Source organism: Polaromonas sp. P1_F9, from assembly GCF_056405615.1.
The window spans coordinates 1-56753 of record NZ_JBFUBT010000008.1; the positions used below are offsets into that span (position 1 = coordinate 1).

The window sequence follows — 56753 nt, forward strand, 5'->3', positions numbered from 1 at the left end:
ACACTTGGGCTCGCTCTCTTCCGATCGAAGGTGCTTCTTTATTGTGTTGCGAGCCAGGCCTGTACGCCTTGAGATCTCGCGGATGGACATCTGATCCCGCAATGCCCAACGTCTGATGACATTCAATGTCGCCACGTCTATCACTCCTAAATTCCCCCTGCTTTTAAAACAAGCAGGGTAGTGCCTACGTGGGTCAGTTTTGGATGGAAATTACTGCGATAAGTGGATCAGATTTCGACGGAATTCAACACATCTCAACTCTTTCTCCCTACACAGCGAAGAGGCGATGTAAAAAAAGCGCAAGAGCCGCGACAGCACATCAGATCTCATTGAGCCCTGTGCGATTTGGTTTCGTTGTTGTATTTCTGTTCCCGAAGCACAAACGCGGCTACGCCGCCTTCCATAATGCTCTGGATATCTCGCCTCACGTATGGGTTTTCGACAGGGCCTATATGCTCGATTTGCTTTGTTGAGCCGTCTGTCGGAGACTCTTCGCTCGACCTGACACACAGGGAGTTGTCCCTGTTTTCGAGTGCAATTACTTGCTCGGCGTCACCAAGAACGGGAATATTCGCGTTGTGAGAAACCACTATTAGCTGGCGATGCCACCGGCTTTGACGAAGCTCCTTGACCACAAGCTTGGAAATCCACTCCGAATCTAGGTCGTCTTCTGGCTGGTCCAAGACCAACGGTTCACGGCCATGGTGCAACACAAAGGCCAGCATGGCGGCTGTGCGCTGACCTGGCGAACCGCGCACGACTGACTGCCAATCAGCTTCCACATTCGTTTTCCCATTCTCTCGAAGAAAGTCCATGCCAACCACGTCGTCAGGTAATTCGGAAGCCATGCGATAGCGCGCAGCTTCGTCTATCTTGACGATTCGTTCGAGGAACTGGAGGCGAAGGTTTGAAAGGTCCTGAAACTGCTTGCAATCGCCATTGACGAGAAACTCTTGATAGGCGTCCAGACGGCTACTTACTACTGCTGATTCTTCTGTCCAAAGCCAAGCGGCGAGTGCTTTGGTGTCCTCAATGAAAGCGTCCGCGCGAAAACCTGCTGTCGTTCTTGTGAATTCAATCCACGGCGTTGTATCCCGCATGATTGCAGTATTGAACCGCAGCCTCCCACTGGCTTCGGCAACTTGGTTAAGCAGGGCCTTTCTAGCCTCTCGCCGCTTCGCTATCAAATCTACCAAGGTATTCCATGCCTGGGTATTGGCCGTTTCGGCTGCACCTAACCGACTTCCATGGTCCTGCAAGTGGTCGATAGCCGCCTTGGTCCGGTTGAGCTCGCTTTGCAAACGACTGAACTCGTCAGGTGACAAGCCTTGCGCCGCCAGGCTCTCAACATACGCCTGCATGTCGGCCTTGGCCGTGTCGTGAATTGAGGTCCAGTGCGTCTGCGCTTCGCCCTGCTCGATTTCCTCCAACTGTGCTCGCGCATTTTCCGCAGCCTTGCTCAAATCTACTGCAAAATTGGCTTGGACAAGTGCGACCTTGTCGGCCACCGCGCCATACTCCGGCGAGCATTCAGATTCAATCGCCTCGCCAGATTTTTCACTCAGCGAGGTGGCATGAATCCTGGCGAGTTCAATCTGGTCGGTGAGAACTTTTTTCAGCGAGGTGAGTTCTTCGGCCTCTTCAAGTCTGGCCTTTATTCCTGTGAGTCTCTCGGTAACTTCTTCGGAGAAGAATGCGTGAACCTGATCTTGAAGAGTTGCCAGCCTGGACTGCAAAGCGGGAAGTTCTTTGAGGTCGTTTTTGAGCCGCACAAATTTACGATGCTCAGTCGACCAGTTCGCTCGCGCGTCTTCATGGGCAGTTGCATAGTCAGCGGTTGATAGAGTCTCACCGCCAAAGTTTTGGCCGAAGCCAACGCCAAAACCAGACTTGAAACCGAATGCGCCGCTACCGGTCACGCTACTATCAATGAGTGACAACAGGCTTCGTGAGGTCAGCTCAGGATCGTTCCTGTCCCCGGCAGCCCGTTCGAATAGTTCTTTTTGACTGATAACCGTGGCACTAAACGTTGTGCGGCTTGTTTGGCCTTTGGCTATGGTATTTGGGCCCGCATCGAGTGACCACGTCGCCCACTGCTGCTCTTGGGACTCTTGGACGTGGTGCTTCGCGTCGAGCCTTGCCTTGGCAAAGACAGAGTTGGAGAAGTCCTCTGTCTCATTCTTCAATCGTTCTGGCAGGGACTGGCTGGACGAGTAAAGCTGACGCAGTGCGGAAACGACTGAGGACTTGCCACTCCCGCGGCCACCAATGATTACGTTCAGCCCTGGATGAAAATCTAGGTGCAATGGCTTGGCCGAATTGGTAAGTTCTCCCGAGAGGGTGACACTTGCAATCCACGCATGGCGCACATTGTTCGGGTTGTGTTTGGGAAAAGACGCCAGCTTGGGCGACCAATCGCAAATAATTCGGGATTCGTGGTCTAGACAGGCTTGCCGAAGCGCCTCAATGGAAGGTTCTGCCATGCGTATCCATGTGAACTTGGAGCCGAGGCTTTCAATTGAGTAGGCATCTGAAGTGCGAACAAAAGCAATTGAAGAAAGCCTGGGGAAGTCACTGAGTTCGCGCCTTTTGAAACGCTGGCCGAATGCTTCGCCTGCGCTGTCGGAGCAGTCTCCGGGGTCAACGGCCACCAGACGCTCGTGGTGAAGTGCTTTCCAGCGTATGTCGCCTTTAACTGTTTTCGGAGAGGCAACTCCGTTGTCATTCAGGACGTGCGGTGCGATCGCAAGGTAGTCGTCTGGAAGGCCGTCCAGGATTTGCGTCAACGTATGCTGAGACGAGGCGGGAACCTTTTTCCCTCCAATCTCATGGAAGGGCGGGTTGTTTTGCCCGAAGCCAAGCGTCCCATGAATGAGTCTGTCAAAGTCCTGAGAGGTCTTCGATGGGTCGCCGATGATCAGCAAATGAACGCCGTCTGCGCCCGTTTGGGTAGTTATCTCACAGCCGGGAAAGACGACCACGCCGTTGCGTATACCAGCGGCCTTTGCGTCGTCGATCCACTCACCTGTGTTGTGGTCAGCCAGCGCAATAAGCTCAACCCCTTGCTCTTTAAGTCGAGCCATGTAGGCGTCCAGGAAGCGAATGCGCTCCGCTTGGCGCACTGCCGAATCTGCTGATCTGAGGTCGTAGTTCGAGCCGGGGGGGAAGGCGAAATCCCATGCCGGCGTGGCGACCTGCAGGTCGCATTTCCACCACCGAGTTGTTGCCATACCGCCCCTCAGATTGTTTGTAACTTATTGAAGCATACCTGCGGTCAAGGGGGGCCTCCCCGTGCCCCTGCCCCTGGTAGGCTTGTCCACACGCCTTGCGGCGTACTGCCGGTGCATGTCCGCGTCGAACGACCTGTTAGACCTCATGGCGCCCACTAGTGCTTGACGATGGCGCACTTGACTTGCTCGGCCTTCTCCAGGCCTCCGATGATCTCGTCTACGTCACGGATGAACCCCATGTCGTAGACCAGGAACCACACTCTCTCGTAGGTCGTCGAGTAGGCGACGATGTCCGCGTTCATTTCGTCGGTGATCTCGGCGAGTTTTCCGGGGCGGTTGCAGAACTTGACCTCGAGGACCATTTGCTCGTTCTTGAAGAGGAAGTCTGGGATCGACTCTTTCCCGGCATGCTTGACACGTCCGGTCTCGCGGTCGTAGGCCAAGCCCTTTTGCATTCCTTTTCCGATCAGGAGCGCCTCAATCGCGTTCTGAACTTCCTTCTCGTTCTGTGGCTGAACGTGAATCGCCTTGCGTAAGTTCGCACTTAGGAAATTCAGGATGTTCTCAGCTTCAACCTCGCCCAAGCCACCGTTCGCCTCGATAAACCCTTTCAAAATAACCAGGTTTGTGTACACCTCATCGAAATAGATGCGCTGCTCAATTGTCGTCGTGTTGCCTGCGGAAGGCACTTTGTCCAGGTTGTACAGGTCGATGGGTGCATCGACGGGAATGAGTGCCTGTGTAGCCCGTGCAAGCTCGTCGTACTTCCGCATGAAGGTCTTGAAACTTGAGTGAAGCCACACGTCATCGGCACGCGCCGTGCGAGTTGTGTCCATCGCCATTTGCAGTGCGACGCAGTGATTGCGCAGTTCCTTGAGCTTTGACGAGGAAGTTGCCATGAGATGAGGTCTATCGTTTGAGATGAGAGGCTTGACCCGGCTTGCCGGGGCAAGTCCTCTCGATTGAAAGGTTGGGCGTCATGTGCTTCTACTGTGCATCGGCTTCTGCTACTTGGAGGCATATGGCTTCAAATGCAGCTGCTGGATTCTGAGAACTTGAGACTGCCCGACCGACGACCAAATGCGTGGCGCCCGCCCGAATCGCTTCGAAAGGCGTGCCAGTGCGTGCCTGGTCATTCTTGGAATCACCGACCAACTGCGTGCCCGGCGTGACGATGAGAGTTGACTGTGGCAACACCCCGCGAAGCAGCTGAGCCTCCAGAGGCGAAGCCACGACGCCATGACAACCGGCCTCAGTGGCAAGGCGTGCGAGCCGGACTACTTGCTCTGTGACCGTGTCGTTGACGCCGACTTCTTGAAGATCTTGATCGCGCATGCTGGTGATGACGGTTAGCGCGAGAACTTTCAGCTTTGGGAACGGGCGCGCGGCTTCTACTGCCGCGCGGAGAACTGCCAACCCAGCTGACGCGTGAACCGTAACCATGGAAACGCCCAGCCTACCGGCGGCTGCAACAGCGCCAGCTACGGAGTTTGGTATCTCGAAAAGCTTGAGATCGAGAAATACCTGCTTGCCAGCCGCGACGAGTTGAAGCGCTATCGATGGGCCTTCCGCTGTGAGCAACTGCAAGCCGACCTTGTAGAACTGAGCTGAATTTCCCAACTGCTCTACAAGCTTCTTCGCCTGCAAAGCAGTCTCGAAGTCGAGAGCGACGATGACGCGGCTGTTTGGATTCATGGGCGTTGGATGTGGGACGGGCTTCTGCTATGACGCCCAGGGTAATGTATACCGCAAGGTCTGTGGCATAGCATCGCCCCAGCCGCATAACCTGGCCGCTGAAAACTCAGCCAAGTGTTTGTTATTAAAAGATCTATTGCCCATTCTGAGTTTCGCTCAGGTCGATAAAAAGGGACCAAACTCCGCAAACGATTCTAGGCGGACAGTCAAGACCAAATATCGCGGGTACAGGCCATTGCCGCTGCTAGTTGGCGCATTCTCTGCCACGTTACCCGGCGTGGCTCACCGTTCTCCAACTCTATTTGAGCCACGGCCGCAGACAGCACGCTCAATGGCGCCTCGTCAAGCACGGCCCGTATCTGTGCAATGTGCTTAGGAGGAATTGTGCCGCTGACCAGTGCGTGACGCAGAGTGGCGGGCGGTATAGGCTCGCTGTAGCTAATGCTGCCCGAACGTGCGGCCATTTCCAGCGCGTTGCCAAGTTGTTCATCTGAGCTTGGCTTGCGGATGCCCGTCACCCCCAAGCCGAAACCCAACAGGTTAGCCAAGCGTTCGGCGCGCGTGAGACTTAGATTGGCTAGCTTCCCGGTTTCAAGCTCATTGATCGTTGCACGCGATAGACCTGCCAGCTCTCCAAGACGTTCCTGGCTGAGACCCATGTCGGATCTTTGGCGTTTTACAACACGTGAAAGTTCACTGAGGATGGCCATCCCCACACCCTAGCAGCAACCTTCGAAATTGTCGAATATATTCGTCTTTTAAATGGCTAATATATTGGATATCCATGCCTTGATTAGCTAAAGCCCCATTCTTAGCTGTACAGCAAATATAGAAGATGAGTCTCCGGAAATGGCAGAAAAAGAGGGGCCCTGTCGCGGCCACAGTCCGCGTTCGATGTATCGCGGCGGCACACTTATGCTTCCAGGAGCGGCACAGTTATGCTTCATTTTTGGCCGGCACGGTTATGCTTCCATCCGATTTCTGACGAAAAGCTGGGCACGGTTACGTGGGTCAGTTTTGGGTGGAATTACGGTCATGAGGTTCTTTTGAATGGTGCGGGCTCGCAGCCGTCGGACGCAGCCAGCATTTTCGTTATCACGGACTGCTACTTTCTACAAGAGGCTTCGATGGACGTCGTGCCGCCATCTTTTCGACCAGATTCAATGCGACGCCAGGCCTGCTCCATGGACACGTGACAACACAAATGCCGCAACCCATGGTTTCATTGAAATAGGGAAGGCACTTGTCAAAGTCGACATACCACTTTTGCGCGCCGCGGACCAGCTGTTTTGACGCGAAGATGGCATCTGGCGGGCAGGCGTCAACGCAGACACGGCAATTCACACAAAAGTCATCGGCGCCAAAGGTGTCCGATCGATCCGCCACCAGCGGAATATCAGTCAATACGCAGGCCAGCCGAAAGCTGGAACCAAATTGCCGGTTGATGATGGAGCCATGTTTACCAAGTTCGCCAAAACCGCATGCCAACGCGGGTGGAATTAGAACCATAGGACCGGCCATGGGCCCACCGTGCGGTTGAGCCTCGTGACCATGTTCGCGAAGGAGAGAAGCAATGCCCTTGGCGATGCGACTTCCGCGACCGTACTGGCGCACCACCTCTGCCGCGGCATGTGAAGCAGGAGCCGTCTTCATAGCATCAAATGAATGGGCTACGCCGATCATGATGATCCAACGCTGCGTGACCGTATGGCCCTCGAAAACCCACTCCCCCCGCATCGGCGTGATGCCAAACAGGTCAGCGCCTAGTTCTGTGGCGGCTTGCCGCAGCTTGACGACCCATTCCCAATCCTGTAACGCCACGGTCTGCTGCGCCAGAGGCGCCAATGGGGTATCCAGAATCGCCTGGCGTTGCGCTCTGGCGCTGGCCAGCACGGGGTTGTCTGCGCTGCGCGCATAGAACCACCGTTGCAGGGGGCCGTGCGGCGTGCTGTTCGGGTCGTGCCAATAGATGGGGCGGGGGCGCTCGGCAGTTGCTTCACCCAGACCATTGATGGTATTGCCAGACACCGTGGGCCACAACGCCATTTGCGCAGGATCGGGGGTGAATGTGTGTTTCGCTTTCGACATGCTCTTGATTCCCCCTCCTTGAAGCAAATATCTCCCATGCTCAGGGCTGCGTCACCATGGGACAAATCCATGGATACAGAATCAAGCTGCCCCGTAGAATGCGCAAACCTTGGTTCTTCACGATAACACTTATTTTGCGGGTTCGCGACATGCATAAGGACACTATCTGAACGCCGACCTGTTCGGCCCGCTTGGAAACGCGCTGGCGTGGTTGCGCTCACCCTACGCGCTGCTGGATCGTTCGCTGGAGCGCGGAGAATTGACACTGCGTCTGCGCCTCCCCGTGATGGGCCATTGTCTGGTCACTGGCGATCCAACACTGGTTGCCGAGATCACGAAGAATCGCGATCTCATAGGTGGTCGCGGGACCGAGGCCTTGCGACCGGTCGTCGGCCAACACAGCCTGATAGCCATTGAAGGCGAGCGCCACCAGGCGCACCGCAAGGCCCTACTGCCGCATTTCTTCTACGGAGACCTGTCGCGCTACGACACACTCACGCGCAAATGGGCTTGCCAGGCATTGCAAGAGATATCGCAAGGCCAGACATTCGAGGGCAGTCGCTTGGTCAGCACCATCACGCTCAATGCCATGGTGGAAATCCTCTTTGGTGCATTGAACACCGAACAACACCAGGCAATGGTGTCGCACATCCAAACCTGGCTGGCATCGTTTCGCAATCCGGCCATTCTGTTTTTGAAGCCCTTGCATGTGAATCTGGGCGCCTGGTCGGGCTGGGGCCGTTTTTTGATCAACCGAGAAAAGGTGCACACCTTTATCCGAGAGCAAATGACCCGCAAGGCAGCCCACGCCGTCGACGGTGGTGTGTTGGGCGCGCTATTGCGTGCCCGCATGGCAGGCGACCATGCACTGACGGACGACGAAATCATCTCCGAGACCGTGACTTTTCTGCTATTCGGCCACGACACCAGCGCTGAGGCCATGGGCTGGGTCTTTCACCATCTTTGGAACCATGCCGACGCCCTGGCCGCGGTGCAGAACGAGGTCAGCACCCTGACCAACGCCCATGCAGAAGTACTGCCGGAAAACTTGCCGTTGCTGCAGTCGGCGATTCAGGAAAGTTTGCGGCTGTGTCCGGTCGTGGTTCACTTGACCAGGCACGCTACAGCCAACACGGCGGTCGGCGAGCACGTCGTGCACGCTGGCACCAGGGTCTTGCCATGCCAGTATTTGGCGCATCGCAATCCGGCAGTCTTTGAGCAAGCTACGCAATACCAACCGACACGGTTTCTCAACCCCAAGCCAGAATGGCGCCATGCCTATTTTCCGTTCGGTCTGGGTCAAAGGTTGTGCGCGGGCATGCCCATGGCCCAACGGCAAATGACTTTGATTGCGGCCACGCTGTTGACACATAGCCAAATGGAGACGGTAGAGCCGGAAAAGGTCAGACCGGTGCGAAAAATGGTTCTCATCGTGCCCTCGGGTGGGCCCACGCTGCGCAGGGTGCGATGATGCAAAAAGTATTGGTTGTGACTGGTGGCCTGCTCAATGAGAAGGAAACTTCTGTGCTGCGCGCCTTGCGCAAGCAGTCGCTGCAATGGCGCGCCGCACAGGCCGCTTGGCTGGATTTGAAAATCAAGCTGGTGATGGCCGAGCCCATGATCGCTGGTCAAGTCGAGCGCCTGCTCGGCAGGCGACGTCTGTCGCCTTTGGTTCGCGAATATTTCGCCAACACAGAAAATCTGTCAGCGCCGGAACTGACCGAGGTGGTGTTGCTGACCCTGTTGGCGCAAGAAGGCATGGCCTATGGCGCCGTCACTGTTGATGAGATATTTGCCAATACAGAACAGGCAAGATCCTTGTTGGCAGAATGCTGTTGTGTCTTTCTATCGGCGACGCTATTGCGCGATTTGAGTGAGGTAGAGCCACTGGTCAAACGCCTCAAGCGTGCGCACAATCGGGTGGTCATCGGCGGCGCTCTGGGTGGCACCTTGGTGCACGATTGGGCCGGCATGCCGGAAGTCGATGTATTGGCAGTAGGCTATGGCGAAATGCTGGTGCCGGAGCTGGTGCGCTACATCCGCTCAGGATTCACCAAGCTTGTGGCACCCGCATCGGGTAGCCTGGAGAAACGCGCAAGCACCCACGTTTTGCGCAGCGGCGTACCCAATGGCAGCGACCTGGACTTTCTGCCCACCCCAGACTGGGCACAAGCCGAACGAGACCACGGTAGAAAATTCCCCATGGTCTATTACGAAAGCGTACGCGGATGCCCCTACCGCTGCAACTTTTGCAACTATCCGTATTTGTTCGATGACACGCGGTTTCGCTATAAAAGTGCCAAAAAAATCGCTGACGACTGGCAACGCTATCGCGAGGAAACTGGTGCGCAGTATGTGACCTGCCTGGACTCGCTGTTCACCATGCCTAGGCGTCGCCTGGTTGAACTCTGCGATGAACTGGTGAAACGCCAGCTTGGACTCAAGTGGATCTGCTATGCCCGCGCCGACGATCTGGCCCACCCGGAGATTGCCACCATGATGAAAGAGGCCGGCGCGCACCAAGTGCAGATTGGCGTGGAATCCGGCGATCAAGGCATCCTCGACAACATGGACAAGCAATGCACGGTGGAGGCCAATCACCAGGCCTTGGTCAATTGTCGCGCCGTGGGCTTGACCAGCGTGGTGTCGCTGATAGTCGGCTTCCCGGGCGAAACGCCGCAAACCATGGACACCACCTTGGCGTTTCTAGCTGCCACGCCCCCAGATTTCTATTTCTTGGCCACTTTTAGCACGCGCGTTGCCGGTGTTCCGATTCTCAACAGTTTCAACCGCGACCGCTTCGACCTGCGCACGGACAGCAACCCCCATACCGTGGCACCGTACTGGGAACATGCGACGATGTCGGCCGCTGACGTTGGCAACCATGTGCGCCATCTGCATCAACGCATCATGGCCGAGAAAATTTCACTGAATGCGCCACTCTTCTATGCCGGTCTGTTGGGGTATAGACCCGAGCAGCGTAGCGACCTGCTGGATTTTCAGCACCGCGTCGCAACGCGGCACCCCGTGGTTACACAATCGATGAACCTCGCCAATGCCTGGCTGGACCGGCATCTGCGCCGTGACATGGCACGTTGGCGCACACAATGACAAAGAACGGTTTTGGCTGGCCAGACAGGGCAGCGGCCCTGTTATATGTGCGCCTGTTGGTGCAATTGAGTGTGTTGTTTGTACTGGTCTATGGCGGCTGCAATTGGCTATCGGCACAACGTGAATCGACGTGGGGAATGTACACGCAGTGGGAACTGGCCATTCCATTTGTTCCGTCCATGGTCTTCGTTTACTTCTCCATTTCGGCGCTGTTCTGGCTTCCGATGTTCTGCCTGAGCCCAGCACAAATGCGCGCCTTGGCCCGAGTATTTGCGCTGGCCACCGTCATCGGCGGCGTCTGTTTCTTGCTGATGCCGGGCCACTTGGGCCACACCCGCCCTACGACCGTTCCCGACTTTGCAGCAGTCTATGCAGCGATGTACCAATTGGACCTCAGCCACAACCTGGTGCCGTCCTTGCACATTGCGTACAGCAGCCTGATTGTGTGGGTTATCGCCAGTGCCTTGGCCGGCTGCGCACAGGGTCGACTTTGGGCCCTGCTACTGCAGGGTTGGTTGGGGTTGATTGTGGCCTCCGTATTGCTGGTGCATCAACATCATCTTCTGGACGTGCTGGCAGGCCTGGCGCTGGGCCGCTACTGCTACTGCCGCTATCTGAATCTAGCCACCCAGCGCGCGTGAAGCATGCCCGCCAGCAAGCCGCTCAGCAAGCCTATGCCGGCGGCAACGATGGCACTGTAACGTGCACCGTTGAGCAAGGGGTTGTCAAACAGATCGAAGGAAAAATGCAGGCTGGCTATTCTCCACTCCCCATCCTGGCGCACCAGGGTAGCCGACCAACGTGTCACGATGACTAGCCGCATGCCGCCCTGGAACTCGTACGCATCGTCAGACGTTCCGTGGGCCATGGCCACTGCACCATGGATCAGTGGTGGTCCGTCCTGTATCACCCGAGTGTGCATGCCTGTCAGAATTGGCCCCGCTGCGCCCAGCATCTTGTTCACATAGGCGTCCACTGCGGCCTTGCCGACCAGAGTCTCGCCGTTCTTGGACAGCATGACGATATCGTCGGTGGCGTGGCGCAACAGGCGCTGGATATCCCGGGTATTGGTGGCTTCTTCGATTTCCTGCAACAAGGCATGGATACGCTCAACGTTGAGCGCATGGTCTTCAGGTACGGCCGATGCGGCGGTACTGCCCGCGAAAGCTAGCAGCACCATGCAAACCCACGAACGGGCGAAGGCCAAGCCCATCAACCCGGAAGATTGCTGGCCCCACGCTCCTCCGCTGCGCGGGTCGCTGCCCCCGAGGGTCTCGTCGTCGCCTTGGGATGGCCCGGCGGCGACTGGTGCCCTTGGTCGGCGACAGCCGAAGTATTCGGCAGACGCTCGGGCGAGGGTTCACGCGTCGGCACGGGCCCACCCCACATGCGCGCATACTGCCGCCAAAAACCAACGGGCGCCACGCTGCGCCGGCCTTCTTCTGCCAAAGCTGTCCACGGCAGCCACGGTTTTTGGTGGTGCACCAAGTCCCAATTGCCTTTGAGCAACAGCCACGACATCGGCGCGCTGACACGCAGATTCAAGGCCCCGTTGACGACGTCACGCGGCGTGAAGGCATGGGTCACGTACTGCCTTGTTGACCAGTTGAAAGCGAAACAGGCGTACATCAATAAGACGCTCTGCCATTTCAAACCCAACAACCCGAACATCGCAACCCAAAATCCTATCAGCAGCAACACTTCGACGCGAATACGACCCACTCCCTTTTTCTGAAAATCGTCGAACAGCACGGCCGTGGTCCGCGCCTTGCGAAAGGGTGCGGTCTTGAGCAGCGCCGGCCAAGTCGCCAGGATGACCATGCCCACCGGAATGGTGGGCCAAAAAAACCCCGTGAGCAGTCCGTACCATTGGCCCAGTTTAAGGAACATGTTGTCGCCCGGGTAGTACAGGTCAAACATCTCATGGTCTGTGCGGTTGCAGCAGTGGTGCACCGTGTGGGTCACCTTGATCATGGAAAAGGGTATTGGAAACAGAAAGGCAGTGACAACGCCCAGCCATTGGTTGCAACGGGCATTGGGATGCAAGTTGTCGTGCGTGGCTTCGTGAATCAGCGCGTAATTGGTGAGCAACACAAACGAAAAAGCGATGCCCAACGGCAGCGTTATTTCCAGGTTTACCCGTGATCCCAGCCATAGCAACGACAACGCCGCGGCATAGACGGTGACGATGATCGCCAGGTTCATCCATGGCCGGATCGCCACTTTGTCAGCGTTGTTCACGCGGAACTGCGGCACCGCATTCATTTCTTGCGTGTCAGCCGCAGCCCAAGCCAAGCCAGCAGCAGACCGGCCGCAAAGGCAGCGACACCGGCAATCCAGATCAATCGCTCGGCACTGTTGAGCAGCGCGTTGTCAAACAGGTTGGTTGAAAAATGCAGTGCCGCCACTTTCCACTGCCCATCGGTCTTGGTGACGGTGGTACTCCACGCCGCCTTCAACTGAAAACTCAGTCCATCGGACAGTTCATAGGTGTCCACCGTGGTCCCATAGGCCACCGCACTGTCGCCGTAAAACACGGCGGGCCCACCCAAGGTCGCCTTGGTGCTGAATTTCTTCACGATAGGGGCTCCGCCCTTGAGCATGCGGTTGTAGTACGCGCGAATTTGTTCGGGGCCACGTGACACTTCGGCGTTTTGCCAAGTCACCACCGCGTCCGGCTGCATCTGCTTGATGGCGGCCTCCACGTCCAGATTGCTGATGGATTTTTCCATCTGGTCCAGTAGCGTTCGCAATTGCAGCCGGTCTTCGACCCTGCCCGCACTGGGATCGAGCACTGGCGCTGTCGCAGCCCAGGTCCACCCACAGGACACCAGCAGCGCACCCAGCAAAAAGTTGCGGGTCAGTTTCCCAATGCCAATTTGCCGCATAGTGTTCTCCTGTTGGAAGATGGTGAACTATAACGAACGATCACTGCCGTCGCAAAAAACCGAAAAAGCGATACAACAACGGAGCCACCAATGGGCTGCGAAAGAAATGGTCACATCCCCACACAGGATAGCAGGGACCGTGCTCCAACATGGAATTGCGGCACAGCACCATGCCATCGTTGGGACCCAACTGGCTGATCGCCTGATAGCGGCCAATCAAGGAAGTCTGTATGTGGGCACCCAAGGGTACAGCGGAAAAATTGAACACTTGCATGCTCTTGGGCAGTTGAATGGGCACTTGCCAATACGGGTGGTCGGTGCGCATTTCTCGCAGCAACTCCGGGCCATTGCCAAACAGGCGGCAAATAAACCAGTATTTGAGGCGACGCCATGCTGTTGCGGTGTCGTAGTCGGCGATTTCACAGCCGCCGGCAATGCCACAGGCGTTCACCCAGCCACTCAACCGGGCAATGACCGGATGGTCCGGATGACGTTGCAGGAAGAGTCGAAAATCCGCGGTGCCCTTGCTTACCGTAAAAATCCAAAGGTTGCGAGCCGTTTCGCGACTGAGCGCCTCGGCAATGATCTGCGCATTCACCGTGCTGGACGCAACACTGCGAATGGGCAGCGTCTCAACGGCAAAACCACAGTGGCGCGCAATATCGGCCACCAACTTGGCGTTGGCACCGGTTTCCGGAAAGTGGCCATGGAACAAAGCGGGAATGATCAGGACCTTGGCATCCAATGGCGGATGTGATGTGTGAATCGGCTCGGCGTTCACAGCATCAATAAATGCACGGTGCTGTGCCGATGCATGCAGCGCCTGGTACAACACCATGGTCGCGTAATCAAGGCCCTGCGCACGCGCCAAGTGGCACAGCTCTTGTTCGGTGGGCAAACGGCCAGCCAGTTCGGCAACGGTTGGCGCGACGTGGGTGGCCAATTGAATGTCATCAACCGGAGCGGAGATGTACAGCTTGCCCATGAATCAATGCACGCCGACGCGTGACCAACCAAAATGCCACAAGTAGACAACAATCGAGGCATGCGTCAGGTCATTGCCAGGCAGTCGCTGCGCAAGCGTGGCATGCAGGGCCGGCAGTTGGCTCCAATGCAGTGCGGGCTGGTAGTGGTGTGCACTGTGAAATCCATTGTTGAAAAACATCCAGTTCCCCCATTTTCCGGTGAAGTTTCGGGACTCTCCCAGCACGGAGCCTGGATCGCAACCATCGTGTTGCAGCAAATTCACGCCCACCAACAGCGCCAGGCCCAGCAGCCAGGGCACAACGTTGTAGGCCAAAAATATCTGCCAGTCATGCAGGCACGCCAACGCCACGACGATGGCCAAAACAAGCTTTTCCAGTATCAGGCTGGCACGCATGGACTTCGGTAAACGCGGGGCATCTGCGCGTTGGCGCTGAATCATCATGTTGCCGCTTGCCACGACGACGTAGCGCAACAAACGCCACCATCCCAGCCCCTGGCCTGCGAGTCGTGGACTGATCCAATCGTCTTCGGCACCGGCTTGCACATGGTGGTTCAGGTTATGCGGAACGATGACGCCGCCGGCACTGTGTCCACGCGCAAGACTCAAGGCCAGGTTGAAGCAAATATTCCACCTGCGATCCGTGAACACGGGCTGGTGCATGTGGTTGTGGTTGATGATGCTGGCAATAAAACAGGCCAGACTGGCGCACGCAATCCACGGCACAGCCAGGCCCGGTGTTGGCAGCCACGCGTGCGGCAACCCCAACAGCAGCAACGCCACCGTGACAAATGCCAGGCTACGAACATCGGCACGGTGCTTGAGCATGCTCACTTCTTCTGTCCGACCGCGGCAAGCGTGTCTTGCGCGGCAATTTTCAGCGCATGGTATCGCCCAGACTCCAGCGTCAGTTTTTGTGGCGTGGGGGCACCGCACCAATGAATCGAAAGGTTGACGACGCCGCGGTAATCACCCAGGCCAAACAACAGGCGTCTATCACCTTGTGCCGAAAAACCGTTGGCAGCCAATACTTCACGCCATTGCTTATGCAGCGTGCCCTGGGCGGTGTATTCAATATCCACACGGGTGCCGATGGCGTCGCGGTTGCAGCTCTGGCCATCACCTGCCAGTGACAGGCCAATCCAGGATTTTGGTGCCGCGCCTGCAATGGACTGGTTGCGGTAAATGGATACCGGCGCGAACTGGTGGGTCACCAGCACGTCCAGTCTGCCACGGTTGTCGAGATCGACCAGCGCAATGCCACGCGAATTTCCCAGCTTGTCCCAGCCCACGCGTTGGGCGACGTCGACAAAGTAGCGCCCACGGTTCAGTTCCACCCGGTTGCGCTCAAACGGAAAAATACAGCGGCCGCGCAGGTCGGCCCAGCGGTCCGCATAGCCATGTACGTCGGGCCGCGTCAAGGCAATTTTGTCGTTCCAGTACCAGTAGTCAGGGCAGTCGGGGTAGATCTTGTCGTAGGCGTTGTCGACCATGCCGTTGGCTTGCAAGATATCGACCCGACCATCCAGGTCCAGATCGCCGGCAGCCGCGCCCCAGCCAAAACGCTTTTCGTTGAGCACGTTTTTTTGCATGGCCTGGTCGACCCAACTGGACGCTGTGTCACCTTTGCCGTTGTTCATCCACAGCAGGCTGCCTTCGGCCTGCAATTTTTCATGAACATTGGATACGTAAATACCAGGCCGACCGCTACCATCAAAATCGGCTACCGACACGTTCATGCCTTTGTAGGTGTCCCGGCCAATTTCTCCGGCGACGTTACCCTTGACCATGGCAAACGTGCCGTCGCGTTGGTTGATCAACAATTGGTCTGGTCCAAAGTCGTTGGCCGCATACAGGTCCGGCCAGCCATCCCCATTGAGGTCAGCCGCGCCTATGGCCGTGGTCCAGCGCATTTCACCGGCCAGGCCCAAGGCCTGCGCATCGGCCTTTTCAAAGCGCCCGCCGCGGTTGTGAAACAAAGTCATGCCGCCGCCGTTGTTGGCACTGTGCCAATTGCGGTGCATGAAATTGAACATCCGTCGGTCCCCGGGGTACTCGGGCTGCGGCAGTTTGAAAATATTGAACGGTGTTGGCTTGGCATAGTCCGGCAACAGGGGGTTCAATGCATTGCCAATCACCACATCGAGTTTGCCCGAATGCCCAAAGTCCGCCACATTTGCGGCAACGCTGATGCCGTAGTCACCAAGCCCCATCGCATCGCTGACATCGACAAAGGATAAACGTCCATCTTCGACCAGGCGGTTTCGCAGCAGGCGTACCTTGCCGTAGCCCACCAGTATCAGCAAGTCCTGATCGCCGTCATTGTCGTAGTCAAAGAAGATGGCCCCCGACGGCAGGCCGTGAATCTCAGGGTGGTCGAAGATGCCATCTAATGCAGGTATGGCGACGCGCTCAAACTGGTAGTTGCCAAGGTTGCGGTACAGCGCCGCCCGGTCGCGCCCATCCTTGAGCGGATAGGTCAGAAAAATATCCTGCAAGCCATCGTTGTCGACGTCCGCCACCGCCACCGCGTCGCCCACCGACAGCACCCATTTGGCGATATGGGCAATGCGCGGGTCCACCGATTGCAGTACCTGCCCCGGCCGGGAGCTGATGCCAGCCTGCTCGGAAGATACTTCCTTGAATTGAAAATCCGGCACAAAGTCGCTGTCTGCGGCCAACAGGCCGTGAACGCCCAGCCAGGCAGCAGCCCCCATGCAGCCGACCATCGTCCAGCGTCTGTAGCTGAATGCCAACCGAACGCGCAAGGCGCCCACCCCATCGCGAATGGCCTGGCCGTGCGTCCACAGCAATCGCACGCTTGCGCACAAAAACGCCGCATAGAAAAGTGTCGACAAGGTCTCGCGCAAATGCAGAAGAAAATCGACTGCAACAATGCAAAACGCCAGCAGCACCTGGCCGCGCCGCGTGGCAGGTGAAGTCTGTGGGTCCGTCACCATGAAAAAGGTGAATAGATAAAAAGGTGGCGAGGTCAGAGTTCCCAGAAACCAGGTTTCCATCGGCATATGCCAACGCGTGAACCAAGCACGCACGCACAGGCTGATGGCGTAGAACAGCAGGAACGAGCCAATCAGGGCAAAGCGTTGGATCCGAAACACGAAAAATAGTGCCAGCGTGACGATGAAGGCCGCAATGGCGTAGGAGCCACCCCATTGGTAGGCGGGTGAGTCGCTGATCAAGCCGTCGGTCAGCAACAAGCTGGCGACTACACCAAACAAGGCTGGGTTGTACAGATGGCGACCACGCCAGGTGAACACATACTTGGACGAGATCGCAAAAAATGCCGGCATTGCTGCCAGCCATAGACCGTGCGCATAGTTGACCAGAATACTCAGCCCCAACCCAGTGATCAGCGCACTGAACGGGAACAACGGTGGTTCTTGAGGGCGAAAAATGCGGTGGAAAACCATGTCAAGTAGAACCGCCGCAGCAACCGTGGTGCAAACTTGCAGTGGACTGCGGTTAAAGCCCAGCACCGTCATGCCCAACAGCACATAGGTCAACAAAATGGCAGCCACCGCAAGCCGTGGGTCGCGCCAATCAGGTACACGCAGCCAAGTTTTCATTGCAGCTTCCGTTCAGGCAAGCGCCATGTCCACATACGGAACCCTGGCGTCCAAAGCCATGATTTCCGTTGCGGCCTGCGGATAGCGCACGACGTAGAGACGACCCGCGGCTGCAATAGCGCGGTAGCCATCGAGAACCTCAAGCAACGGATCACGTTCATGCAGTCCTATGATCGCATAGTGCCAGGGCCCGGTGCGCAATGCACGATACGCATGGCGCAACAGGCCAGCAAACAATGCGCCGTCATCTTCTGCCACTGCAACGCAGGAGAAGTACAAATAGGGCACTCTGTCGCCGGGCGCTGGCAAAGGTTTCAACGGCGTGAGCGCACTCAACACGTTGTACAGCGGGCGCAGCGCACGCAGACCGGGCGAGTAGCGCTCAATATGCGTTTGACGAATGCCCGCTTGGTCCCAGGCGGCCAATGCGGCCACGATCTTCGGGCCACGCCGGGCGATGAAGAAATTAGAAAACGACAAATTCTCAAGACGACCCCCGGCTAGAAAGTCGGCCACCGCATAGCACGGTGCCAGCTGTCTGCGCGCCATCTGCTGATTCAAGAAGGTCACAATGTCGTCGCCTTGCGCGTCGCTGCCGCGGCTGAATTCAACGCCAGGGACCTGTAAGACCCGTTTTGGAAGATCGAGGTGGAGTGCTGGCGTCAAAATTGCGCCACTGTCGGTGTAGTCCGGCAATCCCGCGCGCGCACCTACTAGATTGCGTGTGGCTGCGTCATTGCCGGCAAAGATGATCGAATAGTAGAAAGGCAACGGATCGACTTCATGCAAAGTTTGCAAAAAACGGTAGCCACGCGCCAGCAGCGTCCCGCGCCTGTACTCTGGCGCACCCCGCAGGTCACTCAGATAGCCGATCTGGCACGCCGCGCCATTGACGAAGGCCATGGTCTTCAGTCGTGCGCCCATCCCGATGATGCGTCCGCTGGACAGCTCGGTGCATTTGATCACCTGTGCAAGGCTGCCCTGCAAGCTGCAACCCGCGAAGTAGGACGGTTCGCGGCGAAAGCTCACGGCAATGTCACCTTCCATCCAGTCTGCAGCCATGCGCGCACGCAGTTGTGCGTCGTCATCGGGCGTTGCCAGCGCGAAGGCAAAGCGGCTCATGGCCGGTACCAATCATCGTCGGGTCCTAGCGCGGGCAGCTTGATATCGCCGAGGCGCTGGCCACGTGCCAACCCGCGTGCAAGCCAACGCGCAAGTGGTTGGCGGATACCAACCGGTGTCAGAGCCACCAATTGCCCCAGATTGCGCGCGTAGGCATATTGGGGATTGGCACACAGCGCTTGCTCAACCTGGTGCGCCAATGCCACGGCCGTCTGCTCCGGCACCTCATCGACATCGAACAACAATGCGTATCCTGGCGTGTTGCCCAGTGCGCAAACCGGGCGCAGCATCGCGAAGCGCAAGGCCAGCGGCGCCAATGCCCGGGCCACGAATTCGTCAACCAGCTTTTCGCCACACAAGTCACTCGATGTGTCGCCGCGGCCAATGAACTCAATCATCGGCGTACGCCCGGCAAAGCCCGGAATTCTGACACGGTCACCCAGCACATAGCGGTACAGGCCAGACGCGGTGCTCATCACCAACGTATAGTCGGCATCTTTCTCGACTTCGTGCGCGCGCAGCGCGCGGCCGCTCGCGTCGAGAAACTCCCAGAAGCCTGACTCTATTGCCAGCACCGGAAATTCAAAGCCCACCAGCGGAATCGAGACCAGCCCCTCGGTCGCCAGTAAGCCCTTGCCTTGCACAACGACGCCCGGAAACAAGTCTTGCAATGCCTGGGCTTGCGGCCGCGCGCCGGCCTGATCCCAGCAACTGATGATTTTCAGCTGGGGCCACAATGTTCTGTAGTCCAGCCCGGACCCCGCCAGGCGCAGCAACTCAGATAAAAAGGTCGGGCTCCAAACGGAAATCATGGTCAATTCCCTGCAGGCCATGAGATGCTCAACCGTCGCAGCCACCCATTGCGTAAAGTCAGCAATCGCACCGACTGTGGGCGGCACCGCCATCGCGTCCAGCACCAAGGGTGCCAGTTCGGCGCCAAAATAGGCGGCGTCACTGGCCAGGCCCACCGGTACGCCCCCAGGGGTCGTTCGAGGGACGCGGCAGGCCGGTGAAATGGCCCAGTAGAACTTTCCCTGCCCAAGGGCTGGGTACGACACCAACAAATCATCCAACCAAGGTAACAAGCCTTTGCGGAACGATGCCAGACCATCTTCTGTATAGGGCACCAACTTGGCGCCCCCGGAGCTGCCACCGGTTTCCTCAAATACCAGAACCGGGGCACTGGTCAAGACCGTTCGCTCTCCCTTTGCGACACGGTCCACCCAGGGTGCCAGATCGTCCCACTTCGAAATTGGCACGTTCTGCGCGTACTGACGGTAGTCCCCAATAGTCGCGAATTGGTGCAGCAAACCCCAGGCCGACTGTGCGTTGTTCGCCACCAGTGCGGCAAGTTGGCGTGCTTGAACGGCCGCGGGATCATCCAGCAGATAACGAAATCGCGCAGCGTGACCCGCTACCGCTTGACTAATGGACATCCAGTTGCGTCAGCGGGCGGGCCAGACCTGCCACAAAAGCGCGCCGTGCCAGTGAGCGCAGATTGCCGGCTTCAAGTTTGGTCAGACAGGCCAGTTCATCCCCTTGGTCGTAGTGCGGATTGCGCTCCAGAAAAAACTGGATTTCGGGTCGTTGGCGCAATCCTTCACGAATCCCAGCCCACTGCGGCTTCAAATGTCCGTGGGGGGACTGAAACCGAATCAGGCCGGACGCGGCGTCGTAGGCATTGCGAAATTTATGCCGTGCAATGGTATCCAACCGGGATTGCATCGCGTGCGGTGTCGGGGCCGTGTAACTGGGATAGTAGTCACGCGCAAACAAACTCAGATAGCGATAGGTGCGATAGCCTTTGGATATCAAAAACCAGTACAGTGGGTCAATGGGACATGTGGCTTTGACGCGCCCGGCAAACTCACAAAACGCCAGCGACAACGCCTGTTCACCCCAACTGGCCTGGTCAATGATGGTGTCACCGGAAAAAACTACCATCTGACGCGCTCCGTCCGATTCCAGGCGCAGTAGTTCCAGCGTGGAAAAACCCTGCAGCCCAGTGTCGCCATGCAGTTCAATGACATGGCTTTTGCCAGCCATATCCTGCTCGAAAAGACGTTCATCGGTTTGCGCGTAATACGCACGGTAGAGTGCATACATCGCAGCCACGTCCCGCGCGTTGAGTTCACGCCGCTTGCGGATTGTCGCTTTGAGTTTTGTCATGAAGCCAACGAGGCACGAACCAGAATAGATAGGCAATCAGCAGTAGATTGACCGTTGTGGTGACGCCCAGCACCAGCGTATGCTGGCCATTGTCCGGCACAAAATAGATGGCATGGTTGCCCTGCGTATGGAAGTTTGCCCGCATGTACCAAGCGTAATACATTTCCGGCAAAAACATCAGACCTGTCACCATGGCGTGCAAACCCAGGCGGCGTGTCGACGTCGGCTGATGCTGCCTTTCCCGGCCATACATTGATAAGGCCATTGCGCCCATCACCACAAGACAGATCACATCGTGGGCGATACCATACAGCGGCGACCAATTGTTATAAACATATAGCATCAAGCCTTCAATCACGCCGCGCGCCGTCATGAGACCCAGCAGCCAGGCAAACGGCAGCCGACATGCGTTGACCGTTTTTCCGTCCATCAGTATCAAGGCTGGCAACAGCAACCAGAACAGAATCGCGAGCGCCAGCCAAACGGCCTTTGATAAAGCGATTTCCCCACCGATCAAGCCGGTGTGATTTTGCATGAGGTAGAAGCCCACGGTCAGCCCCGCGAGCAGTAGCAACACAGTGCACACGGCCAGTCGTAGCGCCGATTCAGAGGAAAATTTCAACATCGCGTTCTTTTGCTTCCTGGGGTACTGGTTCACCACGGGACAGCGCGTGACGCCAGGCAACAATGTGGGGGCCGAGCAGATCTGCAGGGGTGCTACAAAATTCAGCTTTCCCAAAGCGTTGAATGTTTTGCGCCTGCAAGCGCAACATTCTGACATCCTGCCGAATGATCAAACGTGACAAGGGCTCAAAGAATAAGCGAACCACGAAACCAATCTTCTTATAGCGAAAACTGATGACGGTCGTAACCTGGGTCGCATTCGAATGGATGGGCGTACAAGAAGAGGTGATGGTGTAGTGCAGGCCACCCGGGAATGCATAGTCCACCTGACTGGTATTGGGCGCAATGAAGCGATCGGTATGGCGCATGTTGCCTCGGGCAGGCGCCAGCGCCCACCAAACCAGGCTCTTTTCCCGTGGCTCTTCAAAATATTCCGCCTCCGCCCCGTCCGCCAATGTGCGCACCACGCACTTGACGGGTTTCGCCGTCGGGGAACGAAACCAGTAGCGGTGCACAAACGTTGCATGGGGACAATCCAGAAAATTCTCCAGACAGGCCTCGACGCCCCCTTCAAACCGGGTGTGCATGACAAAGCTGGTCCAGCCAGGCTCCTTGTAATGGGGAAATAGAGGTGCACCGGCCCGTGGTGCGGGTTGTATCGCATTGGGCAACCAGACCCAGACAAAGCCCTGCTTCTCTTCAACGACGTAGTGAGCAACCCGAACGTGTGCTACTACAGCAGTTGTCGGCAATGCAGGTATGCGTGCCAACTCACCTTGCGCTGTGTACTCCCACCCGTGGTACGCGCAGCGCAGGCGCCCGTCACACACCTTGCCGGCGGACAAGGGGGCGTTGCGGTGTGCGCAGCGGTCGTCGAGCGCAGCGGGTTGGCCTTGTTCATCCCGAAAAAACACCAGTGAGTGAGCGGCAATCCTTAAGCCCAGTGGCGAGCGCTTCAATTCGAAAGATCGGCAGGCGATATACCAGCCGGCTGGCGTAGCCGGGGTCTCAGCGTTTGATAGGCTCGTTGGCTGGTCGGGATGGAGCTCAGACAGCATGCAAATTCGACTTTCGGATGACTAGTATGTTAGAAATGTAGCGGTTTGCCGGTATACGTTAGCGATAGCCCCTTATTTGCTGTGCAGCAAATAAGGGTTGCCATCGGCGACAACTTTGGCAGAGTCTCAGGCGATCAGGGACGATTGCGCGATTCGGCTACTCGCGGCACGGTTATGCTTCCAAAGGCGGCACGGTTATGGTTCCAGGGACATTTCGGCATGCTTATGCTTCGTCCTCGACCGGCACGGCTATGTTTCCGACGGGTTTTGGTGGAAAACCGGGTTCCGATCTGTTCTCGCAATGGCTGATGAGACTCAATGTCGTCAGGCCCAGGCTCTGTTACGTGCCTTCAATCCCAAGTGCCATTTTGGGGTTGTCACGCGAACAGCTTTCGGTCGAGGACCTTGCGCGGGTCCGTGTAGTCTTCATCCCACCACGGTTTCTGGCCGGTCTTTGGTGCTTTCTGTAATTGGATGGGCTTGCCGGAAGCGTGGGCCCTGGCCTGGAGGACGCGGAAATGGTAGTGGTCAAAGATGGTCAAGGCCTGGATCATGTAGGACACCGCGATGCGGCGGTCCTTTATGAGGAGAAGGTTTTCGCCGTTTTCGTTGTCGGCAGGCTTCGAGAAGTTGTAGGAACCCATATAGACGCGGGCTGTGGGTTTATCGAAGTCGATGACGACAAACTTGTGGTGCATGCGCGTGCCTCCTCCCTTGGCGTTCAGCGCAGTGGGCTCACTCTTGAAAGGCTCAGGAAGATTTTCGCTGAGGTTGGCGGCGAAAACGGGGGCAATTTTGCCGTCAGGCAGATGAACGTCCAGGCCCCCAGTTCTCTTGTCGGAAATGCCATAAACGAAGATGCCCTGCCTCTTGGTAACCTCCTTAATAGCGTCGGTCACGGCACCGCCAGTCTGATTCAGGAATGCCAATGAATAAAAGACCGAAGACTTCGCGCTGAGAATGTCATCGGCAATGGATTGCAGCACGCCGTCATCCTTGGCGTGGGGCGAGAAAGTGATTTTGGCATCTATGTCGACGAACTCGAGGCTGTGCCAATCAGTGGACTCCGTCGGACCGAAGCCTTTGACGAAATCGTTCTCCCAATAGTTTTCGAAGGCTTCAATGAACGGTTGGATGGCCTTCCTGCCGCGTACGATAACGGCGTTGTTGGACTGCACAAATTGGCCGCGCCAGGTGAAATTGGTGGAGCCGCAGATAGCAGCTTTCACGTCCTTGCCGCTGACCACAATTGTCTTGTTGTGCTGCAAGTTGCTCATGTGCTGGCGTTTGACTTGATCGGCTCCGGCCGTGACGACAAGGCGATCTGCAGATTGGGATTCGGCAGAGCTGTCGGGCTTGTGCTCCTTGCTGTTGTCGATGATGATGCGCAACCGCTTCTTGAGTTTCTCCAGGCGAGAAACTATCGCAGGGTCATTGAGGTCATAGCAAACCACCTGAACAAGTGCGGTCCTGTCGGCGATGGCGGCATCAAGGACTTCGAGAATTGCACCGCGGGCTTCGAATCCCATCCATTCAAGGGCTTCGTTTGCTTTCGGATGGGTAGGCACGAATTGGAGACCCTCGTCGGCTGTAGCGGGGATGAGAGTCTCCATTCCATCGATTGCAGTGACGTAGTGATCAACGAAAGCTTGTGAAGAGACGAATCCTCGAGTGAACGCGACGTTCAGTTTCCCGGGATAAGTTTCACGAGCCAGGACAATGCCTGTCTCTTGAGCCTCGCCGTAGCTGAGCTCGTTTGACGCACTCATGAACACTGGCGTGACCCGGTATATGAATTGCCCTTCCTTTTCAGCGTTCACGGGGAAGTGGGCCCAGCGGAATTTTTGAATGGGCGAGAGGCGGCTTGAGGTGCGCTCCTTATTCACGCTGCCGTCGGGATTCGGAAAGTTGATGCGGTTCTTGATCGTCCAGAAGCGGTCGCCGCCAGGCTCTTTGTATTCGAGAGCGAAGCCAACGAAATCGCGTGGGGGTTTTGCCTGCTTCCAATTCATGGCGAGGAGGACCATGCCATCGCCGCGGTGAAGTTTCAAGGTAAACGGGGCGCTGGCGTTCTTTGCGACTATTTGGAAATCACCGGACATACTTGACTCCTTTGAAACGTCTTGCCATGCTTGTTCTCGCGTGCTGAGCCTTGGTACCAGGCGGCTTTAGTTCCTGCCGCTGGCCTCGATACGGATGTCTTCGGGACACGAGGCACCCATGCCTTCCTCGCTGGTTGATGCCCCGACCAGCTCGCGGATGCCGGCATCTTCTCGGAAGTTCAGCGGCAGACGGATGCGGACTTCTTGCAGGTATTCGCCCGCGCATAGCAGGCCAACGTGATCCCGTGGACCGGGAAGCCCTGTTGCTTCCCCGAAGCGCTTCAAGAACTCGGCATGGGAAATCCTGCCGCCGATGTTGGCGCGGATGTATTGACCCACTACGGAGTCATTAACCGTACGGACGGCGTTTACCGCGCGTCGGAAATAGCTGTTTGCGTCCATCGTGGTCTGGCAGGTGCCGTGCTTCTTCCATTCGTAGTTTCCGAAAGTCGTTTCGAAGAAGAAATTCGGCATCCATGGCGCAATGTAGGACACCGTGTCTTCGGACAGGACAGGCGGTGTATTGCCGCAATCCGCATAGGTTGTGCCGCACTGTTTGCGGTTGGGCCAGAGCCCGTGCAGTGTCAGGTTGGAAACCACCAGGCGGCCGTCAGCCATGTTGTCGCATTCGGGTTTCGTTCCGTTGTACTTGAAGTGCTCGCAGAATCCAGGCTGCCAGGTCACGGCCAGCACGTAGCTGTCATGCAGGCCTGGCTGGTGGCTGCAGGACCCGCCCGCAGTCGGTGCGCTGCCGAACGCGAAACCGCTGACTACGCCGCACTCCGCGGCCACCCAGCGCAGCGGTTCGTTGACGTCCGGAATCTGGATGCGCAACCAACGCGCTTCGCGCGTGTTGACCTCGCGAATCTCGTAGTCCGCACCCGGCGCTACCTTGACCAGGCCTGGGTTGGTACCTTTGGTAAAGGAAAGGTAGGCGTCACAGGAACGGGAGGCGCGGAATTGGCCATTGGCCGCTTCGCTGGCCGAAGCAAGTGGCGCACCCAGTGACAACAGCATAAGCAGTGCCGGGACAAGACCGCCCCTGCGGTCGGCGATGTATTGAACCAGGCCACCCATAGTCAGGCGGCCAGGGAAAGCGACGGCCCGGATGTGGGCGCTTGATTTTGACTTGAGCATCTCCCCCCCTCTTCGAGAAGCTGCGCCAACCCCCGATCACGTATGTACTTGCCTGGTCGCGCTTTGCCCTCTGGTGGAAGCCTATCCATTCAGGATGGTTGACGCCATCCTCCATTTGGGGGAGAGCAACTCAGCGACGCGAAGTGGCAACCGGACGCGCATGGTTTTCTTGTCCGAACGGCATAGCGATGCATCCTAAACCTGGCTGCTGCGACGTCCGTTTTCCTGAAGCAACATCCGTAGATGCAAGTTGAGTTGGTTGCGCTGGAACTGACGGTGAATCTGGTCGAATCGCGTCAGCGCACGTGGTGGCGCCAGCCTGCATTCCAGCATTGAATCCCAGGCACGTCCCGCGCCGAATGTGCGCTGAACGTCCATTGCGTGTCGTGCTGATCCCGTGGCTGGATTCTCGCTCGGAGGATACTTTTAAAGTATCAACATAGAAGAATCAAGATATTTTACAGACGGCAACTGCCTTCCTAGAATTGCCAACAATACCGTGAGTTACCCTGCGCCATGGACGCCAGAAACAACGATAGCGGCGGTCCATACGGCTTCGGTGAGAGCGGCATGATGCAAAAATCCGTTATTCGACCCGCGCAGGGACGATCGGTCGGGCTCAACCTTAAGGCAGAGACTACGGTGCCATCCAGCAGGAACATTTTGGCCGGGATGGAGTCCCAAGTCTCGTGATCAATTCAATTTCAGGCAGGAGTAACCGTGAGGGTATTTAAATTAGTTTCCGTTCTTGTTGTCGCAGCGCTGTGTGCCGCCGGCTGCGCGTTGACAGCGATAAAGCCCGGCATGACCCGTGAGAACGTCATCGCGCTTCGCGGCACGCCGTCCCGGGTGGTGCCGCTGGATGCGGGAACCCGGCTGCAGTATTCGGGCCAGCCGCTTGGTCAGTTCGCTACGATGGTAGATCTGGATGCCGCCGGCAGGGTCATCAGCGTCCGCGAGGTTCTGACGCCGGCAGAGTTCTCAAGAGTCCAGCCGGGCGAGTGGACGCGCTCGGATATGGAACGCGAATTTGGCCGGCCGGCAAAGATTGACCGTGTAGCGTCATGGCCCGGCGACATCATGACTTACCGCTGGCGAGACAGTGATCAGCCCATGTTTTTCTGGGCTTATCTGGACGGCAATAACGTGGTGCAGCGCATCGGGCAGGGCATGGAATTTCCCATGCGAGTCAATGATCGTTAAAAGGCGTATTGCACGTTAGTCGGGTGTTGCGGAGCGGCCGATATCCGGCCACCGGTGATGCAGATACACCCAGGCAACCAACCCGATGCACATCATCCCGAGAGAGACTGCCGCCAATGCCCGGGTGGAGTGCATTGCGAGCGGGGCAATGACACCGGCAACAATGCCGTTGGCGGTTGAGCCCACGAAGGCCTGAAGGGAAGAAGCCATGCCGCGGCGTTCAGGATAAAGGTCCAGCACCAGCAGCGTGACGACCGGCACCATCAGCGCCCAGCCGAATGCAAACACTGCGATCGGAAAGAGGGACCACGAAGCATGCGGGGCGAACAGCATGTTGGCAATCAGGTTAAGCACCGAGGTGACCAGCATGATGACAAAGCCATGCCGTATTTGCTGCTTGGGGGCAATCTTTCCTGCCAGGCTGCCGCTCAGCCACGCGCCGGACATGATGCCGGAGATTGTCAGGATGAAAAACCAGAAAAATTCGGTAGGCTGCAGTGCCAGGTGTTCCCCCAAAAAAGCGGGTGCTGACAGCACATACAAAAACATGCCGTTGAATGGCACGCCGCTGGCCAGCGCCAGCAATAAAAAGCGGGGACTGGAACCCAACTGCCAGTAGCCCCGCATCAGGTGCCTGACTTCAAACGGCTGGCGTTCCAGCGGCGGAAGTGTCTCGGGCAAGAACCGGAAGTTGGTAGCCCACAGGATCACACCCACTCCCGTCAGAAACCAGAAGATGCTGTGCCAGCCCAGATGCACAAAAAGCCAGCCGCCGACAATGGGCGCCAGGGCTGGGGCCACTCCGAAATAGATAGTGACCTGGCTCATGACCTGTTGGGCCTGAGCCGGCGGGTACATGTCGCGTATGACGGCGCGCGACACCACAATGCCCGCACCTGTCGACAAGCCCTGCATGGCCCGGAAAAAAACCAGTTGCCCGATGCTTTGCGACAGCGCACAACCGGCCGACGCCAGAGTGAACAGCGCGATTCCCCACAATACCACCGGCCGGCGGCCAAAACTGTCGGCCAGCGCGCCGTGAAACAGGTTCATGAAAGCAAAACCGAACAGGTAGGCCGACAGCGTCTGCTGCATTTCTACCGGCGATGCGCCCAGCGACCGCGCCATGCCGGAAAAGGCGGGAATGTAGGTGTCGATGGAAAACGGCCCGAGCATCCCGAGCACAGCCAGCAGGGCGGCGAGCGTCCAGCGTGGGGCGCGCCAGAGTTCGTCGGCGTTGGGGTTCATTCTTTTTTCAGCTTGAGTGCGGTGTCATAAAGCTCGTTGCGTCCCACGCCGGTGATTTCTGCCGCGACTTTTACCGCAGTCTTGAGTGGCAACTCTGCCAGCAACAGCTGCAGCACCCGTGTGCCATCCTCAGGGCTGTCCGCAACGGCGCAAGGATGCAGTACCAGTGCAAATTCACCGCGCGTACGCTGGGCGCCAGCCGCCAGCCAGCCGGAAAAATCCTGCGCCGGCACGGTTGCAATTTCCTCGAATTGCTTGGTCAGCTCACGGCCAACGGTGACCAGGCGGTCTTGCAGCACCGCCAGTGCTTTTGCAAGCGCCTCGATGCGGTGCGGCGCTTCCAGAATCACGATGGCCCGGGTATTGGTTTGCAGCTGCTGGATGGCCTGGTCGCGTTCGCCGGCCTTGCTCGGCAGGAAACCGGCAAATACGAACCCGGTGTCACCGCCCGGGCTGCTGAGCCCGGCCACGCTGAGCACCGCGGTGACACTGCTGGCGCCCGGCAAGGGCATGATGGCCAGTCCAGCAGCACGAACGGCGGCGACCAGGCGGGCGCCGGGATCGCTCACGGCCGGCGTGCCGGCGTCGCTGATATAGGCCACGCGTTCACCCCGCTGCAGGCGTTCGATCACCAGGCCTGCGGCCTCAGCTTCATTGTGTTCGTGCACTGCCAGCAAGGGTTTGTCGATGCCGTATTGACGCAGCAGGGGTTGCGAATGTCGTTTGTCTTCGCAGGCTATGGCGTCTACCAGTTGCAGTACTTGCAGGGCGCGCAGGCTGATATCGGCCAGGTTCCCGATCGGAGTCGCCACCACATAAAGCGCGCTTTCCGGATAATGCTGCATGCCTGCTGCGGCGCGTGCCGCATCCAGAGCCAGGTCGAAGGAAGCGTTCAATGTGGTTTTCCAGAAAACAGGTTGCCGGGACGGTGTCAAAAGCGACGGCCCTTCAGGCTCAAGCCTCGCCCGGGCAGGTTACCACCAAGTCGAAGGGCGATGCTGCGGAAGCTGCCGCGCGAGCCTATCTGGCCAAGGCCGGGCTGATGCTGGTCGATACCAATTATCGGACGCCGGGCCGCGGTGGCGGCGAGATCGACCTGGTCATGCGCGCACCTGACGGTACTCTGGTGTTTGTGGAAGTGCGCCAGCGCACCGGCGTCTCACACGGCGGCGCCGGCGCCAGCATCAGCCCCGCCAAGCAACGGCGAATCATCTTTGCCGCGAGGCACTATCTCGTGCGTTTCGGCAGCCCACCGCCTTGTCGATTCGACGTGGTACTGGTCAACGGAGCGCAGGAGAACGGGGCGGTCCCTGCCATTGAATGGCTGCCCGGGGCCTTCGACGCGTCCTGAGCGCCGGGAATGGATGGCGGAATTTGTAACCATCCATTGCCAGCCTGCGCAAACCCCTCCGGGACCGGCGGTGCAGTCCGACCCGCTATCATTGACCCCATGCTTGAACAACGTATCGAACAGCAGTTCATTGACAGCGCCGACCTGAAATACCAGGCGGCACAGGTCTTGTCCAAACCGATTGCGGCCGCCGTGCAGGCCATCCTGGCCAGTGTCACCAGTGGCGGCAAAGTCCTGGCCTGCGGCAACGGTGGCTCGGCAGCGGATGCCCAGCATTTTGCGGCGGAGTTCGTGGGGCGCTATGAGCGCGAGCGGCCCGAGTTGGGTGCGATTGCGCTGACGACCGACAGCTCCATCCTTACCGCCATTGCCAACGACTATGACTTCACGGTCATCTTCTCGAAGCAGGTGCGTGCCCTGGGCGGCGCCGGCGACGTATTGCTGGCCATCAGCACCAGCGGCAATTCGGCCAACGTGCTGGCCGCCATCGAAGCCGCCCATGAGCGCGAGATGACCGTGGTGGCGCTGACGGGGCGCGGGGGCGGCAAGATGACCCATGCCCTGCGCGAAACCGATGTGCATATCTGCGTGCCGCATGAGCGGACCGCGCGTATCCAGGAAGTGCACCTTCTTGTCCTCCATTGCATTTGCGACGGTGTGGACACCCAGTTACTTGGCGATCAGGAGACCTCTGTATGACATATGCCCCGTTGAAACGACTCACTCTGGCCGTTGGTACGTCGGTCTTGCTTGGCAGTGCCCTGACAGCCTGCTTTCCTTTGGTGGTAGGCGGCATGGCGGGCGGCGCGCTTGTTGCCACCGACCGCCGCACGTCGGGTGCGCAGCTGGAAGACGAGGGCATTGAATTGCGGGCGGCCAGCCGGATTCGCAGCAACGTGGGCGACCGTGTGCATGTCAACTTGACCAGCTACAACCGCCAGGTGTTGCTGACGGGTGAAGTGCCCAGCGCGCAAGACAAGCAGCTGGTCGAGCAGATCGTTTCGCGTGTGGAGAATGTGACCTCGGTGGTCAATGAACTGGCCGTGATGGGCAACGCCACCCTGACACAGCGCTCGTCCGACACCCTCGTCACCGGCCGTGTCAAGGCGATGCTGGTGGATGCCCGTGACCTGTCGTTGAACGCCTTCAAGGTGGTGACCGAGCGTGGTACGACCTACCTGATGGGGCGTGTGACACAGCGCGAGGCGGATCGCGCCACCGAAGTGGTCCGCTCCACTCCGGGTGTGCAAAAAGTCATCCGCATGTTTGAAATCATCAGCGAGGAAGAGCTGGCACGCATGCTGCCGTCAAAACCCGTCGAACCACCCGCAGGCGCCAAACCCGCCGGGAGTTGACGTTAGTTAGGGGCGGGCAGTGCTGGCCTCGGCAGCATTGCCGTTCTGCTTTCCACCCGATTTTTCCGGTCGGCCCAGTTTCTATTTCAGGCGCTTGATCAGGCTCGATGTGTCCCAGCGCTGGCCGCCCATGGCTTGTACGTCGGCATAAAACTGGTCGACCAGGGCCGTCACAGGCAGGCGCGCACCGTTGCGCTTGGCTTCGTCCAGTACCAGGCCCAGGTCCTTGCGCATCCAGTCCACGGCAAACCCGAAGTCAAACTTGTCGGCCACCATGGTTTTGCCGCGGTTGTCGAGCTGCCAGCTTTGCGCTGCGCCCTTGCCAATCACCTCCAGGACCTGGTTGACATCCAGACCGGCCTTCTGGCCAAACGCCACCGCTTCGCTCAGGCCCTGTACCAGGCCGGCAATGCAAATCTGGTTGACCATCTTGGTAAGTTGCCCCGCGCCGCTTGGCCCCATCAGCGTGAAGGCTTTTGAAAAAGCCATGCCCACTGGTTTCACGGCCTCAAATGCTGCGGCGTCTCCGCCGCACATCACTGTGAGCGCGCCATTTTGCGCACCAGCCTGGCCACCCGAGACGGGTGCATCTATGAAGTGCAGGCCGATCTTGGAGGCCGCGGCGGAGAGTTCACGCGCCACATCGGCCGAGGCCGTGGTGTGGTCCACGAAGATGGCGCCCGGTTTCATGCCGGCCAGCGCTCCATCGTTACCCAGTACCACGCTGCGCAGGTCGGCATCGTTGCCCACGCAACAGAAAATGACGTCTGCGCCTGCAGCCGCCTCGCGCGGTGTGGCGGCTGCACGGCCCTTGAACTCGCTCGTCCAGGAGGCAGCCTTGGCGGCGCTGCGGTTGTAGACCGTGACGTCGTGGCCCGCCAGCGCCAGGTGCCCGGCCATCGGGAAGCCCATGACACCGAGGCCCAGGAAGGCGACAGTACGTGAATCGGAAGTTTCGTAGGTTTTGGGGTGAATTGATGACACAGTTAAATCTCTTGAGGCCCGTCGGGCAAGGGGGTTTTGCAGCAATGATTATGGCTTGATTGCGCGCTTTGCCCAGTGAGCCTCCCTGTTTTCCCATGAAGGAACAGCTTCACATTCATGGCGCATCTCAGCGCGTTGGGGGATATGCAAAACAGGCTGTCCTGCCCCTTTTTTTAACTGAATTGCATCATGCCGTTTCCAAAAGACCAGTTCTCACGCGACGTCTCAACCAGATTGATGATGACGTCGGCCGGACTAAAGCTGCAATTCGACGAGATTTGTTTTCCGATTTCCGAGAAGAGCGCCTTCTTCATGTCCAGCGATCGGCCGGGGGCGCAGAATATTTGAATAAAAACCACGTGGGCGGAGTGCGTGACCCCAAGGAATTCCTCGGAGCAAATGAGCTGGCGCGGTGCATGACGCGTGAGCGTCTGGAAGCGATCCGGCCCCGGCACATTGAAAGTGTCTACCAGGGCTTGATGCACAAGGCCCGACACGGCCGAAAGCTCTTCGTCCGGCGTGGTGTCAGGAAGGTCAATTCGTACGAGAGGCATGAAGTTTCCTGTGGGTTTAATCGGTTGGTGTGCTGTGCGGAGAGACGGAGATGAGTGGGGGCAGGGTGAGTTCCCGCGCTTGGCTAGCCCGCGGCAGCTCCAATGGCCATTCCCAGGTCGGCGTTGGTATAGGCTTTGCCGGCAATTCCCCAGGCGCCCTCCACCGCATAGGTCACGTTGACGAAGGTGCGCGCTCTCGGGTGTTTTCCCGCCTTGAGCTCGTCAATGATGTCTGTTGCCGCCTTGACGAAGTTGTCTTTCACCGACTGATCGGGGAAGGTGACAGAAGGGACCTTAACCTCTATGACCGCTAGCGACTGGGGTTTGCCGCCGGCATAGCTGTGCTCTTCAGGGTAAATGTCGACATGCCCGATGACTGCGGGAGTCATGAAGGTGTTTCCGCTGAGGCCGTGCACCTGCAGCAAGGCGTCTGCAACTCTGGAGAAAACCTCCCGCTCGCCGGCCGGCGTTAAAAGTCCCTGCGATAGCTGGATGGAGATGGGCATAAAAATCCTTTGGTGAACCACGGCGCAACATGTCCGTGCGAAGTGAACTGTGCCCAAGATGGCGTCGGCTGGAAATCCCCCCGAATGCATAATGCTTGTGTCAAATCTGCACAAGCATGAAAAACCTCAGCCTTGACGACTTCTCGCTGTTTGCGCAGCTTGCATCTGCCCAGTCGCTCTCGACAGTAGCGAGGGACCGCAACGTTGCGGCCAGCCATATGTCGCGTTCGCTCGCGCGCATGGAGGCTCAATGCGGCCTGCGGCTGATGCACCGGACCACTCACAGCCTCTCTCTCACTGACGAAGGTGAGGTCTTCCTCGAATATGCCCAGCGCATCCTTGCCGAACACAGGCAATTGCAAAACAGCTTCGCCAGCAGAAGCCGCTCAGTGGTGGGTACGGTGCGCTTGAGCATCAGCCAGATTCTTGCTGAATATGTACTGATTCCCCGGCTGGGCAAGCTGCGGGCCTTGCACCCGGAATTGAAGCTGGACCTGCATCTGGATGATCGCCTTGTCAGCATGGCCGATGAGGCGATGGATATCGTCGTGAGGGCGGGTGTTGCACCTGCGCAGACGGCCATTGCCCGTAATCTTGGAAGCCATGGGCGTGCTTTGTACGCCTCACCCGTGTATCTCAAGAAGCATGGCGTTCCGCGTGCGCCAGCAGATCTTCAATTGCACAGCCTGATATCAAATACCACTTCGATTACCCACAATCAATGGACCTTCGAAGAAAATGCGGTCGTCACCCCACTCGCGGTGCAGGGGCAGTTGCGCGTCAATAGCAGCGCTGCGGTGGTTTCACTGGCCTTGGCGGGAGCCGGCATTGCCCGGATCAACGACGTTATCGGCCGCGAGCTGGTGGCGCAAGGCCGGTTAAAGCCAGTGCTGGCCCGGCACACGGTGAGCGATGTCTATTCTATTGATGCGGTGATTCTGGCCGAACGCCATCGGGCTCCCAAAATTCGGGCCACTATCGATTACCTTCAGGTCTGCTTCGCGGCCTTTTGCCCTTCCAACTCAGTCCTTGGCCGGAACAACGCCGGCAGTTCAGCGGCTTAGACGATAGCGAAGTTTTCGGTGCCGGCCGCCAGGTCGACGGACTTGGCGCGTTGCGAGTTGAGCTTGATCTGCAGGCGCAGGTCGTTCACCGAGTCGGCGTTGCGCAAGGCATCTTCGTAGGTGATGAAGTGGCTCTCGAAGGCGTCGTACAGCGCCTGGTCGAAAGTCTGCATGCCCAGGTTGCGGCTCTTTTTCATGATCTCCTTGATTTCGGAGACTTCGCCCTTGAAGATCAGGTCGGAGATCAGCGGCGAGTTGAGCATGACCTCCACCGCCGCAAAACGGCCCTTGCCGTCCTGCTTGGGCACCAGCCGCTGCGAAATCATGGCCTTGAGATTGAGCGAAAGGTCCATCAGCAGCTGGGTGCGGCGCTCTTCGGGGAAAAAGTTGATCACGCGGTCCAGCGCCTGGTTGGCGCTGTTGGCGTGCAAGGTGGCCAGGCACAGGTGGCCGGTTTCCGCGAACGCGATGGCGTGTTCCATGGTTTCGCGATCGCGGATCTCCCCCATCAGGATCACGTCGGGCGCCTGGCGCAGCGTGTTTTTCAGGGCCGCTTCCCAGCTGTCGGTGTCCAGGCCCACTTCACGTTGCGTGATCACGCAGTTCTTGTGCGCATGGACAAATTCCACCGGATCTTCAATCGTGATGATGTGGCCGAACGACTGCTCGTTGCGCCAGTCGACCATGGCCGCCAGCGTGGTGGATTTACCCGAGCCGGTAGAGCCCACCAAAATGGTCAGGCCGCGCTTGCTCATCACCACTTCCTTGAGTACCTGGGGCACACCCAGCCCATCGATGGTGGGCAGCACGGCGGGAATCGTCCGCATCACCATGCCGACCTTGCCCTGCTGGATGAACGCATTGACACGGAAGCGGCCCACGCCCGGTGGCGAGATGGCGAAATTGCATTCCTTGGTGCGTTCGAATTCGGCGGCCTGCTTGTCGTTCATGATGGAACGGGCAAGGGCGAGCGTGTGGCCGGCGTTCAGCGGCTGCGGCGACACTTTGGTCACCTTGCCGTCGACTTTCATGGCCGGTGGGAAGTCGCCTGTGATGAACAGGTCACTGCCATTGCGGCTGACCATGAGTTTCAGCAGATCATTGATGAATTTACTGGCCTGGTCGCGTTCCATTTGCGACTCCTTTCAAACAAACTCTGTCGTTGCCGGAAACTCGGCAGGATGGGTGACGGTGGTTCTCTCTTCAATCAAGCAGGGGCCGCGGAACCGGCTTTGCCGGGCCGCAGGCGCAGCGGCCCCGTACGCAAGGAAAGGGGCAGCGCGCCGTAGGCTCGAAGTGAAAAGCGTGGGGGCCATATCTCTAGCCGGGGAAGTTTTCCGGAATCTTGGCTTTGCCGCGAGCTTCCGCAGCAGAAATCACATTGCGTTTCACCAGCTCCGTCAAATTCTGGTCCAGCGTCTGCATGCCCACACTGTTGCCGGTCTGGATGGATGAATACATCTGGGCGACCTTGGCCTCGCGGATCAAATTACGGATGGCGCTGGTGCCCAGCATGATTTCGTGTGCAGCCACGCGGCCCGCACCGTCCTTGGTTTTGCACAGTGTTTGCGAAATCACGGCCTGCAACGACTCGGACAGCATGGAACGGATCATTTCCTTTTCCTCGGCCGGAAACACGTCGATGATCCGGTCGATGGTTTTCGCGGCGCTGGAAGTATGCAGCGTGCCGAAGACAAGGTGGCCCGTTTCAGCGGCCGACATGGCCAGCCGGATGGTTTCCAGGTCACGCATTTCACCCACCAGGATGGCGTCCGGATCTTCCCGCAGGGCCGACTTCAGCGCGGCGTTAAAGCTCAGGGTGTGTGGGCCAACCTCACGCTGGTTGATCAGGCATTTTTTGGATTCGTGCACGAATTCGATCGGGTCTTCCACCGTCAGGATGTGGCCGTACTCGTTTTCGTTCAGGTAGTTGACCATGGCGGCCAGTGTGGTCGACTTGCCCGAGCCGGTAGGGCCGGTGACCAGCACCATGCCCCGCGGTTTCATGGCCAAATCGCCAAAAATCTTGGGGGCGTTGAGCTGCTCCAGCGTCAGGATTTTGGATGGAATGGTCCGCAGCACCGCACCGGCGCCGCGATTCTGGTTGAAGGCATTGACGCGAAAGCGGGCGAGGCCGTCGATTTCGAACGAGAAGTCGACCTCCAGGAACTCTTCGTAGGTTTTGCGCTGGGTGTCGTTCATGATGTCATACACCATGGAATGCACCTGCTTGTGGTCCAGCGGATCGATGTTGATGCGCCGCACGTCGCCATGAACCCGGATCATGGGCGGCAAGCCTGCCGACAAATGCAAGTCAGACGCCTTGTTCTTGACGCTAAAAGCCAGCAACTGCGTGATATCCATCCCGGGACCCTTTGAAAATGGTTTTCAAACTAAGTTTACAGTTCGATTATGACCACGATTGTGCGCAATCTCCAGCTTGTCCGTGACCGGATAACCACGGCCTGCGTAGCCGCCGGGCGTAATCCGGCGAGCGTGCGGCTGCTGGCAGTCTCCAAAACCTTCGGTGCGGACGCCGTGATCGACGCCGCGTCGGATGGGCAGCGTGCCTTCGGCGAAAACTACATTACCGAGGGCGTAGAGAAAATTGCCGCCCTCCGCGCCTGGCAAGGCACTCAGGCACAGGGCCCTGCGATTACGCTGGAGTGGCATTGCATTGGCCCGGTTCAGAGCAACAAGACCCGTCTCGTGGCTGAGCATTTTGACTGGGTGCAGTCGGTCGATCGCCTCAAAATCGCCCAGCGGCTGAGTGAGCAGCGACCGCCCGGTTTGCCGCCGCTCCAGATCTGCCTGCAGGTCAACGTGGATGGCGGCGCCAACAAGTCGGGCGTGGCGCCTGAGGATGTCCTGGCGCTGGCGCAGGCGGTTGTGCAGCTGCCGAACCTCACCTTGCGCGGCTTGATGGCGATACCCGAACCTGCTATCGATTTTGTAGCTGCTTGCGCTGTCCACGAGCGGACAAAAGCCATTTTTGACGAAATTAATGCTTCAGGTGCGTTGCCTGCACCCATGGATACCTTGTCAATGGGCATGACCGCCGACCTGGAGGCGGCGATCCATTCGGGCAGCACCATGGTGCGCGTAGGCACCGCTATTTTCGGGGGCCGGTGAGCCTTTATCTAGCGAAGGGGCTCTTAACCCCAGCACGAGCCGCGGGACTGGCTTTGCCAGACCGCAGGCGGGCGGCTCCCTCGGGGGGCAGGGAGCTACACGCAGTGAGCGACCGTGGGGGCTATTTCTTGGGTGGCGCGATGGGTTTGATATTGCCGCAGTCGGCTGACAGCCACTTGCCGGAGGCGTCCATGGTCATCTTCTCGGGCTTGCCTTTGACGGTGGTCGTGGTGTTCATCTTCATGGTGTAGGCGGTGTCGCCGTTGAAGGTCATCACGCCTTCGCCGCTGGAGGGCGGTTGGGTGCACACATAAGAAATCTTCATGGTGTTGCCGCTGCGCGGTGACTGGGTGGTTTTGCAGTCGCCTTGCTGCTGCTGGGGCATTTCGTTGCGCTCGGCCATTTCCCTGGTGATGCACATCTTCATGCTCATGCCACCGCCGGCGCCGGTCCCCATGGACATGCCCTGTTTGCCCATCATGTCCTGCATCTGCTTGCGCTGCTCGGGCGACATGCTGGCCAGCTGCTTTTCCATGTTGGCCATGGCTTTTTCCATCTCACCGGAGCTTGACTGCATCTTGCTCGTCATTTCCCACAGGCCTGGTTTGGTGGTCTGCGCAGAAACCCCGGCGGACAGTGCCAGCGTGACAACAGCAAGGGCGGCTGGAAAAGGGGTGGAAAGCTTCATGGGTGTTCCTGGTGAATGGCAAACAGGGGATGAGCCCGCATTATTGCCAGCATGGGCCGTTTTGCAAGTTTCGATGCCGTCAGCGCATGAATTTTCCGCCGCGCCCGATGATGGTGAGGTCGGTGAAACGGGAGCCCTCGTGGCTCTGGGGGCTGTAGTTCACCGTGAAGCCACCCATGTTGTAGTCCCGCATGGACTCCAGCGCCGTCACCAGGCTCTCACGGGTCAGGTTCTTGCCGGCGGCCCGGCGCAGGCCCTCGGTAAAGACCTTGGCCACCAGAAAGCCTTCCATGCTGGAGAAGTCAAAGTCCTTGTGGCCGCCCTCCGCCATGCGTTGCTGATACTCACGCACGATGGCCGATGAGGGCGTGTAAGGGAAGGGCATCACCTGCGAAATCGTCACGCCCGCCCCGGTGTCGCCCAACTCTTCAGCGAGCGCCTTCGAGCCGACAAAGCTCACATTGAAAAACTGGCCGCCGTAGGCCTTGGCCCGTGCCTGCCGGATCAGCGCGGCGCAGGACTTGTAGGCACTGATCTGGATCACGGCCTCGGGCGTGACCTTGAGTATTTCCGCCAGGGGTGCGGCAATATCCACGCTGTTGCGCTCGACCGTGACGCTGGCAGCCGGCTTGAGGTTGCGGCGGGTCAGCGCCCGCATCACGCCTTCCAGCCCGGCCTTGCCGTAAGAGTCGTTCTGGTAGAAGACCGCGATTTTGGTGATACCGACGGTGCTCAGGTGCTGCACGATGCGCTCGGTCTCGTCAAAGTAACTGGCGCGCACGTGGAACAGGTTCCGGTTGAAAGGCTCGCGCAGGCCCTGTGCGCCGGTGAACGGGCCCACCAGCGGAATGCCTGCCGCGTTGATGGCCGGCACCGCAGCCAGGGTGGTGGGTGTGCCGACCGAACCGATCAGCGCGAACACCTTGTCTTCTTCGATCAGGGCCTTGACCGCGGCAGCAGCCTTTTCAGGTTCATAACCGTCGTCCCGCGAAACCAGCTTGAGGGTGCGGCCGTTGATGCCGCCGGCGGCGTTGACGGCGTTGAAGTGCGCCAATATGCCCAGTTGCATGCGCTTGCCCAGTTCGGCGGCGGGGCCGGTCTGGGCGGCGAATTGCCCGACGCGTATTTCGGTATCCGTCACGCCGATTTCTGCCGACTGCGCCGCGGCGGCGACAAGCACCCCCAGCAACACGCCCAAACGCCACCATGGCTTGTTTTTCATCAGGGACCTCCGTTTTTTCGTGGCGATGGTTTTTCGCCATTGCATATGCAACTTCTTGCATATGTGCACTGCAAGGTAGTCCAATGCGCACGGCTTGGCAACTCGGTTAGTCCGGGTGCGGCTGGATTTGAGCGGGAATCCGTGAGAAAAGTGTCGCTAACGCGGCCTTTTCAGGGGGAACAAGTGCCGGCCTAGACCCCCAGCGCCAGCCGGGTGGTATTTTTCACCTCTTCCATCACCGCGTAGGTGCGGGTTTCGCGCACACCCGGCAGCTGCCACAGCACTGTGCCGGCAAAAGAGCGGTAGGCCGCCATGTCGGCCATGCGGGTTTTGAGCAGATAGTCAAAGCCGCCGGCCACCATGTGGCATTCGGAAATTTCAGGGTGAACCTGCACCGCGGCCTTGAAGGCTTCAAACACATTGGGCGTGGTGCGGTCCAGCAGCACTTCGACAAACACCATCATGCCGGCGCCCAGCTTGAGCGGGTTGAGCAGGGCTTCGTAGCCCAGGATGTAGCCGTCCCGGCTCAAACGCTGCACCCGCGCCAGCACGGCGGTCGGCGACAGCGCTACGCTCTCGGCCAGCTTGAGGTTGGAAATCCGCCCGTCCTGCTGCAGGACATTCAGGATTTTCAGGTCAATGCGGTCAATTTCGGGTGAGGTTTCAAACATATGTAGTGAATTATTCGGTGAATTAGATAAATTTAGCGGGAAATTCAGCAACATTCAACAGAACATCACCGTATTGACTGAATAACCGCTATTTACCGTGAAAACCTCCATGAACCATCTGCCTGCATCTCCTCGCCTGCCTGTTCCATACCGCCCTGAAGCCGACATCGTGGCCGCGCACCTGCAGCGCCTCGACGGGGCGCTCGACTGGGCGGCGGCGGCACACTCCGCCCAGCCCTGGGTGCACGCCGTGCGTGACAACCCGCCGCCGTTCTGGGCGATGGAAAGCCTGCTCAAGGAATACCCGATCTCCAGCGCGGAGGGCCTGGCCCTGATGCGGCTGGCCGAAGCCTTGTTGCGTGTGCCGGACGCCGAAACCGCGATTGCCCTGACGGCCGACCAGCTCGGCCGCGCCGATTTCGACAGCGCCGGCGACGGTGTGATGGCCCGCCTGTCGGCCTCGGCCATCGCCATGTCCAAGAAATTCCTGCCCGAAGGCGGCCAACCCCACATCATGAGCAAGCTGGGCGCGCGCACGGTGGTGGCGGCGACCTTGCGCGCCGTGCAATTGCTGGGCCGGCAGTTTGTGCTGGGCCAGACGATCGGCGACGCCATGAACGAGGCCGACGATTCCCGGAAGAAAATGGCCAACCTGCGCGTTCCGCCGCCGGGCCGCCCCAAGGCGGAACGGCCCCCTGAGGGGGCAGCGCAGCCCGCAGGGCAAGCGTGGGGGCTCAGATTTTCGTACGACATGCTGGGCGAGGGTGCGCGTACCGATGCCGACGCGTTGCGTTATCTCGCCAGTTATACGGATGCTATCAAATTCATAGCTTCTGGCGCTGATCCAGCGGGCGCTACCGAGCAAAACGACGGCATATCCATCAAGCTCAGCGCGCTGCACCCGCGCTACGAAGATGCCCAGCGCGAACGCGTGATGGCGGAGCTGGTGCCGCGTGTCTGGGGGCTGTGCGAGCTGTCGGCCCGGGCCAATATCAACCTCACCATCGACGCCGAAGAGGTCGACCGGCTGGAGCTGTCGCTGGATGTGTTTGAAGCCCTGGCCGCCCTGGTGGCAAAGCACCACCCGCAGTGGCAGGGCTTTGGCCTGGCCATGCAGGCCTACCAGACCCGCGCGCTGGAGCTGATCGAGCATATCGCCGCCATTGCCCGCAAATACAGGCTGCGCCTGATGTGCCGCCTGGTCAAGGGCGCCTACTGGGATTCGGAAATCAAGCGCGCACAGGAGATGGGCTTGCCGCACTACCCGGTGTTCACGCACAAGCACCACACCGATGTGTCTTACCTCGCCTGCGCGCAGGCCCTGCTGGCCGCGCCGGATGCCATCTACCCGCAGTTTGCCGGCCACAACGCTGCGACTATCGCCGCGATTTTGCAGATGGCATCCCGCAACGCCGTACCGTTCGAGCTGCAGCGCCTGCACGGCATGGGCGAAGGCGTGTTTCGCGAGGTGTTGAAGAACCCGCTGATCAGCTGCCGCGTGTACGCGCCCGTGGGCGCCCACCGCGACTTGCTGGCTTACCTGGTGCGCCGGCTGCTGGAGAACGGCGCCAACTCGTCCTTTGTGCACCAGCTGGCCGACGAGTCGGTCGGCATGGGCGAGCTGCTGACCTCACCGATGCGCCTGGAGCCCGTATCGTCTTTGCCGCTGCCGCCGGCCCTGTACGGCCCCGGCCGGCCCAACAGCCTGGGGCTGGACCTGACGGTGCAAAGCATGCGAGCGCCGCTGCTGGCTGCGCTGGCAACCACGCAGGTGCCCGTGGTGCCAGAGTTTGATGCCAAATCGGCCGCTAGCGCAATAACGGCATGCGCCAGCAGCTATCAAAAGTGGAGCAAAGTGGCCGTTGCCGAGCGCGCTGCCATGTTGCGCCGGGCCGCCGACGCGATGGAGCGGCAAATGCCGAAGTTCTGCGCGCTGCTGGTCAAGGAAGCCTTCAAGACCTGGGGCGACGCTGTGTCGGAAGTGCGCGAAGCGGTCGACTTCCTGCGCTATTACGCGGGCGAAGCCGAACGCATCATGCGGCCGGTGATGCTGCCCGGCCCCACCGGTGAAACCAACGAGCTGCGCCTCACAGCGCGCGGCGTCTGGGTCTGCATCAGCCCCTGGAATTTCCCGCTGGCCATCTTCACCGGCCAGGTTGCGGCCGCCCTGAGCACCGGCAACGCCGTGATGGCCAAGCCGGCCGAGCAAACGCCCGGCGTGGCCTTTGAAGCCGTGAAGCTGTTGCATGAAGCGGGCGTGCCCGAAGGCGCACTGCAATTGGCGCACGGCCCCGGCGAAACCGTAGGCGCCGCGCTGGTGGCTGCACCGCAGGTGGCCGGCGTGGTGTTCACCGGCTCCACCCAGGTCGCGAAAATCATCAACCGCGCGCTGGCCGCCAAAGACGGCCCCATCGTGCCACTGATCGCCGAGACGGGCGGCATCAACGCCATGCTGGTGGACAGCACGGCCTTGCCCGAGCAGGTGGCCGACGCGGTGGTGCAGAGCGCGTTCCGTTCCGCCGGCCAGCGCTGCTCGGCGCTGCGCCTGCTGTGCGTGCATGAGGGCATCGCCGACCATGTGATCGAGATGATCAAAGGCGCGGCCCAGGAGCTCGTGGTGGGCGAGACCGCGGACCTCGCCACCGATGTCGGACCGGTGATCGACCGCGAAGCCTACGACAACATCCTGAAGCACCTGCAGCGCCTGGGTTCTACGTCAAAAGTGCTTGTAGCCCAAGAAAAGCATGGGCATGTGGCTACTGATTTGATAGCAAACATCATTCCGCCCGCTGCTTTTGAAGTGCCCAGCCTGGCGGAAGTGAAAGACGAAATCTTCGGCCCCGTGCTGCAGGTGGTGCGCTGGGGCAGCGGCGCGCTGAAAGACCCGGAAGCCGTGATCGCGCAGGTTAACGCGCTGGGTTACGGCCTCACGCTCGGCATACAGACCCGCATTGACTCTCGCGCACAGGCGCTGGCCGCGGCGGCCCATGTGGGCAATATTTATGTGAACCGCAACATGATCGGCGCGGTGGTCGGGGTGCAACCCTTCGGCGGAGAAGGCCTGTCCGGCACGGGCCCCAAGGCAGGTGGACCGCATTACCTGTATCGCTTTTGTGCCGAGCAGACGGTGACGGTGAATACGACGGCGGCGGGGGGGAATGCGGCGCTCCTGGCCGGAGGGGCTTGACGACGGTTCCTGCTTGTGCCGACGGTGCGCCCTTTGCTGGGTGTTGCKGGCCGGGCAACCCCCGGCCAGCAACACCCAGCAAGGCACACGCCCATCAAATCAGCAACACTCCAAAAAAACCGCTATCAATTCAATAGCCGCCGATGAGCGTCCCTGTTGTTTGGAAGGCCAATATGACTATTAATTGGCAACCGTAAACCGGCGCCGCACATGTCGCGCGTTTTCAATCTCGTCCACGATGGCCACGGCCAGGTCGGGCACTGAAATACCGGCCGGCTTGTCACCCTGGCCGGGCAGCAGCTCGTCCGCACCCAGCCGGTATTTGCCGGTGCGTTCGCCGGGTGCCAAGCCAATGGGGGGCGAGACAAAGCTCCAGTCCAGCGAGGTTTCGAGCTTGAGCTGGTTCAGCGCCTCGCGTGCGGCTAGCGCGCCCTGCTTGTATTGCGCGGGAAACTCCGGCGTGTCCACCAGCTGCAGGCCCGGGGCCACATACAGGCTGCCGGCGCCACCCACCACGAGCAGGCGTTTGACGCCCGCCTGCTTGACGCCGCTCACGATGGCTTGGCTCGCCTCCAGGTGCAGGTCGTGGATTTTCGGCTCGCTCCAGCCCGGGTTGTAGGCGCTGATGACGGCATCGTGGCCCGCGGCCGCTTTGGCCACCTGACCGGCATTCAGCGCGTCGGCGGCGACCACCGTCAGGCCGGTTTGTGGGGTGACCTTGCCGGGGTTGCGGGCCAGCACGGTGACTTTGTGGCCGCGGTCCAGCAGTTCGGAAAGAATGGGTGCGCCAATAAAACCTGTGGCGCCGATCAGTGCGATGTTCATAAAAACTCCTGCGGGTTAAAAGAGCCTCTAGTTTCATTACTTCACCACAACCTGAATAGACGGCAAAATCGACCAACACTGTGAAGCAGGGCTAATTAATGAGCGATAAATCCATGGACCAGCTCAAGCGCATGGCCATTTTTGCCGAGGTGGTTGCCAAAGGGTCCCTGACTGCGGCTGCGCGGCAGCTGGGCATGACACCTTCGGCCGTGAGCCAGCATTTGCGGCAACTTGAGCAGTCGCTCGGCCTGGCCCTGTTGCACCGGTCCACCCGGCGCCTGACGCTGACAGAAGCGGGTGAGCGCTACCACGCCGGTTGCGCCGCCATGGTGGCGGCTGCGCGCTCGGCGGAACAGGCGCTGGTGCGGCTGCGTGACGAACCCGAAGGCGAACTGCGCCTGGCCGCGCCCGTCGGCTTTGGCAGTTTGCTGGCAGCAGCGTTGGCGCCGCTGCGCGGCCACCCCAAACTCACGCTGCGCCTGCTGCTGGACGACGCCCTGATCGATCTGATCGAGGATCGCGTGGATATCGCCCTGCGCGTCGGCACGTTGGGGGATTCATCGCTGGTGGCGCGCAAGCTCGGCAGCATGAAGCGCCAGCTGTGTGCTTCTCCGGCTTACCTCGCTGAACGCGGTTGGCCCGCGCACCCGCAAGACCTGCTGCAGCACGACTGGCTGGCCAGCAAGCCGCAAAGCCCGGGGGTTGACATGCTGGAGCTCGAAGGCCCGGGCGGTGAGCGGCAGGCCTTGCGTCTCGAGGCGCGCGTGCAGGCCACACAGGTCACGGCCCTGCATGCACTGTGCGTGGCGGGCTGGGGCATTGGCATGGCCGTGAGCGAGGACGACCGCGCGGCGCTGGCCGGCGGGCGCTTGCTGCCCATCCTGCCCGGCTGGCACATGACGGATGTGCCCGTATATGCCGTGACACCGCGCCGCGGCGAGCAGCCGGCCAAGGTGCGGCACACGCTGGATTTACTGGTGGCGTTTTTTGCCCATCGCGAAGGCAATGGCGATACCGTGGCGGGCAGGACTGGCGCCGCTTGATCAGTGGGCCGTGAACAGGTTCTTAAGGCGCGAAGTCGCGCAGGGCGAACTTCATCACGACAAAATTGACGCCCCACACCCTGGCCGCTGCCGGGGCGGCGGCCAGGTCAAGGCCCTTCAGGGTGTTGCTTCGTATCCGGTAGCGTTGTGCGCCGGCGCTCAAACCAGCTGCACGGAGCGCGCGGCATCCAGGTGCGCCTTCACACGCTGGGCCAGCGCGACGTCGCCGGGCGTTTCGGGCCGCCACTCCTGGGCGGGCAAGGCCTTGCCGTCCAGGTCTACCGCAACAAACACCACCAGGCATTCGGTGATGACCTGCATCTGCCCGACTTTCATGTCGCCGGCGCGCACTTCCACCGAGATGTTCAGGCTGGTCGTGCCGGTATAGGCCAGGCGGGCTTCGACTTCGACCAGGTCGCCGATCATGATGGGGCGCTGAAAACGTATGCTGCCCACCGACACGGTGACGCAATAACGTTTCGCCCAGCTGGTGGCGCAGGCGTAGCCGGCTTCGTCAATCCATTTCATGACGGTGCCGCCGTGCACTTTGCCGCCGAAGTTGACGGTGCTGGGTTCGGCCAGGAAGCGGAGGGTGATGGAGGACATGGAGGCTGCCGGTGTGTTGTGGGTTGTTCAGGCGTGCTGCCAGGCGATGGCGGCGACACGCATCATATTGTCGCCCATCACGGCTTCAACCTCGACCGGATTCAGGCCCACCTGGCGCAGCGCTTCGGGCAGCAGTTGCCAGGTTTCAACCGGCGTGTAAGTCATGCGCTGTACGGCGCGGTCATAGCCAGCCGATTTGGGCCACCAGTAGGTGGGGTCGTAGTCGCCGGGAGGGTTGTCATTGAGCTCGTCTTGCCGGAAGCTGATGTCCAGGCCAATGCCCGCATGCTGCGCGCCGACCAGGCCCGCCACATAGGCCACATGCCGTGCCATGTCGTCGGCCGTGGGGGTACGCGTACCCAGGAAGGCAGAGACGCCCGAGACGCACACCACGCCGCCGGTTGCGGCGCAGGCGCGTATCTGCTCGTCGGTGATGTTGCGCCCGTGCTCCACCAGCGCAAGCGGGTTGGCGTGGCTGAAGATCACCGGTTTGACCGAGGCGGCCATGATGTCCAGGCTGCAGCGGCGGCCGGTATGGGAGCAGTCCATCAAGAGGCCGGCCTCATTGACGGCCTGCACCATGCGCACACCCAGCGGTGTGAGGCCGCGCGCTTCGTCGTGGCAGCCGTCGGCCACGCTGTTGTTACGGTTGTAGGCGAAATGGATTTGCCGCACGCCGAGTTCGCGGTACAAGTTCACCATCTCGGGCCGCTCCTGCAGGGGCATCGCGCCTTCCAGGTCAAAGCCGATGGCAAGCTGGCCCGCCGCTGCAGCCTCGCGGATCTCGTCCACACTGGACACCAGCCGCCAGCGCTCGGGGTTTGCGGCGATCTTCGCGCGGAAGGCCGCAATGACCGCCATGATTTGCGCCACCGGGTTCATGTCCATGCCGACATTGACGGACACATAGTTCACGCCCGCGGTGCGCAACGCGTCCATCGGCGAGAAATCGGCCGCCGGATGCAATGGCAGGCAGGCGTGGGCTTCCCAGTGGATCATGGCGTGGGGTGGGGTGTTGAAGAGAAATTAAAGCATGCGGCGCTGCGGCGCGCCAGACCCACCTGGTAACGATTTACGCCGTAGCGGACACGTCGTCCGCTGCGCGGCGTTTGAACCCGGTGGAGGCTTCCATCAAACTCAGCGTGTAGGCATTCGTGACCTTGTGCGCCGCCAGGTCGGCCGAGGGCAGCATCTCCACCATCCGGCCGCGTTGCATCACCATCAGCCGTTCACACAGGTGCGTGACGACGGCCAGGTCGTGGCTCACCATGACAAAAGTCAGGCCGCGCCGGCGGCGCAGCTCTTCGAGCAGGTTGAGAACCTCCGCCTGCACCGAGGCGTCCAGCGCCGAGGTGGGTTCATCCAGCAACAAGATCTGCGGCTCCAGAATCAAAGCCCGCGCAATCGCGATGCGCTGGCGCTGCCCGCCCGAAAGCTGGTGCGGGTAGCGAAAACGAAAGCCCGTGCCCAGTCCGACTTCATCGAGCGCGCGTTCGATGCGCACCTCTGCGTTGCCGATGCCGTGAATGGCCAGCGGTTCGGCGAGAATGCGGTCTACCGTATGGCGCGGGTGCAGCGAGCCATACGGGTCCTGGAACACCATCTGCACCTGCCGCCTGAAGGCCTTGCTGCCGGGCGCGCTGTCCTGGCCCAGCAACTTGACGGTGCCGGCCGTGCGCGTTGCGAGCCCGCAGATGGCGCGCAGCACGGTGGATTTGCCGGACCCCGATTCGCCGACGATGCCGAAGCTTTCGCCGGGGTTCACGATGAAGGAGGTATCGGCGACGGCGACAAAGCTGTCGTACACCACGCGCAGGCCGCTGACTTCGAGACCCAGCGGTGCGGATGAAGCCACGGCGTTCACAGCGCCCACTCCGGTTGCCTGTCCAGCGTCGCCAGCGGATGCGTGGACGCGCCCAGCTGCGGCAGGCAAGCCATCAAGCCGCGTGTGTAGGGGTGCTGCGCGTTCGCCAGGCCGCCGGCGGCGAGCTCTTCCACCACTTTGCCGGCATACATCACCAGAATGCGGTCGCAGAAGGTGGACACCAGCCGCAGGTCGTGCGAGACCAAAATCAAGCCCATGCCGCGCTCAGCCACCAGCGTGTCGAGGATCGACAGCACCTGAAGTTGCACCGTCACATCCAGCGCCGAGGTCGGCTCGTCGGCGATCAGCAGGTCCGGGTCGGCGATCAGCATCATCGCGATCATGGCGCGCTGGCCCATGCCGCCCGACACCTCATGCGGGTAGAGCTTGTAGACGCGCGCCGGGTCGTCGATGCGCACGGACTCCAGCGCGGCGAGGGCCCGCTGTTTGGCTTCCGCCGATGAAACGCGGGTATGGGCTTGCAGCGTCTCCACGATCTGTGCGCCTATGGTCATGACCGGGTTCAGCGAAAACTTCGGATCCTGCAACACCATGGCAATGCGGCCGCCGCGCAGTTCGCGGCGTTGGGCGGGCGGGCAGCTGAGCAAGTCCATGCCGGCGAACTCAAGACGCCTGGCGCTGATGCGGCCTTCCGGCGCGGTCAGCCCCATGATGGCGCGGCCGGTTTGCGATTTGCCTGAGCCCGATTCGCCCACGATGCCCAGGCGCTCGCGGCCCAGCGTAAAGGACACACCGCGCACCGCCTCGGTCATGCCGCCGTCACGGCGCGGAAAGCTCACGCGCAAGTCGTCGACCACCAGCAGGGGCCTGTAGGCGCCCGTCATTTGGCGGCCTTCGGGTCCAGCGCATCGCGCAGGCCGTCACCCAGCAGGTTGAAGGCCAGGCTCACGACAAAAATCGCCGCGCCGGGCGCGGCGGCCACCCACCACTGGTCCAGCACATACAGGCGGCCGTTGGCGATCATCGCGCCCCACTCCGGCATGGGCGGCTGCGCGCCCAGGCCCAGAAAACCCAGCCCGGCGGCTGTCAGGATGATGCCGGCCATGTCCAGCGTGACACGCACGATCACCGACGACACGCACAGCGGCATGATGTGGCCCAGCACGATGCGCCAGGGCGACGCGCCCAGCAACTGCACAGCGGCGATGTAGTCGGTCTGCCGTATCGTCAATGTCTCGGCCCGCGCCATGCGCGCATAGGGCGGCCAGGAGGTAATGGCGATGGCGATCACCGCGTTCTGGATGCCGGGGCCAAGCGCCGCCACAAACGCCAGCGCCAGAATGAGACGCGGAAACGCCAGAAAAATATCGGTGATGCGCATAAGCACCGCATCAACCCAGCCGCCGGCATAACCCGCCACGGTGCCCACAATGAGGCCCAGCGGGGCTGCCAGCACCGCCACCAGAATCACCACCATCAGCGTGATGCGCGAGCCAATGATGATGCGTGAGAGGATGTCCCGTCCCTGGTCGTCGGTGCCGAACCAGTGCGCCCACGAAGGCGGCAGCAGGCGCGTGGTGCGCAGGTCACCGGTGTAGGCCGAATACGGCGCGAGCAGGTCGGCAAAAATCGCCGCGAGGATAAGCCCCAACACAATGAAGAGGCCCAGCATCGCCAGCCGGTTGCGCGAAAAATCGTGGCAGCCGTGGTACACGCGGCCCATGAAGGCCTGGCGGCGCGAGGCAGGGCGGTCGGTGTTCAGCCAGTCGCGCAGGGATGCAACCTTTGAAGTCATCGGATACGCGTCCTTGGGTCCAGCAGCTTGTACAGGACATCTGACAATAAATTCAAGCCGACAAAGATCGAGCCCACCACAATCGTGCCGCCCAGCACCGCATTCATGTCGGCGTTCTGCAGCGAGTTGGTGATGTAGAGACCCAGGCCCGGCCAGGCAAAGACGGTCTCCGTCAGCACAGAGCCCTCGAGCAGACCCGCATATGACAACGCGATCACCGTGACCAGCGGCACCATGGCATTGCGCAGCGCATGGCGCCAGATGATGCGCGACTCCGACAACCCCTTGGCGCGCGCGGCAATCACGTATTCCTGCGCGAGTTCATTGAGCATGAAGGAACGCGTCATGCGGCTGATATAGGCCAGCGCGAAATAGCCGAGCAGCGAAGCCGGCAATATCAGGTGCGAAAACACATTCCGAAAAGCCTCCCACTCGCCGGTCATGGCCGTGTCGAGCAGCAGCAGCCCGGTGATGGGCTTGAGTGTGTATTCATAACTCACGTCGATCCGGCCCGGCCCGGAGACCCAGCCCAGCCGCGCGTAAAACACCACCAGCGCCATCAGCCCCAGCCAGAAGATAGGCACCGAATAGCCCACCAGGCCGATCACGCGCACCACCTGGTCCACCAGCTTGCCGCGCCGCACTGCCGCCCACACCCCCAGCGGCACGCCCAGGCCTGCACCGATCAATATGCCCAGGCTCGCCAGCTCCAGCGTGGCGGGAAAGGCGCGCTTGATGTCCGTCATCACCGGGTTGGCCGTCAGCACCGAGACGCCGAAGTCGCCCTTGAGCACCTTGCCGATGTAGATGTAGAACTGCTCATACAGCGGCTTGTCCAGCCCCAGCTCCTGGCGCACCCGCTCGATCACGTGGGCCGGCGCGCGATCACCCACGATGGCCAGCACCGGGTCAATGGGGATCACCCGGCCGATGAAAAATGTGACCGCGAGCAGGCCCAGGTAGGTGAGCAAAATCACCACCAGGAAGTTGACTAAGCTCCTGGCGTACGGCGTGAAGCGCTGACCCGCCGTGCGCGTGGTCACCGCACTGAGCGGCGCCACACCGGCGGCTGTGGGGTCGGGAATGGCCAAAGTCGGTGGGCTATCAGCGCTTGGAGGCGTTGAACATGTAGTTGCTGTCGAAGGTGGGGCCCAGCTTCAGGCCGTCCACGTTGCTCCGGAAAGCCGCCACCTCAGTTTGCTGGTACAGCATGATGAAGGGGCTGGTCTTGCGGAACTCGGCCTGCAGGTCTTCATACATCTTCTTGCGCTTGCCGGCGTCGCGCTCGAGCACCGCCGCGTCCGACTGCTTGGTCAGCTCGGGAATCGCCCAGGCATTGCGCCAAGCCAGCGGCTTGGCCTTGGCATCGTCGGCGTTGTCGGGGTTGCGCGTGAAGGTGTCGGCGTTCGAATGCGGATCCCAGTAGTCGGCGCCCCACTGGCCGATGTACATGTCGTGGGTGCGGGCGCGGTACTTGGTCAGCGTCTGCTTGCCGTCGCCGGGAATGATCTCGACGTCGATGCCGGCCTGTTTGGCCGTCTGCTGGAAGGCCTCGGTGATGCCCTGCACCGGCTGGAGGGTGCGCATGTCGATGGTGACCTTGAAACCGTTGGGCAAGCCGGCCTTGGCGAGCAGTGCCTTGGCCTTGGCCACGTCGAGCTTGTAGGGCTTGACGGTGCTGGCGCCCAGCAAACCCCGCGGCAGAAAGTTCTGGTTGATCACGCCGATGTTCTTGACCAGCGTGTCGCCGATGGCGTCGTAATCGACCAGGTACTTCATGGCCTCGCGCACTTCGGGCTTGGCGAGGTTGGCATTCTTCTGGTTCAGGCTGATGTAGTAGACCGTGCCTTTGGGCGTGGAGGTCATCTTCACGTCCTTGTTGGCCGAGAGCGCGGCAATGTCCTGCGGGCTCAGGTTGCGGGCGATATCGATGTCGCCCTTTTCCAGCAGCAGGCGCTGCGTGGCCGATTCCTTGACGTGGCGGTAGATCACGCGGGCCAGCTTGGGCTTGGCGCCGTAGTAGTTGTCGTTGCGTTCCAGCGCCACGATTTCATTGGCACGCCATTCGCGGAGCTTGAGCGGGCCGGAGCCGGCGTAATTGGTCTTGAGCCAGGCGTAACCCCAATCACCGTTGACCTCTTTCGACTGCACCAGCTTCATGTCGACAATGCCGGCCACGTTGGCCGTCAGGCAGTTGAAGACAAAGGTGGGGGCATAGGCCTTGTCGGTTTCCAGGGTCAACATGGTCGGGCTGGTGGCCTTGATCTTGTCCTTGACGTTGGTCTTGGTGAAGCCAAACTGGGTCAGGATGAAGGCGGGGGACTTGTCGAGCACCACGGCGCGCTGCAGCGAATACGCCACTTCTTCGGCCGTGAGCGGATTGCCCGAGGCGAACTTGAGGCCTGGCTTGAGCTCGAAGGTATAGGTCTTGCCGTCGGCCGAGACGGTCCAGGATTTGGCCACGTCGCCCACCAGTTTGGACGGGTCGTTCACATCCAGGCGCAGCAGGCGGTCATAGGTGTTGCCCATGATTTCGCCGGCGGACAGCTCAAAGGCCTCGGCCGGGTCCATGGTGATGATGTCATCGAAACCGAAGGCCAGCACCAGCGTGTCCTTGGGCGTGGCGGCCAGCACGGCGCCGGCGCTGCAGGCCAGCATGGCGGCTGCGGCAGTGGCGCAAAGAACGCGGCGGCTGAGGAGGGGAAGCATGTGGTTCAAGATGATTTCCTTCGGTTGGACAGTCAAACAAACATTGCGCCTGACCGCTTGTGGCGGCCGCGCCCGGGGGTCTCAGGGATGAGCAGGAATCATGCCCATGCCGCTGGTGGTTGCCGCCGGTAACTTGTACATACAAGTCAGGAACCTGTTCACGGTCCGGGCGACTGATGCATTCTGCGCCGCCGACCGCGCGCGTCAAGACCCGGGTTTTCCGCGATTGCTGACTTCATGAAAACCGGCGGTCCGGCGGCGGCCCGCCTGGCCGCCGCCCATGTACGCCAACACCGTTGCCCCAAAAATGTGTCCAGAAGCCGCCTTCCAGCGTGACGCGGTACTTTTTGAGGGGTGGAAGTGGCTAGAGGCCAATTAAATCGGGCGCGACAAGCTATGAAATCGATAGCGATCATTCAGTGCGTCCGGACCCGGCAAGGGACACCCGCCCTCAGATCACGGCCTTTACCCCGCTCCGTGACATTTCTTGTATTTCTTCCCGCTACCGCAATAACACAGGTCGTTGCGCCCGGGCGTGGCCTCCACCCGCACCGTCTCGACCTTGGGGCCCATGGTCTTCCACAGCTCACGCAAGTCATACACCGCCCAGATGGCCTCGCCAAACGCGTTGAGCCTGGCAATGCTGGTGCTGGGCGTGCCGTCTTCGCTCAGGGGTGACACCTCGGGCTGGGCGTTGTCGTCTTCGGTCATGGCGACCACGGCCTGCAGGGCGCCATCGAGCCACCTGGCGGCGTCTTTGTCACGCGGCGCCATCCACTCGTCGGGCCAGCTCTCGACGGCAAACATGAAGCCCAGCGCCCAGACCTGCGCGAAGGCGGGCAGGTCTTCACCCTTGAAAGCGGCACGTTCGTCGGGCGGCATGTCGGCCACGGCGCCGCGTATGTCCATGACCTCGGGGTGGTAGCAGTTGTCGTCTTCGAGCGAATCCACTTCAGCGTCCAGCGCCGTTTCGACTTCCTGCCAGCGCTGGTTCCAGAGCATGAGAAAGCGTTCACGTTGCGCCTCGCCGGCGAACGAACCGCCTTCCGGATCCGGCGCCTCGCCCTCAGCGGGCACGGCCAGCAGCACGGGCAGGTATTCGGCTGCCTCGATGGGCCGGCGCGAGCAGATCACGGCAGCCATGAAGCCTTCGCAGAATTCCCACTGCGGTGTTTCGTCGTAACGGGTGCGCAGGTCGTCGAGGATGGCATCGAGCTCGTCGAACGCCTCGACTTCCAGGAAAACCGGCTCCGGCGAGGGCTTTGAGGGGATGACGGATTTGGGGGTGGGCTTCATGAAAAAACAGTTCTGAGCGTCACGTGAGGCTCTTATGATGCAAAGTGTATCTGGCGCGTCGCGGCTGTATGCCTGTGTTTTGTGCCCTTTTGTGACCCCCTCCCACGGAAGCCCTGTCATGTTTCTTCAACGCCTGGATGCCTGGTTCCCCGTCCGTTACACCTTTATGGCCCTGTGCGGGCTTGCTGCGCTGCTGGGGCTGCTCGGCCTGATGGTTTTTGGCGTCGGGAAGCTGGCCCTGGTATCCCTGGTGGCCGGCGTGGTGCTGGTGTGTGTCGGTGTGCGCGACTTGCGGCAAACGCGCCATGCCGTGCTGCGCAACTACCCGGTCATCGGCCACCTGCGTTTCCTGTTTGAGTACATCCGGCCCGAAATGCGCCAGTACTTCATCGAAAGCGACAGCGAGGCCACGCCGTTTTCACGCGCCCAGCGCTCGCTGGTGTACCAGCGCGCCAAGGGCGAACCCGACAACCGGCCTTTCGGCACGCAGCTTGACGTCGGCGCGCAGGGGTATGAGTGGGTCAACCATTCGATGTCGCCAACCAAACTGCCAACCCACGACTTCCGTGTGTGGATAGGCGGCACGCCCGAGCTTCCGTCGCCCTCGGTGGAGCCCTGCACACAGCCTTACCACGCCAGCGTGTTCAACATCTCGGCGCTGAGCTTCGGATCGCTCTCTGCCAATGCCATCATGGCACTGAACAAGGGCGCCAAACTTGGCGGCTTCGCGCACGACACGGGCGAGGGCTCGATCTCGCAGCACCACCGGCTGCACGGCGGCGACCTGATCTGGGAAATCGGCTCGGGTTACTTCGGCTGCCGCAATGAGGACGGCAGCTTCAGCGAAGAGCGCTTCGCGGCCAACGCGCAAGACCCGCAGGTCAAGCTGATCGAGCTCAAGATGAGCCAGGGCGCCAAGCCCGGCCATGGCGGCATCCTGCCGGGGCCGAAGGTCACCGAGGAAATCTCGGCGGCGCGCGGTGTGCCGCAGGGCAAGGACTGCATTTCGCCCTCCAGCCACAGTGCGTTTTCCACGCCGGTCGAGATGATGCATTTCATCGCCAAACTGCGAAAGTTGTCGGGCGGCAAACCAACCGGCTTCAAGTTCTGCATCGGCCACCCCTGGGAATGGTTTGCGATTGTGAAAGCCATGCTGGAGACCGGCATCACGCCGGACTTCATCGTGGTGGACGGCGCCGAGGGCGGCACGGGCGCAGCGCCGGTTGAATTCACCGACCACGTGGGCGCGCCGCTGCAAGAGGGCCTGCTGCTGGTGCACAACACGCTGATCGGTGTGAACCTGCGCAGCCGTGTGTCCATCGGCGCGGCCGGCAAGGTGGTGAGCGCCTTTGACATGGTGCGCCTGATGGCGCTGGGCGCCGACTGGTGCAACGCGGGGCGCGGCTTCATGATGGCGCTGGGCTGCATCCAGGCGCAAAGCTGCCACACCGGTAAATGCCCGACGGGCGTCACCACGCAAGACCCGGTGCGCCAGCAGGCACTGGTGGTGCCCGACAAGGCCGAGCGCGTGCGCAACTTTCACCGCAGCACGCTGCATGCGCTGCAGGAGCTGGTGCAAGCCGCGGGCCTGTGCCACCCGCGCGAAGTCAACGCGCATCACATCGTGCGGCGCCTGACGGACACCGAGGTGCGGCTGCTCAGCAACCTCATCATGCAGGTCGAGCCCGGCGCGCTGCTGGGCTCGCTGGAAAAACAGAACACGGTGTTCAGCTACTACTGGCCGCTGGCCAGCGCGCACAGTTTTCGCGCCAACGGCGTAGGGCCCGGGGGCCACATGCCTGCGCAGGCCAATGGCATCCGTGTGCCGGTGACGGGTGATGCCTCGGCGGTATCGGGGGCAGTTCCCTCCGGCGCCTCCGCAGAGCGCGCTGCGGGTTAAACGCCTGTCACGGCATTCCGGTTCATGTACGGGTCGCTATCAATTAAATAGCTGCTTGCGCCCGTATTCCCTTGGTCAGGAGCCTTTTTTTCATTGAAAGCACGTGCCGGTCCTTGCTGAGCAGCAAGGCCTTGGCGGCCACCGCCAGGTCGATGAACTTCTGGTCGTCGGCATCGCTGCAGGTGACGCCCGCCTTGGCGGCCACCTCCGTCAGGCGTGCATGCCGGTCAAAGGCGGCCAGCACATCACCGGCGCTTAATTCGTAAAACGCCAGGCGGGGAATGATTTGCGGATAGGCCAGCACGCGCTCAAGCTCGTCGCGCATGGCCTGCGTGGCCAGCCAGTCGAGCTCGCCGGCCTCCAGCGCTTTTTTCAGTGGCTGCGCTGCCGCATCGTTGAAAACAAACACGTCGAGGACGATGTTGGTGTCCAGCACGACAGGCTGGCGCACTGAGGCCGTCACGCCGCCGGCTCGTTCGGTGGGGTGGGGGTGGCTGCGCCCGGCTTGCCGCGTGCGGAGCCCGTCACCATGTCAAAGCGGAACAGGCGGCATTCGATGGGGCCATTCCACATCGGCACGCGGCGCGATTCTTTCAGGCGCATCTTGCCCGGCAGCTTGAGGTCGGGCGTGAGCACGTGAGCGGTCCAGCCGGCGTAGTTTTTCTTCCAGTGCGCAGCCAGTTGCGGAAAAAAATCGGTCGCTTCTTCGCCCCAGGCGTTTTGCGCCTGCTCGCGGCCGGGGTTGGCAGAACGGTCGCGCGATGTTTCGAAGGCGGGTTCTTCACGCGTGTCGCCTTGGTCACCGCTGTCCCGGTTCAGCGGCTGGCCAAATTCATCGATCGGCTGGTTGCGGTGGTCCTGCTGCACGCGTCCTCCGGCATGTCCTTGCTGGCGGCGCTGGTCGCGCCCCTGCAGGCCGGTGATGCCGGCCACGCCTGCCACATCGATACGTTCGCCGTAAGGCGGGTTCACCAGCATCACGCCCGACGGCGCGGGCGGCATGCGCTGCAAGGCATCGCCGCCGCGAAATTCCACCGCATTGGCTACGCCCGCACGTTCGGCATTGCGTTCGGCAAAGTCGACCATGCGGAAAGACACGTCGCTGCCGAACACCTTGGCCGTGGGTTCCGTGATGGCGGCCTCGGCCTGGTCGAGCAGGCCGTCCCACACATGGCCCTGGAAGGGCAAGTATTTCTGAAAGGCAAAACGGCGATTGATACCGGGTGCGATGTTGCAGGCGATCTGCGCGGCTTCAATCGCGATGGTGCCCGAGCCACAGCAGGGGTCGTACAGCGGCACGCCGTCTTTGCAGAGCTGGTCCCAGCCGCTGGCGGCGATCATGGCAGCGGCTAACGTTTCCTTCAGCGGCGCGTCGCCCTTGTCTTCACGCCAGCCGCGCTTGAAGAGCGGCTCACCCGAGGTGTCGATATAAACCGTAACGGTGTCGGTCGTCAGGTGCACGTAGATACGCACATCAGGCCAGCGCGTGTCGACGCTGGGCCGCACGTCATCGAACTTGGCGCGAAAGCGGTCGGCAATCGCGTCCTTGATCTTCAGCGCCGCGAAGTTCAGGCTTTGCAGCGGGCTGTGCTGGGCGGTGATCTCGACCTTGAAGGTCTGTTTGGGCGTGAACCAGATTTCCCAGGCCACGTTGGCAGCAGCGTTGTAGAGGTCTTGTTCGCTGCGGTACTGGTTGTGCTGCAGCTCGATCAGCACGCGCTGCGCCAGGCGGCTGTGCAGGTTGAGCTGCAGGGCGTCGCGCCATGAGGCCTGCAGTTGCACGCCCGCGCGCC

Annotated in this window: 52 protein-coding genes (1 of these 52 running past the window's edge); 12 read left to right on the forward strand and 40 right to left on the reverse strand. The window is 60.3% G+C overall.

The features are described from left to right. Positions 1-326: 326 nt before the first annotated feature. The 5 genes from AC1DYR_RS19905 to AC1DYR_RS19925 form a co-directional block, all read right to left on the reverse strand. Positions 327-3230, reverse strand: coding sequence for a hypothetical protein (locus AC1DYR_RS19905; protein ID WP_477706627.1), 2904 nt, complete (start codon positions 3228-3230; stop codon positions 327-329). Positions 3231-3385: 155 nt separating this feature from the next. Continuing rightward, entirely contained in the window at positions 3386-4129 is a 744-nt protein-coding gene (locus AC1DYR_RS19910) for a PD-(D/E)XK nuclease domain-containing protein (RefSeq protein ID WP_477706628.1), read from the reverse strand. A gap of 88 nt (positions 4130-4217) precedes the next feature. Beyond that, positions 4218-4925 carry an orotidine-5'-phosphate decarboxylase gene (gene pyrF, locus AC1DYR_RS19915; RefSeq protein ID WP_477706629.1) on the reverse strand — a complete coding sequence of 236 codons (708 nt, stop codon included), beginning with the start codon at positions 4923-4925 and terminating at the stop codon, positions 4218-4220. Positions 4926-5131: 206 nt separating this feature from the next. Next, complete coding sequence (locus AC1DYR_RS19920; RefSeq protein WP_477706630.1) at positions 5132-5635, reverse strand: helix-turn-helix transcriptional regulator; 504 nt, start codon at positions 5633-5635, stop codon at positions 5132-5134. Between the two features lie 385 nt (positions 5636-6020). Next, on the reverse strand, positions 6021-7013 hold the full coding sequence (locus tag AC1DYR_RS19925) for a 4Fe-4S dicluster domain-containing protein (protein WP_477706631.1): 993 nt from the start codon (positions 7011-7013) through the stop codon (positions 6021-6023). A 259-nt stretch (positions 7014-7272) separates the two neighbouring features. Here AC1DYR_RS19925 and AC1DYR_RS19930 point away from each other — a divergent pair, with 259 nt between their 5' ends. From AC1DYR_RS19930 to AC1DYR_RS19940, 3 genes are read left to right on the forward strand one after another with little or no spacing between them, the layout of a single operon-like run. Beyond that, the gene (locus tag AC1DYR_RS19930) at positions 7273-8484 is read left to right on the forward strand and encodes a cytochrome P450 (protein ID WP_477706632.1); all 1212 of its coding nucleotides are present in this window, start codon (positions 7273-7275) and stop codon (positions 8482-8484) included. Next, positions 8484-10124 (forward strand): B12-binding domain-containing radical SAM protein, encoded by a 1641-nt coding sequence (locus AC1DYR_RS19935; protein ID WP_477706633.1) that lies wholly within the window; start codon positions 8484-8486, stop codon positions 10122-10124. Before AC1DYR_RS19930 ends, AC1DYR_RS19935 begins: the two co-directional genes overlap by 1 nt. Further along, a complete protein-coding gene (locus tag AC1DYR_RS19940; RefSeq protein ID WP_477706634.1) occupies positions 10121-10765 on the forward strand; it encodes a phosphatase PAP2 family protein in 645 nt (214 codons plus the stop codon). The genes AC1DYR_RS19935 and AC1DYR_RS19940 overlap by 4 nt, the downstream gene beginning before the upstream one ends. Here the strand turns inward: AC1DYR_RS19940 and AC1DYR_RS19945 are convergent. The 13 genes from AC1DYR_RS19945 to AC1DYR_RS20005 all read right to left on the reverse strand — a co-directional run bounded on the left by AC1DYR_RS19945 (position 10735) and on the right by AC1DYR_RS20005 (position 25736). Next, a complete protein-coding gene (locus AC1DYR_RS19945) occupies positions 10735-11337 on the reverse strand; it encodes a YybH family protein (protein ID WP_477706635.1) in 603 nt (200 codons plus the stop codon). The two genes, AC1DYR_RS19940 and AC1DYR_RS19945, sit on opposite strands and share 31 nt — an antisense overlap. After that, positions 11337-12389 carry a fatty acid desaturase family protein gene (locus AC1DYR_RS19950; RefSeq protein WP_477706636.1) on the reverse strand — a complete coding sequence of 351 codons (1053 nt, stop codon included), beginning with the start codon at positions 12387-12389 and terminating at the stop codon, positions 11337-11339. Before AC1DYR_RS19950 ends, AC1DYR_RS19945 begins: the two co-directional genes overlap by 1 nt. After that, a complete protein-coding gene (locus AC1DYR_RS19955) occupies positions 12386-13012 on the reverse strand; it encodes a nuclear transport factor 2 family protein (RefSeq protein ID WP_477706637.1) in 627 nt (208 codons plus the stop codon). Before AC1DYR_RS19955 ends, AC1DYR_RS19950 begins: the two co-directional genes overlap by 4 nt. Before the next feature lie 40 nt (positions 13013-13052). Then, complete coding sequence (locus AC1DYR_RS19960) at positions 13053-13997, reverse strand: hypothetical protein (protein ID WP_477706638.1); 945 nt, start codon at positions 13995-13997, stop codon at positions 13053-13055. A 3-nt stretch (positions 13998-14000) separates the two neighbouring features. Beyond that, the gene (locus AC1DYR_RS19965) at positions 14001-14825 is read right to left on the reverse strand and encodes a fatty acid desaturase family protein (protein ID WP_477706639.1); all 825 of its coding nucleotides are present in this window, start codon (positions 14823-14825) and stop codon (positions 14001-14003) included. Between the two features lie 2 nt (positions 14826-14827). Continuing rightward, positions 14828-17584, reverse strand: coding sequence for an FG-GAP-like repeat-containing protein (locus AC1DYR_RS19970; RefSeq protein ID WP_477706640.1), 2757 nt, complete (start codon positions 17582-17584; stop codon positions 14828-14830). A 12-nt stretch (positions 17585-17596) separates the two neighbouring features. Next, the gene (locus AC1DYR_RS19975; protein ID WP_477706641.1) at positions 17597-18706 is read right to left on the reverse strand and encodes a hypothetical protein; all 1110 of its coding nucleotides are present in this window, start codon (positions 18704-18706) and stop codon (positions 17597-17599) included. Next, entirely contained in the window at positions 18703-20142 is a 1440-nt protein-coding gene (locus tag AC1DYR_RS19980; RefSeq protein ID WP_477706642.1) for a GH3 family acyl-acid amido synthetase, read from the reverse strand. The genes AC1DYR_RS19975 and AC1DYR_RS19980 overlap by 4 nt, the downstream gene beginning before the upstream one ends. Next, positions 20132-20875 carry a hypothetical protein gene (locus tag AC1DYR_RS19985; protein WP_477706643.1) on the reverse strand — a complete coding sequence of 248 codons (744 nt, stop codon included), beginning with the start codon at positions 20873-20875 and terminating at the stop codon, positions 20132-20134. Before AC1DYR_RS19985 ends, AC1DYR_RS19980 begins: the two co-directional genes overlap by 11 nt. Continuing rightward, positions 20838-21500 carry a hypothetical protein gene (locus tag AC1DYR_RS19990; protein ID WP_477706644.1) on the reverse strand — a complete coding sequence of 221 codons (663 nt, stop codon included), beginning with the start codon at positions 21498-21500 and terminating at the stop codon, positions 20838-20840. The genes AC1DYR_RS19985 and AC1DYR_RS19990 overlap by 38 nt, the downstream gene beginning before the upstream one ends. Continuing rightward, entirely contained in the window at positions 21481-22557 is a 1077-nt protein-coding gene (locus tag AC1DYR_RS19995) for a Rieske 2Fe-2S domain-containing protein (RefSeq protein ID WP_477706645.1), read from the reverse strand. Before AC1DYR_RS19995 ends, AC1DYR_RS19990 begins: the two co-directional genes overlap by 20 nt. A 377-nt stretch (positions 22558-22934) precedes the next feature. After that, the gene (locus AC1DYR_RS20000) at positions 22935-24659 is read right to left on the reverse strand and encodes a phospholipase D-like domain-containing protein (protein ID WP_477706646.1); all 1725 of its coding nucleotides are present in this window, start codon (positions 24657-24659) and stop codon (positions 22935-22937) included. A 66-nt stretch (positions 24660-24725) separates the two neighbouring features. Next, positions 24726-25736 (reverse strand): ribonuclease T2 family protein, encoded by a 1011-nt coding sequence (locus AC1DYR_RS20005; protein WP_477706647.1) that lies wholly within the window; start codon positions 25734-25736, stop codon positions 24726-24728. An 864-nt stretch (positions 25737-26600) separates the two neighbouring features. On the opposite strand from AC1DYR_RS20005, the gene AC1DYR_RS20010 reads away from it, so the two are divergent. Continuing rightward, positions 26601-26999: a hypothetical protein gene (locus AC1DYR_RS20010; RefSeq protein WP_477706648.1), complete on the forward strand. Its 399-nt coding sequence runs from the start codon at positions 26601-26603 to the stop codon at positions 26997-26999. Positions 27000-27014: 15 nt separating this feature from the next. Here AC1DYR_RS20010 and AC1DYR_RS20015 read toward each other — a convergent pair whose 3' ends face one another. Together AC1DYR_RS20015 and rsmI are read right to left on the reverse strand one after the other, a co-directional pair. Then, on the reverse strand, positions 27015-28247 hold the full coding sequence (locus tag AC1DYR_RS20015; RefSeq protein ID WP_477706649.1) for a multidrug effflux MFS transporter: 1233 nt from the start codon (positions 28245-28247) through the stop codon (positions 27015-27017). Then, the gene (gene rsmI, locus AC1DYR_RS20020; RefSeq protein WP_477706752.1) at positions 28244-29092 is read right to left on the reverse strand and encodes a 16S rRNA (cytidine(1402)-2'-O)-methyltransferase; all 849 of its coding nucleotides are present in this window, start codon (positions 29090-29092) and stop codon (positions 28244-28246) included. Before rsmI ends, AC1DYR_RS20015 begins: the two co-directional genes overlap by 4 nt. A 50-nt stretch (positions 29093-29142) precedes the next feature. On the opposite strand from rsmI, the gene AC1DYR_RS20025 reads away from it, so the two are divergent. The 3 genes from AC1DYR_RS20025 (at position 29143) to AC1DYR_RS20035 (ending at position 30953) form a co-directional block, all read left to right on the forward strand. Next, a complete protein-coding gene (locus tag AC1DYR_RS20025) occupies positions 29143-29598 on the forward strand; it encodes a YraN family protein (protein WP_477706650.1) in 456 nt (151 codons plus the stop codon). A gap of 99 nt (positions 29599-29697) precedes the next feature. Then, positions 29698-30297, forward strand: coding sequence for a phosphoheptose isomerase (locus tag AC1DYR_RS20030; protein WP_431098788.1), 600 nt, complete (start codon positions 29698-29700; stop codon positions 30295-30297). Next, the gene (locus AC1DYR_RS20035) at positions 30294-30953 is read left to right on the forward strand and encodes a BON domain-containing protein (RefSeq protein ID WP_477668831.1); all 660 of its coding nucleotides are present in this window, start codon (positions 30294-30296) and stop codon (positions 30951-30953) included. The genes AC1DYR_RS20030 and AC1DYR_RS20035 overlap by 4 nt, the downstream gene beginning before the upstream one ends. Before the next feature lie 81 nt (positions 30954-31034). Here the strand turns inward: AC1DYR_RS20035 and AC1DYR_RS20040 are convergent, their stop codons facing one another. The 3 genes from AC1DYR_RS20040 to AC1DYR_RS20050 all read right to left on the reverse strand — a co-directional run bounded on the left by AC1DYR_RS20040 (position 31035) and on the right by AC1DYR_RS20050 (position 32997). Beyond that, positions 31035-31937, reverse strand: coding sequence for an NAD(P)-dependent oxidoreductase (locus AC1DYR_RS20040; protein ID WP_477706651.1), 903 nt, complete (start codon positions 31935-31937; stop codon positions 31035-31037). A gap of 173 nt (positions 31938-32110) precedes the next feature. Then, positions 32111-32491, reverse strand: coding sequence for a tautomerase family protein (locus AC1DYR_RS20045; RefSeq protein ID WP_477668829.1), 381 nt, complete (start codon positions 32489-32491; stop codon positions 32111-32113). 83 nt (positions 32492-32574) lie between these two features. Beyond that, the gene (locus AC1DYR_RS20050; RefSeq protein ID WP_477706652.1) at positions 32575-32997 is read right to left on the reverse strand and encodes a 4-oxalocrotonate tautomerase; all 423 of its coding nucleotides are present in this window, start codon (positions 32995-32997) and stop codon (positions 32575-32577) included. A 116-nt stretch (positions 32998-33113) separates the two neighbouring features. Here AC1DYR_RS20050 and AC1DYR_RS20055 point away from each other — a divergent pair, with 116 nt between their 5' ends. Beyond that, positions 33114-34061: a LysR family transcriptional regulator gene (locus AC1DYR_RS20055; RefSeq protein WP_477706653.1), complete on the forward strand. Its 948-nt coding sequence runs from the start codon at positions 33114-33116 to the stop codon at positions 34059-34061. Here the strand turns inward: AC1DYR_RS20055 and AC1DYR_RS20060 are convergent. Both AC1DYR_RS20060 and AC1DYR_RS20065 read right to left on the reverse strand, forming a co-directional pair. Continuing rightward, positions 34058-35194 carry a PilT/PilU family type 4a pilus ATPase gene (locus tag AC1DYR_RS20060; protein WP_457281554.1) on the reverse strand — a complete coding sequence of 379 codons (1137 nt, stop codon included), beginning with the start codon at positions 35192-35194 and terminating at the stop codon, positions 34058-34060. The two genes, AC1DYR_RS20055 and AC1DYR_RS20060, sit on opposite strands and share 4 nt — an antisense overlap. A gap of 187 nt (positions 35195-35381) precedes the next feature. Then, positions 35382-36425, reverse strand: a complete 1044-nt coding sequence (locus AC1DYR_RS20065; protein ID WP_457281553.1) for a type IV pilus twitching motility protein PilT — start codon at positions 36423-36425, stop codon at positions 35382-35384. 48 nt (positions 36426-36473) lie between these two features. Here AC1DYR_RS20065 and AC1DYR_RS20070 point away from each other — a divergent pair, with 48 nt between their 5' ends. Next, entirely contained in the window at positions 36474-37193 is a 720-nt protein-coding gene (locus AC1DYR_RS20070; RefSeq protein ID WP_477706654.1) for a YggS family pyridoxal phosphate-dependent enzyme, read from the forward strand. 121 nt (positions 37194-37314) lie between these two features. On the opposite strand, the gene AC1DYR_RS20075 is transcribed toward AC1DYR_RS20070, so the two are convergent. The 3 genes from AC1DYR_RS20075 to AC1DYR_RS20085 all read right to left on the reverse strand — a co-directional run bounded on the left by AC1DYR_RS20075 (position 37315) and on the right by AC1DYR_RS20085 (position 39774). Next, complete coding sequence (locus AC1DYR_RS20075; protein ID WP_477706655.1) at positions 37315-37881, reverse strand: DUF3617 domain-containing protein; 567 nt, start codon at positions 37879-37881, stop codon at positions 37315-37317. A 79-nt stretch (positions 37882-37960) separates the two neighbouring features. Next, positions 37961-39103: an ABC transporter substrate-binding protein gene (locus AC1DYR_RS20080; RefSeq protein WP_477706656.1), complete on the reverse strand. Its 1143-nt coding sequence runs from the start codon at positions 39101-39103 to the stop codon at positions 37961-37963. A gap of 191 nt (positions 39104-39294) precedes the next feature. After that, positions 39295-39774, reverse strand: coding sequence for an Lrp/AsnC ligand binding domain-containing protein (locus AC1DYR_RS20085; protein WP_477706657.1), 480 nt, complete (start codon positions 39772-39774; stop codon positions 39295-39297). A 109-nt stretch (positions 39775-39883) separates the two neighbouring features. Here AC1DYR_RS20085 and AC1DYR_RS20090 point away from each other — a divergent pair, with 109 nt between their 5' ends. Next, a complete protein-coding gene (locus AC1DYR_RS20090; protein ID WP_477706658.1) occupies positions 39884-42961 on the forward strand; it encodes an L-glutamate gamma-semialdehyde dehydrogenase in 3078 nt (1025 codons plus the stop codon). A 180-nt stretch (positions 42962-43141) separates the two neighbouring features. Here the strand turns inward: AC1DYR_RS20090 and AC1DYR_RS20095 are convergent, their stop codons facing one another. Further along, positions 43142-43786, reverse strand: a complete 645-nt coding sequence (locus tag AC1DYR_RS20095; RefSeq protein WP_477706659.1) for an NAD(P)-dependent oxidoreductase — start codon at positions 43784-43786, stop codon at positions 43142-43144. Between the two features lie 98 nt (positions 43787-43884). Here AC1DYR_RS20095 and AC1DYR_RS20100 point away from each other — a divergent pair, with 98 nt between their 5' ends. Beyond that, complete coding sequence (locus AC1DYR_RS20100) at positions 43885-44829, forward strand: LysR family transcriptional regulator (protein WP_477706660.1); 945 nt, start codon at positions 43885-43887, stop codon at positions 44827-44829. A gap of 22 nt (positions 44830-44851) precedes the next feature. Here the strand turns inward: AC1DYR_RS20100 and AC1DYR_RS20105 are convergent, their stop codons facing one another. The 9 genes from AC1DYR_RS20105 to AC1DYR_RS20145 all read right to left on the reverse strand — a co-directional run bounded on the left by AC1DYR_RS20105 (position 44852) and on the right by AC1DYR_RS20145 (position 53060). Further along, positions 44852-44992 carry a hypothetical protein gene (locus AC1DYR_RS20105; protein WP_477706661.1) on the reverse strand — a complete coding sequence of 47 codons (141 nt, stop codon included), beginning with the start codon at positions 44990-44992 and terminating at the stop codon, positions 44852-44854. Continuing rightward, positions 44989-45435: an acyl-CoA thioesterase gene (locus tag AC1DYR_RS20110; RefSeq protein ID WP_477706662.1), complete on the reverse strand. Its 447-nt coding sequence runs from the start codon at positions 45433-45435 to the stop codon at positions 44989-44991. Before AC1DYR_RS20110 ends, AC1DYR_RS20105 begins: the two co-directional genes overlap by 4 nt. A gap of 27 nt (positions 45436-45462) precedes the next feature. Next, positions 45463-46434, reverse strand: a complete 972-nt coding sequence (locus AC1DYR_RS20115; protein ID WP_477706663.1) for a dipeptidase — start codon at positions 46432-46434, stop codon at positions 45463-45465. A gap of 73 nt (positions 46435-46507) precedes the next feature. After that, the gene (locus AC1DYR_RS20120) at positions 46508-47272 is read right to left on the reverse strand and encodes an ABC transporter ATP-binding protein (protein WP_477706753.1); all 765 of its coding nucleotides are present in this window, start codon (positions 47270-47272) and stop codon (positions 46508-46510) included. Between the two features lie 23 nt (positions 47273-47295). After that, complete coding sequence (locus tag AC1DYR_RS20125) at positions 47296-48144, reverse strand: ABC transporter ATP-binding protein (RefSeq protein ID WP_477706664.1); 849 nt, start codon at positions 48142-48144, stop codon at positions 47296-47298. Then, entirely contained in the window at positions 48141-49055 is a 915-nt protein-coding gene (nikC, locus tag AC1DYR_RS20130; RefSeq protein WP_477706665.1) for a nickel transporter permease, read from the reverse strand. Before nikC ends, AC1DYR_RS20125 begins: the two co-directional genes overlap by 4 nt. After that, a complete protein-coding gene (locus AC1DYR_RS20135) occupies positions 49052-50146 on the reverse strand; it encodes an ABC transporter permease (RefSeq protein WP_477706666.1) in 1095 nt (364 codons plus the stop codon). Before AC1DYR_RS20135 ends, nikC begins: the two co-directional genes overlap by 4 nt. Before the next feature lie 13 nt (positions 50147-50159). Continuing rightward, the gene (locus tag AC1DYR_RS20140) at positions 50160-51764 is read right to left on the reverse strand and encodes an ABC transporter substrate-binding protein (RefSeq protein ID WP_477706754.1); all 1605 of its coding nucleotides are present in this window, start codon (positions 51762-51764) and stop codon (positions 50160-50162) included. Positions 51765-52229: 465 nt separating this feature from the next. Continuing rightward, positions 52230-53060, reverse strand: coding sequence for a YecA/YgfB family protein (locus AC1DYR_RS20145; protein WP_477706667.1), 831 nt, complete (start codon positions 53058-53060; stop codon positions 52230-52232). A 118-nt stretch (positions 53061-53178) separates the two neighbouring features. Here AC1DYR_RS20145 and AC1DYR_RS20150 point away from each other — a divergent pair, with 118 nt between their 5' ends. Continuing rightward, positions 53179-54960 (forward strand): FMN-binding glutamate synthase family protein, encoded by a 1782-nt coding sequence (locus tag AC1DYR_RS20150; protein WP_477706668.1) that lies wholly within the window; start codon positions 53179-53181, stop codon positions 54958-54960. Between the two features lie 43 nt (positions 54961-55003). On the opposite strand, the gene AC1DYR_RS20155 is transcribed toward AC1DYR_RS20150, so the two are convergent. Both AC1DYR_RS20155 and AC1DYR_RS20160 read right to left on the reverse strand, forming a co-directional pair. Beyond that, entirely contained in the window at positions 55004-55423 is a 420-nt protein-coding gene (locus AC1DYR_RS20155) for a putative toxin-antitoxin system toxin component, PIN family (protein WP_477706669.1), read from the reverse strand. After that, a protein-coding gene (locus tag AC1DYR_RS20160; RefSeq protein WP_477706670.1) for a THUMP domain-containing class I SAM-dependent RNA methyltransferase crosses the window boundary here: on the reverse strand, positions 55420-56753 show its 3' portion. Its footprint extends 97 nt past the window's final position; 1334 of the gene's 1431 nt are visible here — the last part of the coding sequence; the start codon falls outside the window, past its right edge; it ends in the stop codon at positions 55420-55422. Before AC1DYR_RS20160 ends, AC1DYR_RS20155 begins: the two co-directional genes overlap by 4 nt.

Excerpts from the sequence above, each read along its gene's own strand:
- AC1DYR_RS20045 (WP_477668829.1), bottom strand. The coding sequence starts at position 32,491 with ATGCCTCTCGTACGAATTGACCTTCCTGACACCACGCCGGACGAAGAG.
- AC1DYR_RS19910 (WP_477706628.1), bottom strand. The coding sequence starts at position 4,129 with ATGGCAACTTCCTCGTCAAAGCTCAAGGAACTGCGCAATCACTGCGTC.
- AC1DYR_RS19935 (WP_477706633.1), top strand. The coding sequence starts at position 8,484 with ATGCAAAAAGTATTGGTTGTGACTGGTGGCCTGCTCAATGAGAAGGAA.
- AC1DYR_RS20085 (WP_477706657.1), bottom strand. The coding sequence starts at position 39,774 with ATGTTTGAAACCTCACCCGAAATTGACCGCATTGACCTGAAAATCCTG.
- AC1DYR_RS19960 (WP_477706638.1), bottom strand. The coding sequence starts at position 13,997 with ATGGGCAAGCTGTACATCTCCGCTCCGGTTGATGACATTCAATTGGCC.
- AC1DYR_RS19920 (WP_477706630.1), bottom strand. The coding sequence starts at position 5,635 with ATGGCCATCCTCAGTGAACTTTCACGTGTTGTAAAACGCCAAAGATCC.
- rsmI (WP_477706752.1), bottom strand. The coding sequence starts at position 29,092 with ATGCAGCATTATCCGGAAAGCGCGCTTTATGTGGTGGCGACTCCGATC.
- AC1DYR_RS19905 (WP_477706627.1), bottom strand. The coding sequence starts at position 3,230 with ATGGCAACAACTCGGTGGTGGAAATGCGACCTGCAGGTCGCCACGCCG.
- AC1DYR_RS19925 (WP_477706631.1), bottom strand. The coding sequence starts at position 7,013 with ATGTCGAAAGCGAAACACACATTCACCCCCGATCCTGCGCAAATGGCG.
- nikC (WP_477706665.1), bottom strand. The coding sequence starts at position 49,055 with ATGACTTCAAAGGTTGCATCCCTGCGCGACTGGCTGAACACCGACCGC.
- AC1DYR_RS20095 (WP_477706659.1), bottom strand. The coding sequence starts at position 43,786 with ATGAACATCGCACTGATCGGCGCCACAGGTTTTATTGGCGCACCCATT.
- AC1DYR_RS20125 (WP_477706664.1), bottom strand. The coding sequence starts at position 48,144 with ATGACGGGCGCCTACAGGCCCCTGCTGGTGGTCGACGACTTGCGCGTG.
- AC1DYR_RS19950 (WP_477706636.1), bottom strand. The coding sequence starts at position 12,389 with ATGAATGCGGTGCCGCAGTTCCGCGTGAACAACGCTGACAAAGTGGCG.
- AC1DYR_RS20070 (WP_477706654.1), top strand. The coding sequence starts at position 36,474 with ATGACCACGATTGTGCGCAATCTCCAGCTTGTCCGTGACCGGATAACC.
- AC1DYR_RS19985 (WP_477706643.1), bottom strand. The coding sequence starts at position 20,875 with ATGACAAAACTCAAAGCGACAATCCGCAAGCGGCGTGAACTCAACGCG.
- AC1DYR_RS19975 (WP_477706641.1), bottom strand. The coding sequence starts at position 18,706 with ATGAGCCGCTTTGCCTTCGCGCTGGCAACGCCCGATGACGACGCACAA.
- AC1DYR_RS20035 (WP_477668831.1), top strand. The coding sequence starts at position 30,294 with ATGACATATGCCCCGTTGAAACGACTCACTCTGGCCGTTGGTACGTCG.
- AC1DYR_RS20080 (WP_477706656.1), bottom strand. The coding sequence starts at position 39,103 with ATGAAAAACAAGCCATGGTGGCGTTTGGGCGTGTTGCTGGGGGTGCTT.
- AC1DYR_RS19990 (WP_477706644.1), bottom strand. The coding sequence starts at position 21,500 with ATGTTGAAATTTTCCTCTGAATCGGCGCTACGACTGGCCGTGTGCACT.
- AC1DYR_RS19955 (WP_477706637.1), bottom strand. The coding sequence starts at position 13,012 with ATGCGGCAAATTGGCATTGGGAAACTGACCCGCAACTTTTTGCTGGGT.
- AC1DYR_RS20055 (WP_477706653.1), top strand. The coding sequence starts at position 33,114 with ATGAAAAACCTCAGCCTTGACGACTTCTCGCTGTTTGCGCAGCTTGCA.
- AC1DYR_RS20115 (WP_477706663.1), bottom strand. The coding sequence starts at position 46,434 with ATGATCCACTGGGAAGCCCACGCCTGCCTGCCATTGCATCCGGCGGCC.
- AC1DYR_RS20050 (WP_477706652.1), bottom strand. The coding sequence starts at position 32,997 with ATGCCCATCTCCATCCAGCTATCGCAGGGACTTTTAACGCCGGCCGGC.
- AC1DYR_RS20025 (WP_477706650.1), top strand. The coding sequence starts at position 29,143 with ATGTGGTTTTCCAGAAAACAGGTTGCCGGGACGGTGTCAAAAGCGACG.
- AC1DYR_RS20065 (WP_457281553.1), bottom strand. The coding sequence starts at position 36,425 with ATGGATATCACGCAGTTGCTGGCTTTTAGCGTCAAGAACAAGGCGTCT.
- AC1DYR_RS19970 (WP_477706640.1), bottom strand. The coding sequence starts at position 17,584 with ATGAAAACTTGGCTGCGTGTACCTGATTGGCGCGACCCACGGCTTGCG.
- AC1DYR_RS20150 (WP_477706668.1), top strand. The coding sequence starts at position 53,179 with ATGTTTCTTCAACGCCTGGATGCCTGGTTCCCCGTCCGTTACACCTTT.
- pyrF (WP_477706629.1), bottom strand. The coding sequence starts at position 4,925 with ATGAATCCAAACAGCCGCGTCATCGTCGCTCTCGACTTCGAGACTGCT.
- AC1DYR_RS20145 (WP_477706667.1), bottom strand. The coding sequence starts at position 53,060 with ATGAAGCCCACCCCCAAATCCGTCATCCCCTCAAAGCCCTCGCCGGAG.
- AC1DYR_RS20110 (WP_477706662.1), bottom strand. The coding sequence starts at position 45,435 with ATGTCCTCCATCACCCTCCGCTTCCTGGCCGAACCCAGCACCGTCAAC.
- AC1DYR_RS19980 (WP_477706642.1), bottom strand. The coding sequence starts at position 20,142 with ATGTCCATTAGTCAAGCGGTAGCGGGTCACGCTGCGCGATTTCGTTAT.
- AC1DYR_RS20100 (WP_477706660.1), top strand. The coding sequence starts at position 43,885 with ATGAGCGATAAATCCATGGACCAGCTCAAGCGCATGGCCATTTTTGCC.
- AC1DYR_RS20090 (WP_477706658.1), top strand. The coding sequence starts at position 39,884 with ATGAACCATCTGCCTGCATCTCCTCGCCTGCCTGTTCCATACCGCCCT.
- AC1DYR_RS20005 (WP_477706647.1), bottom strand. The coding sequence starts at position 25,736 with ATGGGTGGCCTGGTTCAATACATCGCCGACCGCAGGGGCGGTCTTGTC.
- AC1DYR_RS20060 (WP_457281554.1), bottom strand. The coding sequence starts at position 35,194 with ATGGAACGCGACCAGGCCAGTAAATTCATCAATGATCTGCTGAAACTC.
- AC1DYR_RS19940 (WP_477706634.1), top strand. The coding sequence starts at position 10,121 with ATGACAAAGAACGGTTTTGGCTGGCCAGACAGGGCAGCGGCCCTGTTA.
- AC1DYR_RS20010 (WP_477706648.1), top strand. The coding sequence starts at position 26,601 with ATGACCCGTGAGAACGTCATCGCGCTTCGCGGCACGCCGTCCCGGGTG.
- AC1DYR_RS19995 (WP_477706645.1), bottom strand. The coding sequence starts at position 22,557 with ATGCTGTCTGAGCTCCATCCCGACCAGCCAACGAGCCTATCAAACGCT.
- AC1DYR_RS20075 (WP_477706655.1), bottom strand. The coding sequence starts at position 37,881 with ATGAAGCTTTCCACCCCTTTTCCAGCCGCCCTTGCTGTTGTCACGCTG.
- AC1DYR_RS20140 (WP_477706754.1), bottom strand. The coding sequence starts at position 51,764 with ATGCTTCCCCTCCTCAGCCGCCGCGTTCTTTGCGCCACTGCCGCAGCC.
- AC1DYR_RS19965 (WP_477706639.1), bottom strand. The coding sequence starts at position 14,825 with ATGCTCAAGCACCGTGCCGATGTTCGTAGCCTGGCATTTGTCACGGTG.
- AC1DYR_RS20030 (WP_431098788.1), top strand. The coding sequence starts at position 29,698 with ATGCTTGAACAACGTATCGAACAGCAGTTCATTGACAGCGCCGACCTG.
- AC1DYR_RS19945 (WP_477706635.1), bottom strand. The coding sequence starts at position 11,337 with ATGGGCTTGGCCTTCGCCCGTTCGTGGGTTTGCATGGTGCTGCTAGCT.
- AC1DYR_RS20015 (WP_477706649.1), bottom strand. The coding sequence starts at position 28,247 with ATGAACCCCAACGCCGACGAACTCTGGCGCGCCCCACGCTGGACGCTC.
- AC1DYR_RS20000 (WP_477706646.1), bottom strand. The coding sequence starts at position 24,659 with ATGTCCGGTGATTTCCAAATAGTCGCAAAGAACGCCAGCGCCCCGTTT.